This window comes from Actinoplanes subglobosus (genome assembly GCF_042650585.1).
GTDB classification, from domain to species: Bacteria; Actinomycetota; Actinomycetes; order Mycobacteriales; family Micromonosporaceae; genus Actinoplanes; species Actinoplanes subglobosus.
The window spans coordinates 164850-219771 of the sequence record NZ_JBHSBL010000014.1; the positions used below are offsets into that span (position 1 = coordinate 164850).

The following is a 54922-nucleotide window of genomic DNA, read 5'->3' on the forward strand; positions in this document are numbered from 1 at the left end:
GCGTGTAGTTACCGCCCGAATACTTTCCGTAATCAGCGGCGGTTGAACAGGCCCAGTCGGCGCGGGTAGCGCACCAGGCCGCCCTCCATCCAGTCGTGGTGGTCGAAGAGCTCCGGCCGGGTCATCAGGACCCGGCAGTTGTGCGCCCAGATCTGCATTGGCTCGTCGCCGACCTCCTCGGCACGCTCCACGAACTTCTTGAGCCGGCGCTTGCGCTGCCCGCTCGCGTTCTGCCGCAGGCCGTCCGCGGCGTAGATGTACATGCAGTGCTGCGCAAACCGGCGGGCCGGGCACTGCCGGTCCATGGCCAGCTCGAAAAGGGTCGGGCCGAGCACGTCGCCGGAGATCAGGAGATCCCAGTCCTTCGGCATGCTGCTCAGGGGAACCGACTCAGGGTTGTATGCCCAGGTCTGCAACTCGTCGGGTCGAGGGTCGACCGGGTTGCCGAAACCGAGGAATGTAGCTTCACGCACGCTCACGTCGCCGCCTCACTCAACCGCTCGCAATACGGCAAGCGTCACCCGCTGGCCATAGTGGCGAACGTCCCAATACTCAGAGTCGTCGCCGCGCAACGCTAGCGTGCGGAGTCCGCAAACGGAAGTGTCAAGGCTTCACATTCAGATACTGGACAGTAACTTTGGGCTTCCTGTATGGAGACGCAGGTCACTCCGTAGATGGCAGTGGCTTTTGGGTAGCCCGCTGAGCTGCCATCCGCTTGCGCAGAATCTCCTTGAACCAGGCGTAGTCGGGCAGCCGTGCCAGCAGTGGGCCGGTCACCACGGTGATCAGCACGTACGCCGTGGCGAGCGCGGCGAGTTGGGCATCCACCCCGTAAGCCACCGCAAGTCCGGCGATGACCACGGAGAACTCGCCGCGCGGCATCAGCGCCAGGCCGGCCCGGATCCGGCCGGGCAGCGCGATACCCACCCGGCGGGCCGCCAGATAGCCGGTGAGCACCTTGGTCAGCATGGTCAGCACGGCCAGGCCGAGAGCCGGCAGCAGCACCGGCGGGATGTCGGCCGGGTTCGTGGAGAGTCCGAAGAAGACGAAGAAGACCGCGGCGAAGAGATCCCGCAGCGGGGTGAGCATCTGCGTGGCGTGATGTGCCACCGGCCCGGAGATGGCGATGCCGACCAGGAACGCACCGACCGCCTCGGAGACCTTCAGCTCACCGGCCACCCCGGCGATGAACAGCGTCAGGCCGAGCACGCTCAGCAGCAGGGCCTCGGGATCCTTCACCGACATGAACCGGCTGATCTCACCGCCGTACCTGATCGCCACGACGAGGACCGCGACCACCGTGACCACCGCGACGCTCAACGTGCTGAGGCCGCTGGCCAGGCCGAGGCCGGCCAGCACGGCGGTGACCACGGGCAGGTAGAAGGCCATCGCCAGGTCCTCGATGACCAGCACCGAGAGGATCACCGGGGTCTCGCGGTTACCGACCCGGCCCAGATCGCCGAGCACCTTCGCGATCACGCCGGACGACGACACCCAGGTGATGCCGGCCAGCACCAGTGCGGCCTTCCAGTCCCAGCCGAGCAGCAGCGCGAACGCGGCTCCCGGCAGAGCGTTGAGCAGCATGTCGATCAGGCCGGCCGGTGCCGCCGAGCGCAGGTTGCCGACCAGCTCGTCGGCTGAGTACTCCAGGCCCAGCATCACCAGCAGCAGCACCACACCGATCTGGGCGCCGACCGCGGTGAACTCCGTGCTGGCCCGGAGCGAGACCAGACCACCCTGGCCGAACGCCAGGCCGGCCAGGAGATAGAGCGGGATCGGGGAGAGACCGAAGCGACGACCCAGGCGACCGAGCATCCCGAGGCCGAACAGGAGCGCGCCGATCTCGATGAGCAGGATCGTCGTGTGGTGCTCCACCGCACTCAGCCGTCGTCGTCGCCGGCCAGGATGGCGGTGACGCCGTCCAGGCCCTGCCGGGTGCCGACCGCCACCACCACGTCGTTCGCCTCGAACCGGAACTCCGGCCCCGGTGAGGCGATCACCTCCCGGTCGCGGAGCACGGCCACGATCGACGAGGTGGTACGACTCCGGGCCTGGGTGTCGCCCAGCCGCCGGCCCACGAACGGTGACCCGGCCGGGAGCGCGATCTGCTCGGTGAGCAGCCCGGCCGCCTGCTGGCGCAGACCCGCCAGCTGGCCCAGCATCAGCGAGGCGCCGAGCACGTCGGCCAGGGCCTCGGCCTCGTCGTCGGTGAGCGGGATCGAGGCCAGACTCGAATCGGGATCGTCCACGTCGTAGAGCACGAGATCGCGTCGCCCGTTGCGATGCGACACCACCCCGACGGTTCGTCCCGAAGAGGTCACCAGGTCATGGCGGACGCCTATTCCCGGCAGCGGAGTCTGTTCCACCCGTACGCGCACGATCTCACAGTAGTTGGGCGATTGACCCTTTGCTCGGCTCTGCGACTCATAGGCGTGCCGACCGTGACGACGTTACGGGATCGTCTCCTCGGCGGCTATCATTCTGCTCGATACGGGGAGAGGGAGAGATCCATGCGCCGACTGTTCGCCGTCCTATTGGCCGCGCCGCTTCTGATGGTCCCGGCCGCCGCACCGGCCTCGGCCGCCTGCGCACGGGTGCCGGGTGACTTCAACGGTGACGGGTTCGGCGACCTCGCCGTCGGTTCCCCCAACCGCAACGACACGGTCAACGGTGCGCCGTGGGAGGGCGCGGTGAACATCGCCTACGGTTCGGCGGCCGGGATCGGGAAGGGGTCCCTCGGATCGGCGACCTACACCGGTCACCGCGACATCGTGGGTCCCGGCTTCGACGGCAGCCTCCGGCTCGGTGAGGCGCTGGCGACCGGCTACTTCGACGGCGACTGTTATGCCGATCTGGCGGTCAGCGCTGCCTCGGGCAGCAAGTTCCTGCTGCTCTACGGCAGCGAGTGGGGCCTGACGACGGCACGGGCGACCGGGATGGACCGGACCGACATCCAGCCGGACGGCGAGTACGGATCGGGTCTCAGCTACGACCTCGCCGCCGGTGACTTCAACGGTGACGGCTTCGACGACATCGCGGCCGGTGCCCCGTTGACCGACGGCAAACGGGGTGCGGTCGGCGTGCTTTACGGCTCCGCCGCCGGCATCAGCGGAACCGGCAGCCAGTGGATCACCCAGGACAGCCCCGGCGTGCCCGGCGCCGCCGAACCGGACGACATCTTCGGCTGGTCGGTCGCCGCCGGTGACTTCAACGGCGACGGACGGGACGAACTGGTGGCCGGAGCGCCGGGTGAGACGCTCGGCGGCAAACGTGACGCCGGGGGCATCGTGGTCCTCCCCGGTTCCGCGGCGGGTGTGTCGACCACCGCCTCGACCTGGTGGGACCAGGATTCGCCCGGCGTGCCCGGCGCTGTCGAGCGATACGACCAGTTCGGATACGTCCTGGCCACCGGTGACACCGGTGCCGACGGCCGGGACGAGTTGATCGTGTCCGCTCATCAGGAGGCGATCGGTTCGAAGACGGCGGCGGGTGCGGTGCAGGTGTTCCGCGGGTCCACCTCCGGCCTGGTGCCGGGCGCCATGTTCAGTCAGGATGACGCCGCCATCCCGGGTTCCTCCGAGAGCGGCGACTACTTCGGGTCGGCGCTGGTGCTCGCCGACCTCGACCGTGACGGCAAGCGTGACCTGGTGATCGGCGTCCGTGGTGAGACGGCCGGATCAGCGCAGGGCACCGGTGCGATCAACGTGCTCTTCAGTGCGGCCACCGGTCCGGTGGCGGCCGGCTCGATCTATCTGGACCAGAACTCGGCCGGGGTGCCCGGTGCGAACGAATCACAGGACGGGTTCGGCTGGGGCCTCTCCCGGCTGGCCAACGCCTACGGCGGTGACGCCCTGGTCGTCGGTGTCCCGGACGAGAAGGTCACCTACGCCTCCGAGGGCGCCGTCGTCATCCTGCCCGGTGCGGCCGGCCGGACCCGCCCTGCCGGTTTCTCCCTCACCGGGGCGAACTTCCCGGGCCGCGCCTCGGCCGAGTCGAACTTCGGCTGGGGTCTCCCCTCCTGAGTCTCTCCTGATCAGCCCGGGTCGGCGGCGGTCGCGTCCGTCTCCACCCGGGCTGTTCCGTCTTCGGGCGCGGGGGGCCGGACCACCAGCAGCATGAGCAGCCCGAGTGCCGCCAGCCCCAGGTTCAGGCCGTACGCCAGGCGGAAGCCGAACTCCTGGGCCACGCCGAAGAGCGGTGCCGACAGGATCTGGCCGATCGGGAAGGTGTTGGAGAACATCGTGGACGCGCGGCCCGGGTAGCGGGGCATCAGGTCCTGGAAGTAGGAGATGCCCAGCCCGGAGGCGGCCGCGATCAGGATCGCGTTCAAAATCTGTGCGACGGCCAGCATCCAGACCGACGTGGCCGACGCCGCCACCGCTTGATACGCGACACCGCAGATCGCGCCGAACAGGATGATCCGGCGCAGCGGCATCCGGGTGGAGAGTTTGCCGAAGCCGAGCATCAGCGGGATCTCCAGCGCGGCGCAGATGCCGAGGATCATGCCGGCGTCACCGACCGAGCCGTCCAGTTCGGTGCTGATGAACAGCGGCATCGCCTGGACGTTGAGCACCATCGAGGTCTGGATCAGGATGAAGCCGGCCAGGATCGGGTAGACCTGCCAGGGTGCCCGGTACCGGACCGTCTCGCCGTCCCGGGGTGCGGCGGGCGCCTCCACCTCGGGTAGCCACCGTGCCGCCAGCAGGGCCGCTATCAGGTAGAGCACGGAGGCGGTGCCGTAGACGTACTGGAAGTCCCCGGTCTCCAGGAGGAACGCGGCGAGCGACGGGCCGCCGACCCAGGCGATCGAGAAGACGGTGCGCAGCGTGCTGATACCCATCGCGGCCCGGCCCGGATCCTCCTGTTGGAGCACCTGACGGGCGTACGCGAAGGATTGGGGGAAGAGTGACCCGGCGATCGCCGTGGCCGTCGCGGTGAGCGCGAGCAGCACCCAGTAATCGCGGATCACCGCGGTGAGACCGGTGCCGGCGCAGCCGGCGAGGGCCGCGACGATCAGGATCGTGCGCCGCATCGGCCGGCGGTCGGAGACACGGCCGATCGCCCATGACATGGCCACACCCGAGAGTGAGGCGGTGACCAGGAAGAACGTCACCTGGATCGGACTCGCCCGGACGGCGGTGCTGAGGAAGAGGCCGAGGAACGGGCCGACCACCGCCGTGGCGATGCCGACCGTGAGGAAGACCAGACCGAGAGGGAGGAGCCGGCGGGACAGTGGCACGGATGCCGACGTTACGGGTTCTTTCCGATTAGCGGACCCGTCCGGTGGTGACTGTCACCGTGGTTCCGACGCGCTAGAGTTGAGTGGAACCCGCTCAAGTCTGCCCGGTGCATTCAGGGGAGCTGATGAACACCGAACGTTTGACCACCAAGAGCCGCGAAGTGATCACCTCTGCGGTCGCCGACGCCGGTCGTCGGGGCCACGCCACCGTCGAGCCCTGGCACATGCTCCAGTCGCTGCTCGACACCGGCGGTTCCACAGCCACCGCGCTGCTGCGTGCCGTCGGGGCCAATCCGGCGGACATCCGCCGGGCCGCGGTCCGTGCGATCGAGCAGCTGCCGTCCGCGCGCGGGGCCAGCACCGTCGAGCCCAGCCTGTCCCGTGAGTTCGTCAACGCGATCGGCTCGGCCGACCTGATCGCCAAGCCGCTCGGCGATGAGTATGTGTCGACCGAGCACCTGCTGGCCGGTCTGGCCCGGGTCGGCGGCGCGGTCTCGCAGGTCCTCAAGGACGCCGGCGCCACCGAGGACGCGCTGGTCGGGGCGTTCCCGCAGGTCCGTGGCGGGGAGCGCCGGGTCACCACCGCCGATCCCGAGCAGACCTACAAATCCCTGGAGAAGTACGGCGTCGACCTCACCGCCCTGGCCCGCGAGGGCAAGATCGACCCGGTGGTCGGCCGGGACGCCGAGATCCGCCGTGTGGTGCAGGTGCTCTCGCGGCGTACCAAGAACAACCCGGTGCTGATCGGTGAGCCGGGCGTCGGCAAGACCGCCATCGTCGAGGGTCTGGCCCAGCGCATCGTCGCCGGTGACGTGCCCGAGTCGCTGCGCGACAAGAAGCTGGTCTCCCTCGACCTGGGCGCGATGGTCGCCGGCGCGCAGTATCGCGGTCAGTTCGAGGAGCGCCTCAAGAGCGTCCTGGAGGAGATCCGCGGGTCCAACGGGCAGGTCGTCACCTTCCTCGACGAGCTGCACACGGTGGTCGGCGCGGGCAAGGGCGAGGGCTCGATGGACGCCGGCAACATGCTCAAGCCGATGCTGGCCCGTGGTGAGCTGCGCATGGTCGGCGCCACCACGCTGGACGAGTACCGCGAGCACATCGAGAAGGACCCGGCGCTGGAGCGGCGTTTCCAGCCGGTCGTGGTCGGCGAGCCGACGGTCGAGGACACCATCGGCATCCTCCGCGGGCTGAAGGGTCGCTACGAGGCGCATCACCGGGTCCAGATCACCGACGCGGCCCTGGTTGCGGCGGCCAGTCTCTCCGACCGCTACATCAGCGACCGGTTCCTGCCGGACAAGGCGATCGACCTGATCGACGAGGCGGCCTCCCGCCTGCGGATGGAGATCGACTCCCGCCCGGTCGCGCTGGACCAGCTGCACCGGCAGGTCGACCGGATGCGGGTGGAGCGCCTGGCGCTGGAGAAGGAGACCGATCCGGCGTCGATGGCCCGGCTGGAGAAACTGATCGCCGACCTCGCAGACCGGGAGGAGGAGCTGACTGCCCTCACCGCCCGATGGGAGCGCGAGCGCAGTGGGCTGAACCGGGTCGGCGAGCTGAAGAAGCAGCTCGACGAGGCGCGGGCGGCACAGGAGCGGGCCCAGCGCGACGGCGAGCTGCTGGAGGCGTCACGCCTGCTCTACGAGGTGATCCCCACCCTGGAACGGGACATCCGGACTGCCGTCGAGTCCGAGGAGGAGGAGACAACCGAGCCTCCCATGGTCAAGGAGGACGTCGGCGCCGACGACATCGCCGAGGTCGTCTCCTCGTGGACCGGCATCCCGGCCGGCCGGATGATGGAGGGCGAGACCGCCAAGCTGCTGCGCATGGAGGACTCGCTGGCCGACAAGGTGATCGGTCAGCGTGAGGCGATCGAGGCGGTCGCCGGTGCCGTGCGCCGGGCCCGGGCCGGGATCGCCGACCCGGATCGTCCGACCGGCAGCTTCCTCTTCCTCGGTCCCACCGGCGTCGGCAAGACCGAGCTGGTCAAGGCGCTCGCCGGGTTCCTCTTCGACGACGAGCGGGCGATGGTCCGGATCGACATGAGTGAGTACGGCGAGAAGCACTCGGTGGCCCGGCTGGTGGGTGCGCCGCCCGGCTACGTCGGTTACGAGGAGGGTGGCCAGCTCACCGAGGCGGTGCGGCGGAGGCCGTACAGCGTGGTGCTGCTCGACGAGGTGGAGAAGGCGCACCCCGACGTCTTCGACCTGCTGCTCCAGGTGCTCGACGACGGCCGCCTCACCGACGGCCAGGGGCGGACGGTCGACTTCCGTAACGCGATCCTGGTGCTCACCTCCAACCTGGGCTCGGCCAACTCGGACTTCACGATGAGCGACGAGGAGCGCCACGACGAGGTGCTGGCCGCGGTCCGGGCGCACTTCAAGCCGGAGTTCCTGAACCGGCTCGACGACATCGTGGTCTTCCATGCCCTGACCAAGGACAACCTGACCCGGATCGTCGACATCCAGCTGGCCCGCCTCCGGGACCGGCTCGCCGAGCGGCGCCTCACCCTCGAGGTGACGAAGGCGGCGGTCGACTGGCTGGGGGAGCACGGTTACGACCCGATCTACGGCGCCCGCCCACTGCGCCGGCTGATCCAGTCCTCGATCGGTGACCTGCTGGCGAAGGCGTTGCTCGCCGGCCGGATCCGGGACGGTTCGACGGTGCTGGTCGACCTCGGCGACGCGAAGGACGGCCTCACGATCGCGTGAAAACAGACGAAGGGCCCCGGGTCTCCCCGGGGCCCTTCGTCGTCAGTCGGCCGTCCGTCTCCGGTAGGCCTGCGTCATCAGTACGTCCGTGATGGCGTGCTCGCCCTCTGCGGACCAGATCCGTATGCCGTTGCGATGAAGCTGATACCGGACGTTTTTGAACCGCGTCCGGGTGTCGTCATGGTGGACGATGTCCAGGGTGTCGGCGTGGGGCATGGGACTCACCGGTCCTTGTCATGTCTGGGGCGGCCGCGGTGTGGTCACGCGGCCTGCGTAGTCGGAGTGGCGCCGTCAGCCGGTCTGCCTCGGCCCCGGGATCATGTGCGCGGGGCGGGCGACTCGTGCGGGCACGGCGTGCCGCTGGAGCCTTGTGCTTCCAGGTGGACGCCACGTCATCGAAGTCTAGGGGGCCCTGTCGAGGCGTGCCGCCCCCCGAACGGGCGACGGTTTGCGGTCATTTGGGGTCATCGTTGCCTGATGTTGCCACATCGTCGCGAACGGTGAGGCCCGGTCGCGGGATGTGGTCCGAGACAGATACCGTGAATTGATCTATAGGAGGGCAGCGTGACCGTACCGGCATTTCCGGTTCCGAACCCGGCGGCACCGAGGCGCCCGGCGTCGGTGACCATCTCATCGAGTCTTCTCTATCTGGCCGTCGCCATGCAGGTCGTGAACGCGGTCGTGCTGCTGTCGACGATGGGCGTCATCGTCGACGCCTATCAGGACGCCGCCGAGGCGCTCGGCGACACGCAGACCGCGGAAGCGGCGCCGATCATGCGCATCGTCCTGATCTTCGGGGCGGTGCTCTACCTGATGATCGGGGCCGGCACCGTCGTCCTGGCGATCCTCAACAACCACGGCAAGAACGCATCGCGGATCGTCACCTGGGTCTTCGCCGGTCTCGGTCTCTGTTGCAACGTCCTCAGCCTGGGCGGCAACGTGACCAGCGGCATCGCGACCGGTGGCGCGGGCGAGGGCCCCACCGCCACCCAGATCGAGCTGCGGGTCAACGACGCGATGCCGAGCTGGTACGAGCCGATTCTCACGATCTCCGCTCTGCTGACCGTGCTCAGCCTGCTCGGCGCGATCATCCTGCTGGCGGTGCCGTCCTCGAACGCGTGGTTCCGTCGGCCGACCGGCTGGACCCCGGGGATGCCGTACCAGCCCTACCCGGGACAGCCCGGCTACCCGGCGGCCCAGCCCGGTTACCCCGCCCAGCCCGGTTACCCCGCTCAGCCCGGCTATCCGGCCCAGCCGTACCCGCCGGCCGGGCAGTCGCCCTACGGTCAGCCGGGCTATCCGCAGGCGCCGTACACCCAGCCGGGTTACCCACCCGCGCCCAGCCACTTCGGATCACCGCAGCAGTACGGCCAGCCGGGTGAGCCGGCGCCGGGCCTGCCGCCGTATCCGGGAGCCGGCGAGCCCGCCACCCCGCCGCCGTACCCCGGCGCGGGGGAGCCCGCCACTCCGCCGCCTTATCCGGGTCCGGGTGCCACCGGTTCTCCGGCATCCGGTCCGGCGTTCCCCGCACCGGATCCCTGGGCGCCGCCGCCGTCCTCCGACCCGTGGGGCACCCCGCCGGTGCCGCCCGAGCCGACCGACCCGCCCACACCGCCGCCGCCATCGACCGGCGAGGATTCGGGCGGCGACTCGTCACCGCCCCGGCCGCCATCCGGCCAGGCCTGATCGATTTCGGACCGGTCCGCCCTACGGGGTGGGCCGGTCCGGCCACTTTCGGGGTACTGCACGCGATAGGTTCTTGCCAGCCGAACCCGCGGGAGCATCGATGTCGTACGCCGTCCAGCCGCCGCTCGTCGCCGCACCGCCGGCCACCCGCCGGCCGATCTCCGTCGCCACGGCGGTCGCCCTGCTGTGGGCCATGGCGGCGGCTGGTGTGACCTATGCCATCGGCATGGTCGCTGTCACCCCGGGTGTGGTCGGCCGTTTCCGGGACGCCGTCCTCGACTCCGACGGTGTGGACGGCTTCGTCGCCGTCATGTGGCTGGTCGCTGCTCTGGCCCTGGTGCTGAGTCTGCTGGTGACCGCCCTGTTCGTGGTGCTCGGCGTCGCGCTGCGCCGGGGTAGTCGCCTCGGCCGTGGAGTCACCCTCGGGGTGTGCGTGCTGGGCATGCTCGCCGGTTGCGGGACTCTGGCCATCCTGGCCGCTCAGCGGGCCGGTGAGGCGGTGCCGGGGACGTTGAGTGACGCACTGAACTCCGCGTACCCCAACGGGTGGATTGTTCTCAACGTCGTCGTGGCCGCGGCGCAGGTGATCGCGTACCTCGTCGTGGGCATCCTGGTGCTGGCCGCCCCGAGAGAGTTCTTCGGCAATTCCGTGTCGGGTGACTTGGCCGGCCCACAAACGAAGCCTTTTGTTACTGACGGGTTTGAACCCGATCAGTTCTCAGTTCCGGCGGTTCCGCCGAAGTCCACGCCGAACCCGGAAGACGAGTTCTGGTCACGACCGAACGAGTGAGCGGTTCCGTATCGACGACTGTGGGTCACTCGAACGGGTACGGTCGGTTTCTGGCACTGTCACTCGATCGGCTGTCCGGATAGATCGAGATCGGCCGGACGGTGGGTGTTTTCGCCCGTACGGACAAACGTGATTTGGTGGGTTCACAGGGTCTTCACAGCGCGACCACCAGGTGATCCTGAGGGTGACGCGGGTAGCGTCGTGCCGTTACCTGCTTTGAGCAGCATCTATGCTCTGACGAAGGGTCGAGATCCGTTGGGCAATCAGTAAACCTTGTTTACAGAGGTCTCAAAGTCCCGCGTCAATAGTTCCGTTCCGTCCTGCCGGGGCGAAAGATTCCGGTTTTCGTACAGCCAGTACGCTCGATGTCATGAGAGCACGGCACGACCTGGGTAAATTCATCACTGAATTGTCCGTCGCGCAGCGTGGCGTCGTGCTTTCATCGGGTCGTGGGGGTGTGGACGAACTGGTGATCGCGCAGTGTGGCGTGATGGTCTCGACGCGTTCAGTGGCGGGTCATCGTCGAGGATCTGTGTGGCGAACAAATCGACGAATTGACAATGTGGCCGGCCTCACTCCGAGGGCGGGGATCGAGACCTCGACACGGATGGGTAGCGACCAGATGGCGGCTGAGGCGTTGCAGGAGGCAGAGACCGAAGTCGTAGTCGCACGAACGGTCGACCCGGGTGATGGTGTCCGGTCGACCGACTCGGCGATCGATGTCGGCCTTACGGCCTGAAAGTTAGCCGGTTCGTTCCTGCTCACATGCAGGAGAATCGATGCAGTTGGTGGAAGGATGGAGATCGTGGGAACTGCGTTGGCGGAAATGTCCATGCCTCAAATCTCGCCGCTTGCCGGTGAGCCTATTGAACGCGCTGACGCTGAGCGCCTGGCGGGAGTGCTGAAGGCGCTCGCCGACCCGGCCCGGCTACGCCTGTTGAGCCTCATTCAGTCCGCGACGGACGGTGAGGCGTGCGTCTGCGACCTGACGGCCCCTCTGGGTCTCTCGCAGCCGACCGTGAGTCACCACCTGCGGATCCTGACCGAGGCGGGTCTGCTGGAGCGGGAGAAGCGGGGTGTTTGGGCGTACTACCGGCTGGTGCCGACGGCCATCGCCACCATCGCCGACCTGCTGACCCCGCCGCGGAAGCGGGCCACCAAGAAGGCCCGCTGAAGTCAGATCGCGGTAATGCCTGGCGTCATTGACTATGGGGGCGTGACGCCAGGCCGAGGACCCCGGCCCACGGACGGGCCGGCGGACCGAGGAGGAACGGGTGAACTACGTCCCCGGTGACCTGCGTGACCAGCTCGCGCACGTGGGTTACGACGTGGTGCAGGCGGGCCTCGTGTGTGGATCGGGCGGCAATCTGTCCGCCCGCATTCCCGACGAGGACGCCATCTGGGTGACCGCGAGCGGATCGTGGCTGGAAAGGCTCAGCCGCAAGGACTTCACCGCGGTGCGGATCTCCGACGGGGCCCCCGCCACCGTCGGCGCCGCCCCGCCGTCACGGACCGAGCCGACCAGCGAGTTGGCTCTGCATCTGGCGCTCTACCGGGCCCGGCCGGACGTCAACGCCGTGGTGCACCTGCACCCGCAGACGGCGCTGCTGCTCGATGCTCTCGGGGAGCACATCCGGATCGTGACCACCGATCATGCGTACTACCTGCGGCGGGTGTCGACCGTGCCGTTCCGGCTGCCGGGCGGCACCGAACTCGCCGCCCTGACCGCCGCGATGGCCGCCGACGGCACCGACTGCCTGGTGCTCAGCCAGCACGGGTGCGTGGTGATGGGCGACTCCGTGGAGCTCGCGCACAAGCGGGCCCGCAACCTGGAGGAGGCCGCGTCGCTCACGTACCGGGCGCTGACGGCCGGGCGATTGGAGAACCTGCGGGAGTGCCCGGAGGAGTTCCTGGAGAAACTCTCCGGGTCGACCACCGTTCGGGTGTAACCGGGACACGAAAAAGGCCGGCCCGTCGGGCCGGCCTTTCGCGTCGAGTCAGTAGTTCCGCGGGTAGTCCTGAGGGGGCTGCGGCGGGTACTGCTGCTGCGGCGGGTAGCTCTGCGGGGTCGGGTAGTGCCCCTGCTGCGGGTAGGCCGGCTGCTGCGGGTCCTGGTACTGCGGCTGCTGGTACTGGGGGTGCTGCTGCCCGTACCCCTGCTGGCCGTGGTCCTGCTGGTGGCCGTACCCCTGCTGGTGGTGGTGGCCCTGCTGGTTCTGGTCGTGATCGAAGTGCTCGTGGTACTCCTCGCGGGCGGCATCGGCCAGGCCGACGACGCTGGCCGCGGCCACGACGCCGATCGCGGTGGCCGGGTCCGCGGTCTTCAGGCCGCGCTTCTTCGCCTTCCGCTCGCGGAGGATCTCGATCAGGATCGGCAGCACCGAGATCAGGACGATCAGCACGACCACCGGCAGGATGTAGCGGTCGATCTTGTCGCCGATGGCGGCGTAGATCTGCTCGGCCAGCAGGTAACCGATCAGGATGATGCCGTCGGTCCAGAGGATCGCGCCCACGACGTTCCACAGGAAGAACTGCTTCGCCGGCATGCCGAGGGTGCCGGCCACCGGGTTGAGGAACGTCCGCACGATCGGGATGAACCGGGCCAGCACCACGGCCTTGGCCGGGCCGAACTTCTCGAAGTAGTACTCCGCCTTCTCGACGTACTCCTTCTTGAAGAGCTTCGACTCGGGCTTGTCGAACATCCGCCGCCCGTATCTCGCGCCGAGCCAGTGCCCCAGCTGCGCGCCGACGATGGCACAGACGGGTGCGCCGATCAGCAGCCCGACGATGGACAGTTGCGCGCCCTCGCCGAAGATCGAGTTGGCGACCTCGGAGGCCGCGACGCCCGCGAGGAACAGCAGCGAGTCGCCCGGGAAGAAGAAGCCGACCAGCAGGCCGGTCTCCGCGAAGAGAATGGCCAGCACGCCCGGGAGCCCGAAGGCACTGAGCAGGTCCTTCGGGTCCAGCGGGTTCAGGGCGAGCTGCTCGGTGAGCGCATGGATGTCCACGAGGAGCCAGGGTACCGGCCTATCCGAGGCCGGTACCTGTATGAATGCTGTGCACTCCGAGAAGTAACCCAGCGGTCACAGTCGGGGGTCGACCGGCTCGGATTCGGCGGCCAGGATCGCGAAGACCAGCTCGTGCACCCGCCAGGCCGGTGCCCCCTCGGCCAACCGGTCCAGCGCCGCCAGGCCCAGCCCGTGCTCACGCAGCGCAAGCGACCGCTTCCGGCCCAGATTGCGATGCCGCAGGCGATCCAGCTGCTCCGGACGGGTGTACTCCGGCCCGTAGATGATCCGCAGGTACTCCCGGCCGCGGCACTTCACGCCGGGCTGCACGAGACGGCCCCTCCCGTCGACCGCCGCGAGCCCGGCCCACGGCTTCACCACCATGCCCTCGCCACCGGCGCCGGTCAGCGTCAGCCACCAGTCGGTCGCGGTGGCCTCCGCCGCCGGATCGGCCAGGTCGACGACCATCCGGCGGGTCGGGGTGAAGAGATCCGGATCGGCCGCGACCAGCCGGTCGGCAAGAGCGAGATGCCAATCATGATCCTTTTTGGCGTACGAGACACCGGCGCCGGCCAGGAACACGAACGGGGCGAGCGTGACACCGGTGAGGCCGTCCGTCGGCCGCACGTAGGACCGGTACGCCGCCGAGTAGCCGTCGATCTCGGCCGACCGCAGCTCCAACCGGTCCCGCAGCCCGCCCACGTCGTGGCCGCGCCCGGCCACCCGCTCCAGCACCGACAGCGCCGCCGGCAGAGCCGCCCGGCCGGCCGCGCCCACCCCGGCGTAGTGGTCCCGGATCAGGCTGCCCGCCTTCGCCGACCACGGCAGCAGCTCGGCGTCGATCAGCAGCCAGTCGGTGTCCAGCTCGGTGAGGATCGGCGCGACTGCGGCACGCACCCGGGCCAGCAGCGGCTCGTCCAGCTCGGGGCCGAAGAACGGCCGGCCGGTCCGGGTCCAGATCGCGTCGCCCATCCCGGAGGCGGAGACCCGCACCACGGCCCGGGAGCCCATGTGCTTCTCCTCACACACCACCCGGTCCACTCCGCTCGCCCGCAGGTCGGCGAAAGCGGACGCCGGGTACTCCAGGTAGCCGTCCACCGTCGAACTCGTGCACGGGGCCATCGTCGGCGGCAGCCAGACCAGGGACTCCGGGTCGACGGCGAACCGGCCCATCACCTCCAGTGCGGCGGCGGCGTTCTCGGCGGGGACGGTCGTCTGCCCGTACCCGTAATCGATGTGCCGTCGTCCGATGACGTCCGCGATGTCGAGACCGGTGTCGGGCTTCGCCGCGATCGCTGTGAACGGCCGCACCGGGGCGTAGTACTCCTTCGCCGCCGGGACCGCGACGATCTCGCGTGACGGCCAGCGCAGCGCGGTCAGCGCCCCGCCGAAGACGCAGCCGGTGTCCAGGCAGATGGTGTTGTTGATCCACTCCGGCTGCGGCGTCGGCACGTGTCCGTAGACGACCGCGGCGGAACCGCGGTACTCCCGTGCCCACGGGTGACGGACCGGTAGGCCGTACTCGTCGGTCTCACCGGTGGTCTCGCCGTAGAGCGCGAAGCTGCGCACCCGCCCGGAGGCCCGCCCGTGGTATGCCTCCTTGAGCCCGGCATGCGCGACCACGAGCTTGCCGTCGTCGAGCACGTAGTGGCTGACCAGGCCGTCGATGAAGGTCCGGACCTCGGTGACGAAGGCCGGGTCCTCGGCGGCGAGCTGCTCCAGGGTCTCCGGCAGCCCGTGGGTGAGCTGCACGTTGCGCCCGTTCAGCTTGCGGGCCAGCTTCTGCTCGTGGTTGCCCGGCACACAGATCGCGTGCCCGGCCGCCACCATGCCCATGACCAGGCGCAGCACGCCCGGCGAGTCGGGGCCACGGTCGACCAGGTCCCCGACGAAGACGGCCTTCCGCCCCTCCGGGTGGACGGCGTCCACCGGACGGTCGAGGTCGTCGCGGATCAGCTCCCAGCCCAGCCTGCCGAGCAGCGACTCCAGCTCGGCCCGGCAGCCGTGGACGTCACCGATGATGTCGAACGGCCCATGCTCGTCCTTGCGGTCGTTGAAAAGCTTCTCGTAGCGGATCTCGGCCGCCGCGATCTCGTCCACCCCGCGCAGCACGTGGATCTTGCGGAAGCCCTCCTTGGCCAGCTGACCGAGGGAACGTCGCAGGTCACGGTTCATCCGGGTGAGGACCTGACGGCCGAAGGTACGGTCCTCACGCGCCTCGGTCCGCTCCCACGCCACCGACTCCGGCACGTCCAGGACGATCGCGACCGGCAGCACGTCGTGCTCACGGGCGACCTTGACCAGGCCGGCTCGGGCGTGCGACTGGAGGTTGGTGGCGTCGACGACGGTGAGCCGGCCGGCCGCGAGCCGCTTGCCGGCCACGTAGTGCAGCACGTCGAAGGCGTCACCGGAGGCCGACTGGTCGTTCTCGTCGTCGGCGACCAGGCCACGGAAGTAGTCCGAGGACAGCACCTGGGTGGGCTTCCAGTGCGCACGGGCGAACGTCGACTTGCCGGAGCCGGAGATGCCGACCAGGGCCACCAGCGACAGCTCGGGAACGTCGAGGATCATGCGGACACCTCCTTGAGGGTGAAGAGAGCGAGCTGGGTCGGGGCGCCGGTGGTCTCGTCGACCTCGCCGACACCACGGATGGTGACGGTGTAGCCGTACTCGTCGGCCTTCGCGGAAGCCCACCCGGCGAACTCGGCGCGGGTCCACTCGAAGCGATGGTCCGAGTGCCGCATCCCGGTCAGGCCCTCGTAGTGCACGTTGTACTCGACATTCGGCGTGGTCACGACCACGGCGCGGGGCTTGGCGTGCCCGAAGACGGCGGCCTCCAGCGCCGGCAGCCGGGGCAGGTCGACGTGCTCGATGACCTCCATCAGCACCGCCGCGTCGAAACCGCGCAGCCGGTCGTCACGGTAGGTGAGGGCGGTCTGGATCAGCTTGACCCGGTCCTTCTGCCGTTCCGGCAGCCGGTCCAGCCTCAGCCGGCGGGCCGCCTGCTCCAGCGTGCGGGTCGCCACGTCGGCACCGACGATCTCGGTGAACGCACGGTCCTTGAGCAGCGCCGCCAGCAGTGCGCCGCCGCCGCAGCCGAGGTCGAGCACGCGGGACGCGTTCACCTCGGCCAGGGCCGCCAGGACCGCGTCCCGGCGCTGCTCGGCCAGCGGTGCCCTGCGGGTCACCGGCAGCTCGGCCTCCTCCTCGGTGACCGGCTGGTCCGCCTCCAGCAGCGACAGGGCCGTGGTGGCCAGCGACTTGCGGTGCGCCAGGTAGCGGCGGGCGATCAGTACCTTCTCCGGATGCGTGGCGAGCCAGCCCTCACCGGAACGCAGCAGCTTCTCGATCTCGTCGGGGGCCACCCAGTAGTGCTTGCCGTCGTCCAGGACCGGGAGCAGCACGTACAGGTGGTTGAGCGCGTCGGAGACCCGGAGTTCACCGGTCAGCACGACGTCGACGTAGCGACTGTCACCGCCGATCTCCGGCTCGAACGGGATCGGCGTGGCCGTCACCGACCAGCCGAGCGGGGCGAACAGGCGGGTCACCAGGTCCGGCGTGCCACGCAGCACCGGCACCCGGATCTCCAGCGGGATCGCCACGGCGGCCAGCTCCGGCCGGTCCTTCGAGGCGCCGCGCAGGGCGGTGCGGAAGACCTTGGCCAGGGCACTCGACAGCAGGCTGGAGGCGGCGTACGGGCGATCGTTGACGTACTGGCTCAACTCGAAGGCGTCCCGTTGCGCCCGTAGCAGCTGGGGGTCGACGTCCAGGAGCAGGGCGGCGGTACAGCGGTCGTCGTCGGCCTCGGGGTAGAGGACGTACGCCGTACCGGTCGGCACGCTGAAGGAGTGCACCTTGCCGGGATGCTTGACCAGCAGATAGCCCAGATCGGTGGCGGGCCGGTGGGTGGTCGTGAGTGTGAGCAGCACTCACCGATCGTGACAGTGCGTGCGTAATCAGGCGATCGATTTCAGCGGTAGTCGTCGTCGAACGCGACGATCCGGTCCTGTTCCTGGCCGTCCGTTTCGTCGGCTTCGTCGTCCTGCCAACCGGGGATCGTCGTCGCCTGCTCGGCCGCGTCGATCTCAGGAGTCTCCAGGTCGATCTCATTCGTCGGGTACGTCATCACCGGCTCCTCCGTCCTTCCCCTCATGCCTCATGGTGGGCGTTCCCCACCCCGTCCGGCGGGCAAACCGGGTTACCCGGCGGCGATCTGAGCGGCGTCGTTCGACACGTCAGGGTCGGTGAGGCCCGAAGAGAGCGATGCGATCGCGACCCGCCCGGGGTCGGCCTGGGGATCCGTGGACGGAGGTGTGCTCAGGCCACTGAGCGCGAGCAACGCTCCGGCACCACTGGCCGCAATCTGTCCCGTAAGTGCGAACATGCCCCGACGGTAACCGCCCGCTTTGTGGTATGTGCCGGAATCGGTGGTCGGATTTCGAGGCGGTTTCCACTACGCACCGCAACTGCGGAATACTTCACTGCTGGAGGACAGCGCGGTCCTGCCCTCTCGCAGCCCGTGAAAATGAGCAAGGAGCGCACCCGATGCCTATCGCTTCTCCCGAGGTCTACGCCGAGATGATCGATCGCGCCAAGGCCGGCGCGTTCGCCTACCCGGCGATCAATGTGACGTCCTCGCAGACCCTCAACGCGGCCCTCCAGGGCTTCGCCGAGGCCGGCAGCGACGGCATCATCCAGATCTCGACCGGTGGCGCCGAGTATGTCTCGGGCCCGACCATCAAGGACAAGGTCGTCGGTGCCGTCGCGCTGGCCGAGTTCGCCCACCACGTGGCGAAGCAGTACTCGATCAACGTCGCGCTGCACACCGACCACTGCCCGAAGAACCACCTCGACGGCTTCGTCCGCCCGCTGATCGACATCTCCGCGGAGCGTGTCGCCAAGGGCCAGGCGCCGCTGTTCCAGTCGCACATGTGGGACGGCTCGGCCGTGCCGCTGGACGAGAACCTCCAGATCGCGGAGGAGCTGCTGGCGAAGACCGCGGCCGCCAAGATCATCCTGGAGATCGAGGTCGGCGTCGTCGGCGGCGAGGAGGACGGCGTCTCCGCCGCGATCGACGACAAGCTCTACTCGACCGTCGAGGACGGCCTGGCCACCGCCGCCGCGCTGGGCCTGGGTGAGAAGGGCCGCTACCTGACCGCCCTCACCTTCGGCAACGTGCACGGCGTCTACAAGCCGGGCAACGTCAAGCTCCGTCCGGAGATCCTCAAGGAGATCCAGGACGCGATCGGCGCGAAGTACGGCAAGGAGAAGCCGCTCGACCTGGTCTTCCACGGCGGCTCCGGCTCGCTGCTCTCGGAGATCCACGGCGCGCTGGACTACGGCGTGGTGAAGATGAACATCGACACCGACACGCAGTACGCGTTCTCCCGCCCGGTCGCCGACCACTTCTTCAAGAACTACGACGGCGTGCTCAAGGTGGACGGCGAGGTCGGCAACAAGAAGGCCTACGACCCGCGCGCCTGGGGCAAGCTCGCCGAGAACGGTCTCGCCAAGCGGGTCGTCGAGGCCGCCGAGCACCTCCGCTCGGCCGGTACCTCTCTCGGTAAGTAAGTACCCGATCCAGCGGTAACGGCCGGTCCCCTTCGTGGGGACCGGCCGTTGTCGTCTTGCGAAGTCACACAGAGGCGCGGGTACCATCGACCGATCAAGATCGGTTGGACGGTGGTCGTGCTCGGAATCGAGGGCTGGAAACCCGAGTGGCATCACGATGCCGAGGCCCTCGCAGCCACTCATCGACACATGTTCGTGCGGCTCATCGGCAAGAGACTGCGATCGAGCTGGCTGATGTGGGATGTCGCCGAGCGTGGATGGTTCGCCGACGGTCCGGTGATCCTCGACTTCGGACTGAGTCGCGTGGAGATCACTCACCGTAAGTTCGATGAGTGTGCGATCACCTGGGACCAGATCGACATGGAGGTCCCGGTGGATCTCTACGAGCATTTCGACTGGCGGCCCGACCCGCACGCCGCGCTGCGCAGGGCCCGGGGCCGGCCGCTCCGGGCGGTCAACGTCATCGAGCGGACCACTTCGGCCGACTGGCGGCCCCGGGTGCTGCACGCCGTCGAGTTCCTGTTCGACGGCGCGCGCCTCGCGATCTACAACGCCATGGACGAGAACGGCATCACCGACGTCCCCGAGGGCGACCTACCGGCGGCACACTGGCGCCGCGTGCACGTGGCATAGGGCCTCAGTGGTGTAGGGGCTCAGTAGCCGCCGCCGCCACCGCTGTCCCCGCCGCCGGAGAACGAGCTGCCACTGTCGCCGCCGCCCCAGGACGAGCCGCCACTGTCCCCGCCGCCCCACCAGCTTCCCCCGCTGTCGGAGGAAGAGGACGACGAGGACGAGTCCGACGAATCCCAGGAGCCGCTGCTCCCGTCGTGGTGGTTGTGGTGGTAGGCCGCACCGCCCGCCGCCCACGAACCGCCACTGCGTGACCGGCCCTTGCCATACCGCCCGTCCCGATAGGCGGCCTTGGTGCTGGACCCGATCAGCCTCACGATGAACACCACGGCGAACACGACGATCACAAAGCCCAGGATCACCGGGACGATCAGCAACGCTTCCATGGCAGCAGTGTGCGGTAGCCGCGCCACTACCGGGAGAGTGCGGCCATGGCTTCGTCCAGGGAGTCGGTGATCACGATCAGATGGGACTGGTCGCCATGGGGCGAACGGGCCAGCAGCGGACCGAGCAACTCGGCCACCGGCAGCCGCGACCAGTGCTCCACACCGAGGAACACGTACGCCCCGGACGGCCCGTCAGTGGCGTAGAACGTCTTCGTCGCGGCCTGGAAGATCTCCTGCACGGTGCCGGCCCAGCCGGGGGCGAACACGATGCCACCCCGGGCCAGCCGCAGGATCGAGTCCTCCCGGACGGCATTGGAGAAGTACTTGCCGATCTGGCCGGCGAACAGATTGGCCGGCTCGTGGCCGTACAGCCAGGTGGGCAGGGCCAGACCGCCGTGCCGCAGCCGCCCGGCGACGTCGAGCGACGGCAGCGGATGCGCGGCCCGCACCGACAGCGCCGCCGCCGTGTAGGGCTCGTGGTCCATGAAGTGCGGCGCCACCGCCAGCCGGTCGACAGCGGTCGCCAGGGCGGCCTCGTCGAAGGACGCGAAATAGGCGCCCAGGTTGGCGGCCTCCATAACCCCGGGACCCCCGCCGGTCACGATCAGCCGGTCCGCGGCGGCCAGGCGCCGGGCCAGGGACGCGACCATGCGGTACGGCTCGGAGCCCCGCGGTGCCGCATGCCCGCCCATGATCCCGATCGCACCGCGGGTCCCGTGCGCCGCCGCCCACTCGTTGAGCGCCTTGCCGAGCGCGTTGTCGATCCCCGCGTCGTGCAGACGCTGGGCGAGCGCCTCCCGGATGTCCGGGACCGCGCCGCCGTGGTCGACGAAATGGCGGTAGACGACCGTGTCGTACATCCCGGCGAAGCCCTGCTCGGCGAAGCCGGCGGACAGGTCCTCGGGCGTGTAGAGCAGAGCCGGATGGGTCGGATAGGGCCGCCCGTCGAACGGCGGGACCACGTGCGCCCCGCGCAGGATCAGGTCGGACTCCACCTCGAAACCGGCCAGGTGACAGCCCACGAACATGGTGTCGCGCACATCCACACCGGTCAGGTCCGGCGGGTCGCGGTCCAGTCGCAGGCCCAGGACGCAGAGGCCGGCCAGGGTGTTCTTGGCCAGGTGCACGTCCAGCTCGGCTCGGGTCTCGATCTCGTCGGCGGTCGCGTCGAAGGGCGCGTCGCCGCCGAGGACTGGTTGCAGGGGATCGGGCATGAAGTCCATCTTGCTCGAACCGAGCGAGTCGTTGACGTACTACCTAGAGTTGGCGCATGCGCGCTGCGACGGGATCACTGTTCGGTCTGGCCTACGGGGACTCGCTCGGGAAACCGACCGAGTTCCAGGAGTATGCGACCATCGTGGCCCGCTACGGTCCGGGCGGCCCGCGCCAGCTGGTCGGTGAGCCGGCGCTGGTGACCGACGACACCCAGATGGCGCTCGCGGTCGGTGAGGCCCTGCGTGAGGCGGCCGCGGTCACTCCCGAGGCGCTCGAGCCGGTGCTTCGGCGGCGCTTCCTGGAGTGGGCGGCCAGCCCGGAGAACGATCGGGCTCCCGGGATGACCTGCCTGCGGGCGATCGGCAACCTCGCCGACGGCCGGGCCTGGACCCGGGCCACCCAGGCCGACTCGAAAGGCTGCGGGGCGAACATGCGGGTCACCCCGGTCGGTCTGGTGCCCGGTCTCACCGACGACGAGCGGGCCGGGGCGGCACAGTTCCAGGCCGCACTGACGCACGGGCATCCGACCGGGCTGGCGGCGAGCGAGCTCACGGCGTACGCCGTCCTCTGGCTCCGCGAGGGTCTCGCGCCGTCGGACCTGCTCGCCGCGCTGCGGGACCGCTGTGCCGAGCAACGCAAGGTCTATCGCGGCGACTGGCTCGGCGACCTGTGGCACCGCCCGGCGGTGACCTCGCCGGAGGAGTTCATCGCCCGTGGCTGGGACGAGTGCGCGGCCGCCCTGGACCGGGTGGCCGAGGCCCTGGCCGGCGGCGATCACACCGGTGACCCCTGCCTGCGCACCGGCGCCGGGTGGATCGCCGAGGAGGCGCTGGCCACCGCCCTCTACGTCTACCTGGTCTCACCGGACGAGCCGGTCGCCGTCGTCGGCCGCGGCGCGGCCTCCTCCGGCGACTCCGACTCGATCGCCTGCCTGGCCGGTGCGTTCGCCGGCGCCTCCCTCGGCCTGGCGGCGTGGCCGGCCGATTGGCAGACCCAGATCGAGTACGCCGACCGCCTGTTCCGCCTCGGCACGGCCTGGGACTGACTGTTCATGCGGCGAAACGCGGCCGGTGCGGAATGAACACGGTCCGGACGGGTTGAATGGGGGCATGCAGAACCTCCTTCCCGAGCCGCCGGCCACCCGACTGCCCGCCGACGCCGAGGCCGACAAGGCCCTGGCCGAGGCCGCCGCGACGGGCTCCGAGCAGGCCTTCAAGGCGGTCGCCGCCAAGTACCCCGCCTACAGTGCCGCCTGGGCGCCGCTGGCCGCCGCGGCTCTGGCCGCCGACGAGCCGGTGACCGCCTACGCCTATGCCCGGACCGGATACCACCGTGGTCTCGACGCGCTGCGCCGCAACGGCTGGAAGGGCCACGGCCCGGTCCCGTGGTCGCACGAGCCCAACCAGGGCTTCCTCCGCTGCCTGCACGCCCTGTCGCAGGCCGCCGCCCAGATCGGTGAGGCGGACGAGGCGGCCCGCTGCGCCCAGTTCCTGAGGGACAGCGACCCGGCCGCCGCCGACGCCCTGACCTGATCCACCACGTCGGCGGGCCTGGTCCCCACCGGGCCCGCCGGCGGCGTCGTTCTCACCGGGCCCGCCGACGGCGTCGTTCTCACCGGGCCTGCCGGCGGCGTCGTTCTCACCGGGCGCGCCGGCGGTGTCAGAGACCGTCCGCGACCGCTGCGGCGATCTTCAACCAGGCGTCCTTCGTGTTGCTGGAGAGCTCGCCGTAACGGATCGGCTCACCCGAGTCGATCAGCCGCTCGTAGGGGGCGACCAGTACCGCCCTGGTCCGGGCGGCGAAATGCTGCTGGATCCACTGGAGGTCGATGTCCTTGCGGGTCGGCGGCATCGTGACGATGGTCACGGCCTGCCGGACCAGTCGCCGGCGGCCGCTCTGCTCCAGATGGTCGAGCGCCCGGGCCGCGGTCTCGGCCGAGTCGTTACGGGCCGACATCGTGATCACCAGCTGGTCGGTGGCGTCCATCGCGGCCTGCCAGTTCTCCGCGCGGACGTTGTTACCGGTGTCCACGAAGATCAGCTTGTAGAACCGGCTCACCACGTCACGGATCTCGGCGAACGACGCCGCGGTCAGCATCTCACCGGCGGTCGCCGACTCGTCCGAGGCGAGCACGTCGAACATGCCCTCGCCCTGGGCCCGCACGTATTGCGAGAGGTCACCGACCCGGCCCTGCGCGCCCTGGAAGAGATGGAGGTCACGCATCATGTCGCGGACCGTCCGGGCGTGGAAGTCCTGCTGCGCCCGCATGCCGAGGGTGCCCTGGGTCTCGTTGTTGTCCCAGGCAAGGACGTAGCCGCCACGTTTCTGCCCGAACGTCATGGCGAGCAGCAGCACGGCCACCGTCTTGCCGGCGCCGCCCTTCGGGTTGACCACTGTCACCTGACGCAGCCCGCCGAAGTTGCGGCGGACCATCTCGACGTCCTGCTTGTACTCCAGCTCGCGCTGCCCGGGGGACAGCTTGACCAGGCCGAACATGCCCTTCTGCAGCATCGCCCGGGCACCCATGGTGGCGCTCTGCTGAGCGGGCCGGGCCAGCCGTCGCCGCGCGAACTCCTCGGCCGTCGGCGTCCCGTCCACCATCCAGTTGAGCTCCTGGAACGGGTCCGCCTCGGGACCAGGCTGCGGCTGCTGGCCAAGCGGGCGATGATCCACCGGTTGCTGGACGGGCGGCGGTGGAGCGACGGGCGGCGGTGGAGCGACGGGCGGCGGTGGAGCGACGGGCGGCGGCGGCTGCGGGGCCACCGGCCGCTGCTCCACCGGTTGCGTCGGGCGGTGCAGCGGCTGGGCCCACGGCGAGTCGGCGACGGCCTGGCTCTCCGAGGGGCCGGCTGACGGCGGTCCGACCGGCGGCCCGTCCGGAGCGGGTGACGAGAAGCGCTGCGCGGGCACGTGCACCCCGGGTGGCAGCGGCGGACCGTCGGCCGGCCGGAACACGCCCGGCTCGACCTGGACCATCCCGACCGGTGGCACACGATCGGCCAGTGGCACGGCACGACCGTGCACCGGCGTCTCGGGCTCGTCGGCCCAGAAGGGCTCCACATCCCGGGCGGGAGTCGAAGACTCGGCCCCCGGGACGTAGACACGGTCGGCGTTCTCGTCCGCCACGGATGAGACCTCCGGTATCACGAAATCTTGGCTCTGCTGTCCGTCCAGAGTTGCACGGACCTCAGCCCGCGTACACCGCCCAGGCACCCGGCTCGGTCCACCAGGATCGCTTGCGGCTCGTCGATCCCGCCACCCCGTCGTCGAGGAACTGGAGGTCACCCTCACGAGGCAGGACGGACACCGCGCGTCCTCGGACCCGGCGTACCTCCACTCGTACCCTCGTGCCCTTGAACAGCTTTTTGACGACCACCGGGACCGCGACAGCAACCTCGACCCGGCCATCGGTCGGATCGCCGTCGGCGAGCAGCCGGAGGCCGTCGAACTCGGCATAGCCCGCCGCGTTGCCGATCACACAGGCGAGCACCGGCTCGGCCCCGTCGGTGAGCACCGCATCGTCGACCTCGACCCGGCCCCGCCAGGGCACGGCCCGCCCGTTGTCGTCGGAGCCGCCGAGCAGCGCCCCGTCCAGAGTCACCGAACCGCCGTCGTTGCGCAGCAGGTCGAGACGCCGGACCGTCCCATTCATCACAGCGGCGGCGACAGCGGCCGGCGTCCGCGGCAGGCCCAGTTGGGCCGCCAGGTCCTCGGTGTTGGCCGGGTCCAGCGGCAGGATCGCGACCGCCGGCAGGTCCGGAACGGTCCGCCCGTCGGCCAGATCGCCGGGCCGTTTGCTGGGCGGCGGAGCGTACCGCCGGACCAGCCGGCGCATCACGGCGCGCAGCTGGCCGTCGGTCGCGGTCGCCACCACCAGACGCACCTTCGTGTCCGGATCGGGCCAGGTCAGACCGTCCGGCCGGGCCGGACCGTCGAACCTGGCCAGGACCGCGTCGATCTCCTGATCGGAACCGGCCAGCACGGTCTCCACCTCGGCCCCGGCCGCACGCAGCGCGTCCGCGCAGGCCAGAACCGGGGTACGGGGAGTGGCGCACACGGCGTTGCAGCCTCCGCAGCCCGAATCACCGGAGCCGCAGGAATCGCCCGAGCCCTCGGCCAGGCTCAGGAGAACGACGTCATACATCAGACCCCGCCGAGCACCGAGTGACGCTCGATGACCGCCTCGCGGCCGGGACCCACACCCACGATCGAGATCCGGGCGCCGATGCGGGCCTCGACGAACTCGACGAAGTCCTGCGCCTCCTGGGGCAGGTCCTCGAACTTGCGGCAGCCGGAGATGTCCTGTTTCCAGCCGGGCAGCGTCTCGAAGATCGGCTGCGCGTGGTGGAAGTCGGTCTGGTTGACCGGCATCTCGTCGTGCCGGACGCCGTTGACCTCGTAGGCCACGCAGACCGGGATCTCGTCCAGCCCGTCGTAGTTGTCGAGCTTGGTCATCGCGAAGTCGGTGACCCCGTTGATCCGCTGCGCGTAACGGCCGATCACCAGGTCGAGCCAGCCGATCCGGCGCGGGCGGCCGGTGGTCGTGCCGTACTCGTGGCCGACCTCGCGCAGGTAGTCACCGAACTTGTCGTGCAGCTCGGTCGGGAACGGGCCCTCACCGACACGGGTGGTGAACGCCTTGAGCACGGCGACCACCCGGTCGATCCGGGTCGGCGGGATGCCGGAACCGGTGCAGGCGCCGCCGGCCGTCGCGTTGGAGCTGGTCACGAACGGGTAGGTGCCGTGGTCGACGTCGAGCAGGGTGGCCTGGCCGGCCTCGCAGAGCACGACCTTGCCGTCGTCGATCGCGTTCGACAGCTCCAGGGCGGTGTCCGCCACGTACGGCCGGAGCCGCTCGACGTACGACAACAGCTCCTGGACGACGTCGTCGACCTTCGCCCCGGTCCGGTTGTAGATCTTCGACAGCACCTGGTTCTTGAAGCCCAGCGCCGCCGTGACCTTCTGCCGCAGGATCGACTCGTCGAAGAGGTCCTGCACCCGGATGCCGATCCGGTTCATCTTGTCGGCGTAGGTCGGGCCGATGCCACGGCCGGTGGTGCCGATCCGGCGCGAACCGAGGAAACGCTCGGTGACCTTGTCGAGGGTGCGGTTGTAGGAGGCGATCACGTGCGCGTTGGCACTGATCCGCAGACGGGACGTGTCGATGCCGCGGGCCTCCAGCCCGTCGATCTCCTGGAACAGCACGTTGAGGTCGACGACGACGCCGTTGCCGATCACCGGTACGACCCCCGGGGAGAGGATCCCGCTCGGGAGGAGGTGGAGCGCGTACTTCTCGCCGTCGATGACGACGGTGTGGCCCGCGTTGTTGCCACCGTTGAACTTGACCACGTAGTCGAGCCGGTCACCCAGCAGATCCGTGGCCTTACCCTTGCCCTCGTCGCCCCACTGGGCGCCGACCAACACGATCACCGGCACTTTTAGATATGCCTTTCCCCAAGGTCGTACCTGGAGGAGTCCGGGTACTGCGAAAGTTTACGCGACGCCACCGCAGGTAGGATGGGCCGTCGTGCGCGTACTTCTGATCGGCTCCGGTGGGCGCGAGCACGCGCTCGCCGTCGGGCTCGCCAACGACCCGTCCGTCGACTTCCTGGCCGCCGCGCCGGGCAACCCCGGTATAGCCCAGGTCGCCGAGCTGCACGAGGTGAAGGCGACCGACCCGGCCGCCGTCGCCGCGCTCGCCGTCGAGCTGAGCGCCGACCTCGTCGTGGTCGGCCCGGAGGCCCCGTTGGTGGCCGGTGTCGCCGACGCCGTCCGGGCCAAGGGCATCGCCTGCTTCGGCCCGTCCGCCGCCGCGGCACAGCTGGAGGGCTCCAAGGCGTTCGCCAAGGAGGTCATGATCGCGGCCGGGGTGCCGACCGCGCGATCCTTCGCCTGCTCCGACATGGAGGCGGTGCGGGCCGCGCTCACCGAGCTCGGCGCGCCCTACGTGGTGAAGAACGACGGGCTGGCCGCGGGCAAGGGCGTGGTCGTGACCGACGACCTCGACGAGGCCCTGATCCACGCCGAGGCCTGCGGCACCGTCGTGATCGAGGAGTACCTGTCCGGTCCCGAGGTCTCGCTCTTCGTGGTCACCGACGGCACCGCGGCCGCTCCGCTGATGCCGGCGCAGGACTTCAAGCGGCTCTCCGACGGAGACGAGGGCCCCAACACCGGTGGCATGGGTGCCTACGCCCCGCTGGACTGGGCGCCGGCCGACCTGACCGAGCGGGTGCTGCGGGAGACCGTCGAGCCGACGCTGGCCGAGATGCGCCGCCGGGGCACGCCCTTCGCCGGCCTGCTCTACGTCGGTCTCGCGCTCACCCCGGCCGGCCCGAAGGTGATCGAGTTCAACGCCCGTTTCGGTGACCCGGAGACCCAGGTGGTGCTCGAGCTGCTGGAGTCGCCGCTGGCCGGCCTGCTCAACGCGGCCGCAACCGGCACGCTGGCCGAGCACGAGCCGCTGCGGTGGAAGTCGGGTTCGGCCATCACCGTGGTCGTGGCCGGGCACAACTATCCCGGTGTGCCGCGGGTCGGTGACGTCATCGAGGGCGCCGAGCGGCCCGGTGTGATCCATGCCGGAACCGCCCGGAACGCTGACGGGGCTCTGGTCTCGGCCGGTGGCCGGGTGCTCAGCGTGACCGCCTCCGGCGCCGACCTGACCGGTGCCCGCGAGGCCGCCTACGCCCTGGTCGACCAGATCCGTCTGGACGGCGCCCAGTACCGCACCGACATCGCCCTGCGCGCCGTCGAAGGCCGCATCACGCTGTGACGACCGGCCGCGTGGCGTCCCGCAGCAGCGCGACGGAGAGCCACAGGACGCCCGCGGCCCCGGCCACCAGCCCACCGAGATAGATCGCCTCGGGGACGGCGGCCCGCAGCGACGCCGCGCTGAGCCCCGGCACGTAAAGGGCCAGGGCCGCGCGGGGCAGCACCCCGGCACGCCACGACGCGACACCGAAGAGCACCACCCCGATCAAGAACATCAGGGCGACCACCAGGAAGTACGGTCGTCCCGGCCCGGTGAGCACGGCCTCCCGGGCCGCCGCGTCCTGGTATTGCAGGACGGCGTGGGTGAGGAACTCGATCGCGAAGAGCCCGCTCAGCCCGAGGTGATTGAGCACGAACCCGGCCAGCCCGAGCCGGCCCGCCTCCCGCCGCTGGCGCAGGTAGAGCGCGGTCAGGGTGAGCAGCAGCAGCGCCGAGGCGGGCGGTGCCAGGGCGTGGGTGAAGGCGTTCTCCGGCAGCACTCCGGCACGCCGGGCAACGGCTACCAGGGTGAGGACACCACCGGCTAGGCCGGTGAGGGCCGCGAGGCGGTACAGGTTCCGGTCGGACATGATCGAACTCCCAGGTCGATGTGGATGCCGACCACCGTGACCGGAGCGGCCTGGGCCGGGACAGTGCCGCCCGGCCAGGACCGGTGGGAGCGGCCCGCCATCCGGCACATGACCTGTGGCCAGACATCGACGGCCGCCCTGGTCGCGGCGGCCCGTGGTCACCTAGCGTGGCGACATGGCTGTGGACGCTCCGCCGCTGCGCTGGATGGCCTCGCTCCTCTACACCGCCGTCATGCTCACCGGCCTCTACTACGTCGGCGCCGGCCTGGCCCCGGACTGGTCACGCGTCGAGCTGGCCGTCTACCTCGCCGGTCTGGTCGCGCTGCTCGTGGTCGAGCAGGTGGACTGGCGGCGTCCCCGCACGCGGGGATGGTCGATGGCCATGCTGCTGATCCGGATCGTGTTGCTGGAGACGGTGTACGCGGCCGACGGCGCCGGATTCTCGCGCGCGCTCTTCGTGCTGGTGCCGTTCTTCGCCTACTTCTGGCTGGGCCGTGCCGCCGGGATCGGGCTGGCGACGTTCTATCTGGTGATGGCCCTGACCAGGACCACCACGGTCGCCGGCGGCCGGACCGATCCCGAGGTCGTCTCCGAACTGTTCATGCTCTTCATCGGCCTGGTCCTGGCGGTCGCCACCGCCGCGGTCGCGGTGGAACAGAGCCGGAGCCGGGTGCAGGCCGAACGGCTGGTGGCGGAACTGACCGCCACCCAGGAGCGGGTCGCCGAGCTGAGCGCCGCGAGCGAACGCAACCGGCTGGCCCGGGACATCCACGACAGCGTCGGTCACCATCTGACCGCGATCAGCGTGCAACTGGCGAAGGCCGAGGCGTTCCGGGAACGGGATCCGGAGTCCGCGGACCGCGCGGTGGCCGACGCGCATCGGGCCGCGGGCCGGGCGCTGCGCGAGGTACGCGAGTCCGTCGGAGCCCTCCGAGTCGAGCCGTTCTCCCTGGCCACCGCCCTGTACGCGCTGGTCGAGGGCCTGGACGACCCGCATTTCCGAGTGGTCCTCGACCTCGGCGGTCCGGCTGACCTAGGGGGTCCGGCCAAGCTTGGCGACCCGGAGATCGAAGGTGGTCGAGAGGGGGCCGGTGGGCCCGGGCGGGCCGGGGCCGAGGCGCTCTATCGGGTCGCTCAGGAGGCGCTCACCAACGCTCGGCGGCACGCGGAGGCCGGCCTGGTCCGGGTCGCGGTCCGCGGCACGGAGGACGAGGCGGTGCTCGAGGTGGAGGACGACGGCCGCGGCTTCGAGCCGGAGGCCACCTCGGGCGGCGGCCTGACCGGGATGCGGGAACGCCTCGCGGCGCTGGGCGGGAGCGTGCGGATCGAATCGCGCCCCGGCCACGGCACCCGGATCACCGCGAGCGTCCCGGTGGCGGCGCGATGACCGACGTGCCGGTTCGCGTGCTGGTCGCCGACGACCAGGCCCTGATCCGGGAGGGCATCGCCTCGCTGCTGAGCATCGAGCCGGGCATCGAGGTGGTGGGTACGGCGGCCGACGGTCGCGCCGCTGTCGAGCTGGCCGTGGCGACCGCGCCGGACGTGGTGCTGATGGACGTCCGGATGCCGGTCCTGGACGGCCTGCGGGCGGCGGAACTGCTGCGGGAGCGGCTGCCGGCCTGCCGGGTGTTGATGCTGACCACCTTCGACGACGAGGAATACGTCGTCCGCGCGCTCCGAGCCGGAACCGGTGGCTACCTGCTCAAGGACCTACCACCGAAAGAGCTGGCCCAGGCGGTACGGCTGGCCAGCGCCGGCGTCGACCAGCACGACAGTGCGGTGCTGCGCCGGCTCGTGACGGCTCTGGACCGGAGTCCGGTGGCCGCCACGCCCCGGATCGACCTGACCGACCGGGAGCGGGCGGTGCTGCGGCTGATCGCCCGGGGCGCCACCAACCGGGAGATCGCCGCGCAGCTTTACGTGAGCGAGGGAACGGTCAAGAACCACGTCTCGAACATCCTGGCCCGGCTCGGCCTACGGGATCGGACCCAGGCCGCCCTCTACGCCCGTGACCACGGCTTTCTTTAGCCGTACCCCAGAGGGGGGTTTCAGCCCTTGGGGATGTCGAAGAGCTTGGGGATGCTGGTGGCGAGGGTGACGTCGCCCTTGGTCTTGATCTTGCCGGTCATGAACAGCATGACCGGGTTGCCGGTGCCGGAGACGATCTTGAGGAAGGTCAGGCCGTCCATGGTCATCGCGAGCTTGGGATCGCGGACCGGTGTGCTGGTCACGGTGCAGGTCGCATTTTCGATCACTGTCTCGTAGGTGTCGGATGCACCCTCGTGGCCGCCCGTGATGATCCAGTGGATGACGGTGGCGGTGTCGCCGGCCCGGTCCGCGCGGAAGAGCCCGGGCATCCGGTTGAAGACCTCGTCGAGGATCTTCGTGCGCTTCTCCGAGGCCATCACCTCAGTGATCTTGGCGTCCGAGGTGGACTTGACCAGCTGAGTGAACTCCTTCGGGCCGATCGACGCGAGCGACTCGGGGTTGAAATCAGTCATCAGCTGTCCTCTCGGAATTCGCCGGTTTACTCGCCGGTAACTTTAGCGAGAATGCCGCTTTCTCGTGCAGTGTGCCACTCCCAAATAAACGTTGGACAGTCGGGGCGGCCTGTGTCTAGGCTCCCCAACATGTCTTTGGGAGACGGTGACAAGGCGGCGCTGCGGGCGCTGGCCCATCCGATCCGGCTGCAGATCATGTCCCTGCTGACCGGCGCCGAGCTGACCGCGGCCGAGGTGGCCCGTGAGCTGGGGCTGACCCACGCCAACGCCAGCTACCACCTGCGCAATCTCCTGTCCGGCGGGATGATCGCGGTGGCCGGTGAGGAGAAGATCCGCGGTGGCGTCGCCAAGCGGTATCGCTACGACACCCACCGCGACCCGGTCGGCGGGCCTCCGTCGGACGAGCAGCGCCGAGCCGACTACGCGGCGATCGCGCACGAGCTGATCAGGCGCAGCGCCAAGGCCCGGTTCGCGGAGCGCGGCAATCTGCTCGGCGACGGCGACTTCTGGATCGAGCCGGAGACCTGGCTGTCGATCCGCGACCGGATCTCCGGGGCCCTCGACGACCTCCACCGGGCCGCCAAGCCACCGCGCACTTCCGGCACCGTGCGCACCAGCACCACGATCGCGATGTTCTCGCACCGGCAGGAGGAGTCCTCGTGAACGGGCTCGCGCCGCTGCGGCACGTCTCCTACCGGTTCCTGCTGGCCGGTCGCACGGTCAACGCGCTGGGCAACTCGTTCGCGCCGATCGCCCTCGCCTTCGCCGTTCTCGACCTGACCGGCTCGGCCCGGGACCTGGGCCTGGTCGTCGGCGCCCGGACCCTGGCCAACGTGCTCTTCCTGCTCTTCGGTGGAGTGCTCGCCGACCGGCTGCCCCGGCACCTGCTGATGGTCGGGTCGAACGCCGCCGCCGCGGTGACCCAGGCCGCGGTCGCCGTCCTGGTGCTGACCGGGACCGCGACGGTCCCTCTGCTGGTCGCCCTCTCGGTGGTGAACGGGGTGGCCAGCGCGGTGGCGCTCCCGGCCAGCGCGGCACTGTTGCCGCTGACCGTGCCCGAACGGGTGCGCCTGCAGGCCATCGCCCTCAGCCGGATCTGCCTGAACAGCGCGATGGTCCTCGGCGCCCCGATCGCCGGAGTGACGATCGCGGCGCTCGGCCCCGGTGTCGGGATCGCCGTCGATGCGGCCACGTTCGTCGTCGCCGGGCTCTGTTTCGCTCTCGTCCGGGTCACCATGCCGGCCCGGTCGGGAGAGCGTTCGCATGTGCTCGCCGACCTGCGGACCGGGTGGGTGGAGTTCCGGTCCCGCACCTGGCTGTGGGTGGTGGTGGCCGGGTTCTCGCTGCTCAACGCGGCGTGGAGCGGAGGGCTGTATGTTCTCGGTCCGGTCGTCGCCGACCAGACCATCGGCCGCCCGGCCTGGGGGCTGGTGCTCGCCGCCGAGACGGCCGGGATGATCCTCGGCGGCCTGCTGGCCATCCGGCTGAAACTGCGCCGGCTGCTCCTCGTCGGCGTGGTCAGCTGCTTCGGCATGGCGCTGCCGTTGTTCGTGCTGGGCGGCTATCCGCAGCTCTGGGCGCTGTTCCTGGCGATGTTCGTGACCGGGTTGACACTCGAACAGTTCGGGATCGCCTGGGAGACCACGATGCAGGAGCACGTGCCCGCCGACCGGCTGGCGCGCGTCTACTCGTACGACATGGTCGGCTCCTTCGCCGCGATCCCCCTGGGTCAGGTGGCGATCGGCCCGATCGCCGAGGTGACCGGTCTGCGGGCGGCGCTGATCGGAGCCGGCGTGGTGGCCGTCGTCGCGACCCTGGGCATGCTGGCCAGCCGTGATGTCCGCACCCTGCGTCACCGGCTGCCGGAGGACGCATCGCGACCCGTGACAGAATCGGTGCCGTGACCATCCCGAACGTGCTCGCCGCCCGGTACGCCTCCGCCGACCTCGTCACCCTCTGGTCCCCGGAGGAGAAGATCCGGATGGAGCGCAAGCTCTGGCTGGCGGTTCTCAAGGCCCAGCGTGATCTCGGCGTCGATGTCCCGGAGGGCGCCGTCGAGGCGTATGAGGCGGTGCTCGACCGGGTCGACCTGGCGTCGATCGCCGAGCGCGAGCGCGTCACCCGGCACGACGTGAAGGCCCGCATCGAGGAGTTCAGCGAGCTGGCCGGCTTCGAGCAGATCCACAAGGGGATGACGTCCCGCGACCTGACCGAAAATGTGGAGCAGCTGCAGATCCGTGCGTCGCTGGAGCTGATCCGCGACCGCGTGGTGGCCGCCCTGGCCCGGCTGACCGCGCTCGCCGTCGAGCACTCCGACCTGGTGATGACCGGCCGGTCGCACAACGTGGCGGCACAGGCCACCACGCTGGGCAAGCGGTTCGCGTCGTCGGCCGAGGAGCTGCTGATCGCCTACGAGCGGCTCGACGATCTGATCGGGCGTTACCCGCTGCGCGGCATCAAGGGCCCGGTCGGCACCGCGGCCGACCAGCTGGACCTGCTCGACGGCTCCTCCTCCGCTCTCGAGGACCTCGAGCAGCGGGTCGCCGAGCACCTCGGGTTCAAGCGGGTGCTGTCCAGCGTCGGCCAGGTCTACCCGCGGTCGCTCGACTTCGACGTGGTCTCGGCGCTGGCCCAGATCGTCGCCGGTCCGTCCTCGCTGGCCACCACAATCCGGCTGATGGTCGGCCAGGAGCTGGTCACCGAGGGCTTCAAGCCGGGCCAGGTCGGCTCGTCGGCGATGCCGCACAAGATGAACACCCGGTCCTCGGAGCGGGTCAACGGCTTCGCGGTGATCGTCCGCGGTTATCTCTCGATGGTCGGCGAGCTGGCCGGCGACCAGTGGAACGAGGGTGACGTCTCCTGCTCGGTGGTGCGCCGGGTGGCCCTGCCGGACGCGTTCTTCGCCACCGACGGGCTGTTCCAGACGTTCCTCACGGTGCTGGACGAGTTCGGGGCGTACCCGGCGGTCATCGGCCGCGAGCTGGACCGCTTCCTGCCCTTCCTGGCCACCACCAAGGTGCTGGTCGCGGCGGTGCGCAAGGGCGTCGGCCGGGAGGTCGCCCACGAGGTGATCAAGGAGCACGCGGTCGGTGTGGCACTGGCCATGCGGGAGAAGGGTGTGGCGGTCAACGACCTCTTCGACCGGCTCGCCGGCGACGAGCGCCTCCAGCTGTCGCGTGCCGAGATCGACACGCTGGTCGCCGATCGCGCCGCCTTCGTCGGCGCGGCGCCGGCGCAGGTGCGTGCGGTCGCCGATCGGGTCGCCGAGATCGTCGCTCAGCATCCCTCAGCGGCGGCGTACGCACCCGCGCCGATCCTCTGAGGCGTCAGACGCCCGCGATCGAGGTGATCCACGCCCGGTTGTAGGCGACGCTGCCGTAGTACTGCCGGCTCGTGCCGTCCGCGGTCGACGCGACACCCACCTGGGAGCCGTTGTAGACCTGCGGGCCGCCGGAGTCGCCACGCCACGCGTTGCCGTTGATCCGGGTGCTGCCGATCGCCCGGCCGCCGTAGGCGTCGGTCTGGTTGGTCGAGGTGACCTGCACCGTGGCGGTCTTCAGGGTCGGCGACGCCGAGCAGCCGGAGTAGCAGGTCATGCCCCACCCGTAGATGCTGTTCGTCGAGCCGACCGGCGGGTACGCGCTGGACAGCGGCATGTACGAGGTGCTGACCGAGCTGCTCAGGCGCAGCAGGGCCAGGTCGTAGCGGGTGGACGAGGACGAGACGGTACGGGTGACGCCGCCCGACGCGTAGTTCACGCTGCCGACGCGGACCGACATGGTGCCGCTGACGCAGTGCCGCGCGGTCAGTACGTAGTTGGCCGAGATGATCGTGCCGGAGCAGGTGAAGCTGCCGTTGCTGAAGACCGCGGCGGCCCACGGCGCCGAGGCCACGGTGCCACCGCCGATGATGCTCGGGACGGCCGGTTCGGCATGGGCGGCGGTGGGGGCGAGCATGGCCGTGACCGCGCCGGCGAGGGCGGCCAGGAGTCGAATGCGCACGTCGAGATCTCCTTCTGGGGAACGTTAATAGAAATCGACGAATGCAAACTAAGGCTTCGTTCACCCTCCGGCCCAGACTCCAATTGATACATATCACTGAATGATGGCCCCGATGTGAACGCGCATTCCCAGCTCAATGACGCTCGGGTCGGGCTGCCGACACCGGCCCCCGGCTCGTCCACGGGGCCTACCGGGTAGGCTTCGCCTGCTTACACCTATCAGTCAGGAGTGCCCGTGGCTCGCGTCGTGGTCGACGTCATGCTCAAGCCGGAGATCCTGGACCCGCAGGGTCAAGCGGTGGCGAATGCGCTGCCCCGGCTCGGCGTCACCGATGTCTCTTCTGTCCGCATCGGCCGTCGGATCGAGATTGATTTCACTGGGGAGCCCGACCTTGACCGGGCCCGTGAGATCGCCGACAAGCTGCTCGCCAACCCGGTGATCGAGGACTTCGAGATCCGCGTCGAGTCCGCTGCGGCGGAGGTCGCCTGACCATGCGGATCGGTGTGGTCACCTTCCCTGGTTCGCTCGACGACGGGGACGCCGCCCGCGCCGCCCGGATCGCCGGCGCCGAGGTCGTCCGCCTCTGGCACGGCGACCCGGACCTGCACGGCGTCGACGCGGTCGTCCTCCCGGGCGGGTTCTCGTACGGCGACTATCTGCGCTGCGGCGCCATCGCCCGGTTCGCGCCGGTGATGGAGTCCATCATCGATGCGGCGCGGGGCGGTCTGCCCGTGCTCGGCATCTGCAACGGTTTCCAGGTCCTGTGCGAGGCGCACCTGCTGCCCGGCGCACTGACCCGCAACCAGCACCTGCATTTCCGCAACCGCGACCAGTGGCTGAAGGTCGAGGCGACGAACACCGCCTGGACCAACGGTTTCACCCCCGGCCAGGAGATCCTGATCCCGGTGAAGAACGGTGAGGGTTGCTTCGTCGCCGACACCAGGACGCTGGACGCGCTGGAGGCCGAGGGCCGGGTCATCGCCCGTTACATCAAGGGCAACCCGAACGGCTCGCAGCGCGACATCGCGGGCATCACCAACGAGGCCGGCAACGTCGTCGGCATCATGCCGCACCCGGAACACGCCGTGGAGGCGCTGACCGGCCCGTCGCTCGACGGCCTCGGCTTCTTCACCTCCGTCCTGCGCAGCCTGGCGACGGACGGTCAGCTCGCAGGGGGACAACAGTGACGACGCAGCAGAGTGGCTTCGCTGCGACCGACGTGCTCGCTACCGGCTCCGACGAGCCCGACACCGTCGAGCGGGCGGAGAAGTCACCGGACGAGCTCCAGCCCTACACCGACCTGGGGCTCAAGGACGACGAGTACGCCAAGATCCGCGAGATCCTGGGCCGGCGGCCCACCGCGTCCGAGCTGGCGATGTATTCGATCATGTGGAGCGAGCACTGCTCCTACAAGTCGAGCAAGGTGCACCTCAAGCAGTTCAGCGAGAAGGCGCCGCAGAACACCCGGATGCTCGCCGGCATCGGTGAGAACGCCGGTGTGGTGCAGATCTCCGAGAAACTGGCGGTCACCTTCAAGGTCGAGTCGCACAACCACCCCAGCTACGTCGAGCCCTACCAGGGTGCGGCGACCGGGGTCGGCGGCATCGTCCGCGACATCCTGGCGATGGGCGCACGCCCGGTCGCGGTGATGGACCCGCTGCGGTTCGGCGCCCACGACCACCCCGACACCGCCCGGGTCCTGCCCGGTGTGGTTGCCGGCATCGGTGGCTACGGCAACTGCCTGGGCCTGCCCAACATCGGTGGCGAGATCGTCTTCGACCCGTGTTATCAGGGCAACCCGCTGGTCAACGCACTCAGCATCGGTGTCCTGCCGGTCGAGCGCCTCCAGAAGAAGGAGGCCACCGGCACCGGCAACATCGTCGTGCTGCTCGGTGCGCGGACCGGCCGGGACGGCATCGGCGGTGTCTCCGTCCTGGCGTCGGCCACCTTCGACGAGGAGGCCGAGCAGCGCCGCCCGTCGGTGCAGGTCGGCGACCCGTTCATGGAGAAACTGCTGATCGAGAGCTGCCTGGAGCTGTACGACGCCGGTCTCGTCTCCGGCATCCAGGACCTCGGTGGCGCCGGCCTCACCTGCGCGCTCACCGAGACGGCCGCCGCGGCGGGCACCGGCATGCGGGTCTGGCTGGAGCGGGTGCCGCTGCGCGAGGCGTCGATGTCGCCGACGGAGATCCTGGCCAGCGAGTCGCAGGAGCGGATGCTCCTGATCGTCACGCCGGAGAATCTCGACGCCGTCCTCGCGGTCGCCGAGAAGTGGGGCGTCTGGGCCACCGCCATCGGTGAGGTCACCGCGGCCGCCGCCGACGGCACCCCGGGCCGCCTGCTCATCACGTGGAAGGACCACGTCGTCGTCGACGTGCCGCCGGGTTCGCTCGCCGACGACGGTCCGGTCTACAACCGGCCGATCCGCGAGCCGAACGACGTGATGCTGCTCCAGGCCGACCGGGCCGAGACGCTGCCGCGTCCGTCCACCGGCGACGCGCTGCGGGAGACCGTGCTGCGGATGGCCGCGTCGCCGAACCTGTGCGACAAGACCTGGGTCACCGAGCAGTACGACCGGTACGTGCTGGGCAACACGATCCTGGCCCAGCCGGAGGACTCCGGTGTGCTCCGGATCGACGAGGAGACCGGCCTCGGGGTGGCGCTGTCCGTCGACGGCAACGGGCGGTTCGCGCGCCTCGACCCGTACGAGGGGGCGAAGCTCGCGCTCGCCGAGGCGTACCGGAACGTCGCCGTCACCGGCGCCGAGCCGGTCGCGGTGACCGACTGCCTCAACTTCGGTTCGCCCGAGGACCCGCACGTGATGTGGCAGTTCGCCGAGGCCTGCCGGGCTCTCGCCGACGGCTGCCTGGAGCTGGGTACGCCGGTGACCGGCGGCAACGTCAGCTTCTACAACCAGACCGGCGCCGCGGCGATCCACCCGACCCCGGTGGTCGGTGTGCTCGGTGTCTTCGACGACGTGGCCCGCCGCGTCCCGATGGGCTTCCCGCGTCCGGCCAAGGCCGGTGGCGACCTGCTCTTCCTGCTCGGTGAGACCCGTGTGGAGCTCTCCGGCTCGGAGTGGGCCTGGGTGACCCACGGCCACCTCGGCGGCCGCCCGCCGAAGGTCGACCTCGCCGCCGAGCAGGCGCTCGCCAAGGTGATGGCCCAGGCTTCGAAATCCGGCCTGGTCAGTGCCGCGCACGACCTCTCCGACGGCGGTCTGGCCCAGGTGCTCGTGGAGAGCACGTTGCGGCACGGCGTCGGTGCGAAGGTGACCTTCCCGGAGGACGGCAACACGCCGTTCGTCCACCTGTTCAGCGAGTCGGCGGGGCGTGTTCTGGTCGCCGTGCCGCGTGGGCACGACAAGGCGTTCCTCGCCCTGGTGGCTGAGCACGGCGTGCCGGTCGCCCCGCTCGGCGTCACCTCCGAGGAGGCGTCGCTCCAGGTGGAGGGCCAGTTCACCATCCCGCTGGAGGAGCTGCGTGAGGCGTGGTCAGCCACTCTGCGCAACCTGTTCGGCGGTAGTGCCGAGCTGGCCGGCAGCGATGCCGGTGATGAGGCCGCCCCGGTGACGTCCGGTGAGGTCCGCTCGGTGACGCTGGAGCTCAGCCCGCAGGCGCCGGGTGGCCCGATCGACCCGCCCGCCTGATAGCCGGACAATGAGAAAGGCCCCGCGCGGATTCGCGCGGGGCCTTTCTCATCGGTTCGCTATGTCAGTTGCCGTCCCAGTCACGGTTGGGGCGCTGGCCGTAGTTGCCGCCGCCACCCTGACCCTGCTGGGGCTGCTGCGGGTAGCCGTTGCCGTAGTTGCCGCCCTGCTGGGGGTAGCCGCCGCCCTGCTGGGGCTGGTCGTACCCGTCCTGATCGTAACCACCGTAGTTGCCGCCCTGCTGCGGGTAGCCACCCTGGTCGTAACCGCCCTGGTCGTAACCGCCCTGCTGGTCGTAGCCACCCTGCTGCCCGTAGCCGCCGGCGTCCTGACCGTTCCAACCCTGGTCGTAACCACCCTGGTCGTAGCCACCGCCACCACCGCCGTAGTTGCCACCACCGTAGTTCCCACCGCCCTGCTCGGGCTGGTAGAGGTTCGTGTGCTCGTCGTAGCGCTGCGGCTGCTGCGACGGCTCCGGCTGGTACATGTTGGTGTGCTCGTCATACCGCTGCTGGCCGCCGTCGTTGTAGCCGCCCTGCTGCTGGCCGTAGGTCTGCGTCGCGCCGCCGTAGTTGCCGCCGCCGTAGTTCCCACCCTGCTGCTGGTCGTCCCACTGGTCGCCGCCGCCGTAGTTGCCGCCGCCGGACGGCAGCGGAGCGCCGTACGGGTCCGGGAACTCGTCCTCCGCGGGCCGGTGGATCACCGTGGGCGCGTCGCCGAGCCCACCGGACCGGGCACCCATGCCCATACCGGCGGCCGGGGCGATCATCGTGGCGTCGCCACCACGGCCGGCACCGACCGGAGCGGCCACCCGGGTGGCGTCGAAGCCACCGCCGTAGCCGCCACCGCCGACACCCGCCGGGACGGCCTGGCCGAGACCGGTGTCCGAGCCGAGTTCCTCGGCCTTCTTGCGGCGAATCCAGACCAGCACCATGACGCCGATACCGGCGGCGACGAGCAGGCCGCCCATGACGATCAGCAGCCAGCTGCTGCCGCCGTCGTCGGTCGTGCTCGAGGTCTCCTGGGTGTCACCGGCGATGTTGTTGACACCGCCGTCACCCTCCTCGGTGCCGTCCTCCTCGTCGGTGGCGTCGTCGGTCGCCGCCGGGGTGGCCGAGGCGCTCGCGGACGGGGTCGGCGAGGTCTCGGCGGCCGCCTTCTTGATCGTCAGCGACACGTTCACCGTCCGGCCGGCGGTGCCCTGCACCGTCGCGTCGGCGCTCTCGTAACCGGACTTGGCCGCGGCGACCTGGATGCTGCCGACCGCGATCGGAGCGGAGTCCGACGAGGTGAACGAGTAGCCGCCGCTGCTGTCGGTGGTCGTGTTGTACGAGTGGCCCTGGCTGTCCTTCATGACCACCTGGACGCCGGAGACGCGGGCGCCCGCGTCGTCCTTGATACGGCCGCTGACCTGCCGGACGGTGGTCGGCGCCGCGGGCCCGTTGACGGTGATCGTCTCGGAGCGGGTGCCGGTCTCGCCGTTCAGCGTGACGGTCACGGTGACCGTGACGGTTTGCTTCTGCCCGGCGCTCACGGTGGGTGCGGTCAGCGTGGCGTTGAAGTCCGCAGAGGCCTCGGGCTGAATCGGCTGGCCTGAGGGGCTGCATTGACCGGAACAGCTGATGCCGCTGACCTTGATGGAGGCCCGGTTGTCACCCTGCTGATCCTGGCCCCCGGGGTTACGCACGGTGTACTGCATGGTTACAGTACTTCCGGAGTCGACCTCGCTGTTGGACAGCTGAATCTGGATCTCTGGGGGGGCAGCCAGGGTAGGGGATTGCACACCGGCCACCAAGCCGCCGACCAGTGCCAGGAACGCACCGGCCTGGGCCGTCCGGGCACGTAGGTGCGTTGTCACGTCCACCGCCTTCCGGTCGCGCGGTCCCCGGTTCCTTCGATGTCCGGTGGATCCCGCGACGTGTACACCGTCGGCAACTATGCCTTGTCATACGTCACTCGCGCGACCCAGGGCGGTGTGCCGTTCTCCTCAGCTCGGGTCGTATCGTCCCGACATGTCTCCTGCGCACAATAAATCCGAGTCGGTCGCCGAGGCGTTGGACGCGCTGGACCGGGGTGTCGAGCCCGCCCGCGCGGTGCTGCGTGATGCCGTGCGAGCACTGCTGACCGAGTTGTCCTCCCGGGCGCCTGGCCGTTCGGTGGAGGTGCGGATTCCACCTTTCGGTGCGATTCAATGCGTCGCCGGCCCGCGGCACACGCGAGGCACACCGCCCAATGTGGTCGAAACGGATCCGACTACCTGGCTGCTCGTGGCCACCGGCCGCGTCGCGTGGAACGACGCGGTGCGCGACGGGCGCCTCCGGGCCAGTGGTGTGCGGACCGACCTCACCGAGTACCTGCCGCTCATCGCCTGACGAGCCCGGGTGCCCTTCCCGTGGGCTCGCGTACACTGGTCGGTCGGACGGACCAGCGAGTTCGCGGTCCGTGCAGACCCCGACATGAGGGAGCGAGCAGGTGCCCCGAGGCGACGGCCTACTGACCGACGATCTCGACCCCCAGGAGCGCGGCCCCCAGGATGCCTGCGGCGTCTTCGGCGTCTGGGCCCCCGAGGAGGAGGTCGCGAAACTCACGTACTTCGGGCTCTACGCACTCCAGCACCGGGGGCAGGAAGCCGCCGGCATCGCGGTGAGCGACGGGTCCGGAGTCGTTGTCTACAAGGACATCGGCCTGGTCTCCCAGGTGTTCGACGAGCCGACGCTGGCCAGCCTCCGCGGCCACCTCGCGATCGGCCACGCGCGCTACTCCACGACCGGTGGCTCCAACTGGGAGAACGCGCAGCCCACGATCCGGGCCACCCCGGCCGGCACGACGATCGCGCTGGCCCACAACGGCAACCTGGTCAACACGGCCGAGCTGGCCAAGGAGGTCGCCGACCGCGGCCTCGAGGTGGGTGACTCCACCTCCGACACCGCTCTGGTCACCACGCTGCTGGCCGGCCGTCCCGACCTGTCGGTCGAGGCCGCCGCGCTGGAGCTGCTGCCGACTCTGCGCGGCGCCTTCAGCTTCGTCTTCATGGACGAGCACACCCTCTACGCCGCCCGTGACGCGCAGGGCGTCCGCCCGCTGGTGCTGGGCCGGATGGAGCGGGGCTGGGTGGTCGCCAGCGAGACGGCCGCCCTGGACATCACCGGTGCCAGCTTCGTCCGCGAGGTCGAGCCCGGCGAGATCATCGCGATCGACGAGCACGGTCTGCGGTCCAGCCGCTTCGCGGCGCCCGAGCCCAAGGGCTGCCTCTTCGAGTACGTGTACCTCGCCCGCCCGGACACCACGATCGCCGGCCGCAACATCTACTCGGCCCGGGTCGAGGTGGGCCGCAAGCTCGCCAAGGAGCATCCGGTCGAGGCGGACCTGGTGATCGGTGTGCCGGAGTCGGGCATCCCGGCCGCGATCGGTTACGCCGAGGCCTCCGGTATTCCGTACAGCGCCGGTTTCATGAAGAACGCCTACGTCGGCCGCACCTTCATCCAGCCGTCGCAGACCATCCGCCAGCTCGGTATCCGGCTGAAGCTGAACCCGTTGCGCGAGGTGGTCCGCGGCAAGCGGATCGTCGTGATCGACGACTCGATCGTCCGTGGCAACACCCAGCGTGCCCAGATCCGCATGCTGCGCGAGGCCGGCGCGCTCGAGATCCACGTCCGGATCTCGTCGCCGCCGGTGAAGTGGCCGTGCTTCTACGGCATCGACTTCGCGACCCGGGCCGAGCTGATCGCCAACGGTCTGGAGATCGACGGGATCCGCCGTTCGATCGGTGCCGACAGTCTGGGTTATGTTTCGCTCGACAACCTCGTTCAGGCGACCGAGCAGCCGAAGTCCCGGCTCTGCATGGCCTGCTTCGACGGGGAGTATCCGATCGAGCTGCCGGCCGGCGACCTGATCGGTAAGCACGTCCTGGAGGGCGTCGGCCGCCGGGCGTCGATGCCGGGCTCGACCCCTGAGGCGGCCAGTGCCGCCGTCGCCGATCTCGAGAGCGATTACGAGGCTCGCGAGTTCGCGAAAGACGACCGGGCGGCATCGGAGCCGTTGGTCGCCAGCCCTGGCGGCGCGACCGCGCTGCACCACCCGTGATTCCAGTTACACAGAACCGCTAAGGGGAGAACCGTGACGCACGTGTCCGAGCGCAACAGTGCCGGATCCAACGGCGCCGAAGGAGGCGACCGTCAGCCCTGGACGGCCGGCTCAGGACGCGGACAGCGCAAGCGTTCGGCCACGTACGCGGAGGCGGGTGTCTCGATCCACGCGGGTGACCGTGCCGTCGAGCTGCTCAAGGCGAAGGTGAAGAAGACGTCCCGGCCCGAGGTGATCGGTGACCTGGGTGGTTTCTCCGGCCTGTTCCGGCTGAACACGGCGAAGTACAAGAGCCCGATCCTGGCCTCGTCCACCGACGGCGTCGGCACCAAGCTGGTGATCGCCCAGCAGCTCGACATCCACGACACCATCGGCATCGACCTGGTCGCCATGGTCGTCGACGACCTGGTGGCCTGTGGTGCCGAGCCGCTGTTCCTGCTCGACTACATCGCCTGCGGCGAGGTCGTCCCGGACAAGGTGGCCGAGATCGGTGCCGGTATCGCCGACGGCTGCCGCTACGCCGGCTGCGCCCTCCTCGGTGGCGAGACCGCCGAGCACCCGGGTGTGCTGCGTCCCGACGAGTACGACGTGTCCGCGACCGGCGTCGGTGTGGTCGAGGAGAGCGAGATCCTCGGCAAGGAGCGGGTCGAGCTGGGCGACGCGGTCATCGCGATGCGCTCGTCCGGCCTGCACTCGAACGGCTACTCGCTGGTCCGGCACGTGCTGCTGGGTGCCGGCCGGATGCGCCTGGACACCGTGGTCGACGACTTCGGCACTCAGCGCACCCTCGGCGAGGAGCTGCTCACCCCCACCAAGATCTACGCCAAGGACTGCCTCGGCCTGATCGAGGAGACCGACGTGCGGGCCTTCTCGCACGTCACCGGCGGCGGCATCCCCGGCAACCTGAACCGGGTGCTCCCCACCACCATGGATGCCATCGTGGACCGGTCCACCTGGCGTCCGCAGCCGATCTTCGACCTGATCCAGGCCAAGGGCCGGATCGAGGACTCGGAGATGGAGGCCACCTTCAACATGGGTGTCGGCATGTTCGCGGTCGTCTCCCCGGACGACGCGGACCGGGCGATGGCCTACCTGACCGGCCGTGGTGTCGAGGCCTGGCAGGTCGGCGAGGTCGTCGAGGGCTCCGGTGAGGTCCAGATGATGGGGTCGTACACCCGGGGCTGACCGGAAAGTGATTCTGGTTGGCAATAGTCCGAACGTGAAATGATCCGTGTGTGTCGATGTCCGGCACATGCGGATCTTTCGCATGGACTGTGGAGCGCGAGGCCTAGCCTGACCTGAGTCACGGAGTGCCGGACGGGAGTGTGCGGGGACATGGCGGTTGCGTGGAGCGGGATGCGGGGCATCTCGGCAGAACCCGGCTACGTCGTCATGCAGCCCACTACCCTGTGCAATCTCGCATGCGAGTACTGCTACCTGCCGTTACGCCGGGAGAATCGGCGTATGCCGGTGACCGTCGCGGAGGCTGTCGCCGAGGGGGTGGCCGGCTTCGCCCGTACCGGCAGATTCTCGGTGGTGTGGCACGGCGGTGAGCCGCTCGCCGCCGGCCGGGACCACCTCGCCGCGTTGTTCGCGCCGTTCGGCGCCGGCGTGGAGCATCACGTGCAGACCAACGCGACCCTGATCGACGACGAGTGGTGCGAGTTCTTCGCCGAGCGTGACGTGCGGGTCAGCGTCAGCGTGGACGGCCCACGGTCGCGTAACGGAGATCGGGTGGACCGGGGTGGGAAACCCGCCTACGACCTCATCGTGCGCGGCATCGAGCGGCTGAGGGCCCACGGCATCCCGTTCTCCACCCTCTGCGTGGTCAGCGATCCTGGACCGGGCGTCGCCACCGAGCTGTACGAGTACTTCCTCACCCTCGGCTGTGAGGTCCTCGGCATCAACGTGGAGGAGCAGGAGGGGGTCAACACCCGGCTCAACCGGCACGATCCGGCCGCGGTGAGCGCCTTCTGGGCCGAGCTGGTGACCGCGTGGCGCCGTGACCCACGGATCCACCTGCGGGAGGTGGAGTGGTCGCTGCGCTATGCCGCGGCGGTCCTCGACGGCAACGCCGACGACCTGCTGCCCCGCCGGCTGGACCCGATCCCGACGATCGCCCACGACGGCTCGGTCGTGTTGCTCTCGCCCGAGCTGGCCGGTTTCCACGACCCGAGGTATGGCGACTTCTCCAGTGGCAACGTGCTGACCACGCCGCTGCCGGAGATTCTGGCCACGGCGGAGGACACGTTGTGGATCCGCGAGTTCCTGGCCGGGATAGAGGCGTGCCGTGACACCTGCCCCTACTTCGGCTTCTGCGGTGGAGCACACGCCGCCAACCGGTACTTCGAACACGGCAGGTTCGACGTGACCGAGACGAACCACTGCCGGAACAGCAAGATTCGCCTATTGGAGGGAGTGCTGGACCATGCCCGAGATCACGAAGCCACGGCTGTCTGACGGCGTGGAGACGGATCCGGTGACGGCACGGGTGCACGACACCCGGGCCGGGCTGGCCGCGCTCATCGCGGAGGCGGAAGCGGCCAGGCAACAGCGCGCTGAGGACTCACCGGAAGACGGCGGCTCGGCGGTGTGCGCCTGGAACCACTTTGAGAACATCCCTACGTTCTACAACTGGAACAACCGCCCACGCTGAAGATCGACGCGGCTCGGTTGAAGCCCACGCGGACGAGCCGCGTGGGCTTCAGTCGTTCAACCGTAGGAATCGTCACCCCGTGACACACGGGAGCACGCGGTGAGTCCGCGTGCTCTGTGGAAAACGGGGTCAGCTCCGCCTTGAAGGTGACCAGGAGTCCTGGTCACCCCAGGTGTCCTGGTCTTCCGCAGCGTCGTCCTCGTCATCGTCGACGAACTCATCGTTGTCGTCGTCGAAATGACGGTCCGATTGGCGGGTTCCCGCCAATTCGCGCTGCAAGGCGGTGAGGTCGGTGTTCGGGGAGTGGTACTTCAACTCCCGGGCCACCTTCGTCTGCTTGGCCTTAGCACGGCCGCGCCCCATGGCTCGACCCCCTCGCACAGAATTCGGGGCAGCCCGAAGGCTGGGCCCCGATGACGTCAGGCATCTCTCGTGGGTCTTACGGTACATGGACGATGCCTACTTCGGCACCTCGGGTTGCGTGTGACACTGCCGCGCGTCGCGGTTGACCTTCTCCGGCGGCGCGCGGCAGTGATTTCAGCGCCTCAGCCGAGGTAGATCGAACGCAGTCGGCCGACCTCCGCCATCCGCCTCTCGGCGAGCCGGTCGGCCGCGACCGCCGGCGGGACACCCTCGTCGACAGCGAGCTGGAGAAGGCGCCGGGTGGTCTCGAAGATCCCGGTGGCCCGCAGCTTGGCCCGGTCGAAGTTGAAGCCGTGGATCTCGTCGGCGACCTGGATGACTCCGCCCGCGTTCACCACGTAGTCGGGGGTGTAGAGGATGCCCCGGTCCACCAGGACCTTGCTGATGTCCGCGTGGGCGAGCTGGTTGTTGGCGCCACCGGTCACGACCTTGGCCCGCAGTACCGGCACGGTGTCGTCGTTCAGCGCGCCACCGAGGGCGCAGGGCGCGTAGACGTCGATGTCGGAAGTGATCAGGGTCTGGGTGTCCGCCACCAACGTGATCTGCGGGTAGGTGGTGCGGGCCCACGCCAGTGCCGCCTCGTTCACGTCGGTGGCCACCACCGTCGCGCCGTCGTCGAGCAGGTGACCGGCCAGATACTTGCCGACCTTGCCCAGACCCGCGACGCCCACCGTACGGCCGGCGAGCGACGGGGTGCCCCAGGTGTGCTCGGCCGCGGCCCGCATGCCCTGGAAGACGCCCCAGGCGGTGAGGACCGAGGAGTCACCGGCGCCGCCGTGCTCCACGCTGCGGCCGGTCGCATAGCGCGTCTCGCGGGCGACCACATCCATGTCCTGCACGTAGGTGCCGACGTCGCAGGCCGTGTAGTAACGACCGCGCAGCGAGTCGACGAACCGGCCGTACGCCCGGAGGAGGGCCTCGCTCTTGAGCTTGACCGGGTCGCCCCAGATGACCGCCTTGCCGCCGCCCAGGTCCAGACCGGCCATGGCGTTCTTGTAGGCCATGCCGCGGGACAGCTTCAGGACGTCGGCGAGGGCGGCTTCCTCACTCTCGTACGGGTAGAAGCGGGTGCCGCCGAGCGCGGGGCCGAGAGCGGTCGAGTAGATACCGATGATCGCCTTGAGGCCGGTGTCCCGGTCCTGGCAGAAGACGACCTGTTCGTGCCCGTCGGTGTCGAACACGTCCATCGTGGGTTCTCCTGATCTCTGCGTAGGCCTTCGTGGGGCCATGATCCCGGCAGGGTGAGCCGGTTACGCCGAGCGTAGTCGTGCGAATGGCGCGCCGATTACGTCGCGGCGGGAAGTTCCAGGCGGCCGGATTCGTGAAAGGATCGCGCCGTGCCGTCACTGTTCGCGTCGTACCTACGGGTTTACGAGCCACTGACCGCCTTCGACCGTGAGCGTCAGGTCTTCTGGCGTGAGTACGCGCGCGAGGGCCGCGATATGGGGCTGGTCGAGGGCCCCGCACGGCAGCGCACCGCCGTGCTCGAAGCGCTGGGCGCCGGCTGGACCCGCCTGCCCGACCTGCCCGACGAGGCCTACGTGCTGGAGTGGGACGGCTCGGTGCTGGTCTGCCCGTGGAACCTGCGGTTGCGGGTCGCCGAGGCCGCTCTGAACGCCCGCGACGGTGTGCCCGCGGTGCTCGCCGACGCCTTCGTCCCGCCGGTGCTGGCCGGCCAGGCGAAAGCGGTCGTGGAGGACTGGCGCAGCGGCGCGAAGGTGCTGGAGCAGGGTGTGCCCCGGGTGCACGAGCAGACCGCCACGTGGGGTGTCCCGCTGCGCTGGTTCGCGTTCGTCGATCTGGAGGAGCGGGAGATCGCGCTGTCCGGCCGGCGGAAGGTGTTGCGCTACCGCACCGAGATCTCGAAGGCGCGGCGGCGGGCGCACCGGGCGGTGTCGGTGCTCCGCAAGTCGCTCGGCGACGCCCCGATCACCGAGGCCGTCGAGGAGGGAACCCGCTGGCTGGAGGAGTTCCACCCGAGGTCGGTGGTGGAGCTGGACTACGGCGGTCTCGTCAACCTCCTCCCGGAGGACAGCCTCACCGAGGACGATTCCCCCGGATTGGTGGCAGCCGGACTTTCGGCACTTTCTCGCGGTGACGCTGAGTCAGCAAGTGAGGCTTACGAGAAGTTGGTGGCGCGTTGGCGCGTCGTCCAACTTCTCGAGCGATGCAATTGACCTGCGGAAATAGGACAGACACCCACTTTTCCCGGCACCCGGGAGCGCTCCCGAAGCGAACACTCTTCGTAATCACCGGTCGTCTAAGCGTGATAATCGGGCTAAACGAGACACTATCTGGCGTATAAAACGCGCAAAAATCGGGCATGCTTCATCCGTCTATCTGGGGACGTTCGTCCGTTCGGCCCATGTCGGACATCGGGGACTAGCCGGACCATGAGAGACGCACCGGCCGGCGGGACCCCGGCCGATGTTTTTTAGGCACCTGTGGAGGAGTGACCGATGGCATCGCGTACGCACGATCCTGAGCCGCTACTAACGCCGGCCGAGGTGGCGTCGATGTTCCGAGTCGACCCGAAGACCGTTACTCGGTGGGCCAAGGCGGGCAAGCTCAGCGCTATTCGCACGCTGGGTGGCCACCGTCGCTACCGGGAGTCGGAGGTCCGCGCCCTGCTGCAGGGGCAGATCCCCACGCAGCGCCAGGGCGACTGACCGAGTCGACCGAGAACACGTCGTAAGGGGCGAACGCTGGGGAAGGCGATCGCCCCTTCTTCGTAAAGAAATGAGCGCCGGCAAATGCCGGCGCTCATTTCTTATTCCGTCACGAGAACGGCGACCGTTCCGTCGACGCCCCGGCGCAAGCGGCTGCCGAGCATGGTCAGCCGGCCGACCACTCCGTACTTCTTCTTGATGCCGTCGCCGACCCGAAGCCGGTCGGCGCGATCGCCGATCCGCGCGGTCGCCTCGATCGACTCGCCGGTGGGGTTACCCCGCATGTCGCAGGCACCGACGGTGACCCGGCCGCTGTTGCGGATCCGCTTGAGCTTGCCGCTGCCGGCCACCGTCCAGAAGGCCAGGCCGGCACCGTCCGGAACGACCCAGAGCGGTGTGGCGACCGCCCGGCCGTCTCGGCGGAATGTGGTGAGAAGGACGTATTTCTCCGAGCCGAGTTGCTCCAGTGCGGTCATACTTGAAGAGTATTGACCATGACACAGCCGGCGATCGGTGACGCCTTCGGAGAGATGATCCGCGACGCGTACGCGGTGCACAGGGGCGTGGGCCGGCGGCCACTGGCGGGCGGGCGGTACCCGCGGCCGGTGATCGAGGTGATCGAGCGCGAGGACGGGCTGATCAACGGCGCCCCGGCCGCCCATTATCTGAGCGAGCCGGACGACTGGCGATCCTTCGACCACCGGGCGGTACGGCTGTGCCGCGGCCGGGCACTCGACATCGGGGTGGGTGCCGGCCGGATCGCGATCGAGCTCCAGCGCCAGGGGGTGGCGGTGACCGGGCTGGACACCTCAGCCGGCGCGATCGAGGTGTCCCGGGAGCGCGGCCTGCGCGACACGGTGCTCGCCACCGTCGACGAGTTCTCCCGGGCCAGCGTCCGGTACGACACGTTCCTGCTGCTCGGCAACAACCTGGGACTGCTGGAGAGCGCCGAGCGGGCCCCCGCCTTCCTGGCCGCACTGGCCCGTCTGGCAGCACCCGGAGCGCGGATCGTGGCGCAGGGCGCGGACCCGTACGGGACGACGGATCCACTGCACGTGGCCTATCACGAGCGCAACCGGCAGCGGGGGCGGCTGGGCGGGCAGTTGCGGCTCCGGCTGCGCTACCGGGAGATCGCGACCGACTGGTTCGACTACCTGAACTGTTCCGTCGACGAGCTGAAGTCCCTGCTCGTGGGCACGCCGTGGCGGCTGAAATCGATCGACGAGCAGGACCGGCCGTACTACGTTGCGGTCATGGAGTACACCGGATGACAGTTCTCAGCCGGGACCAGGTCCGCCTCAGTAAACGGATGTCCCTGGTCCTGCGACACCGGCCCGAGGTGGCCGGCCTGGTCCTCGACGCGAACGGATGGGTGCCGGTCGCCGAGCTGCTGACCGCCCTCGGCATGACCCGCGCCCAGCTCGACCTCGTGGTCGCCAACAACGACAAGTCACGGTTCGCCGTGCAGACCGGCCCGGACGGCGTGGATCGCATCCGTGCCAGCCAGGGCCATTCCCGGCGGGTGGCCGTCGATCTCGACCTGCCGGCCGCCGCCCCGCCCGCCGAGCTGTTCCACGGGACACCGCGCGCCAACCTGGAGGCGATCCTCCGGGAGGGGCTTCGACCACGGAGCCGGCACCACGTACACCTCTCGGCCGATCTGCAGACCGCGGTGACCGTCGGCCGCCGGCGCTCGCCCGACGTGGTGGTGTTCAGCGTGGCCGCGGGGGTGATGGCGGAGGAGGGGCACGTCTTCCACCGCAGTGACAACGGGGTATGGCTCACCGCTGTCGTACCGTCACAGCACCTTTCGGAAAAACGGACAAATGCGTAATCTGCCAGGTTGATCCTCCATCCACTGTGGCCGGTGACCGGTTCTCCGGACAACGACGGGTAACCGCCGTTAACTTGGACGGATGGGGAGGGTCACTCGGCGTCATCTCACCGACCTTCCCGGCACCCTCGGCCTGCCCGTCGCACTCGCCATGGCATCGATCCTCGCCGCCCTCGCCTTCGGTCTCCCCGTGCTGGACCGGGCCGTGCCGGCGGAACGAGCCGTCGCGTCCGGGCCCTACCCGGTGGGTGCCGGGGTCACCGTGCTGCCCCCGCCCGGTGCCGTCCTCGATGTGACCGGCACCCGGCCCGGCGACGACCGGGGAACGGTGCTCTTCCGGATCGGGCCGGTCCGCTACGCGATCGAGGTCGAACCGTTCGACGGCGACCTGACCGAGGCCGCCGTCCGGCTCCGCCAGCGCATCACCGGCACCAACGGCCACCAGATCACCGGCACTCAGCTCGCGGTCTCCACCGCCGGTGGCCTCGCCGGGGTGCAGGGCGGCTACACGGCCGGCGACCGGGACGGGCGGTACGCCGTCTTCGTCGGGAACGGGCTCACCATCGAGGTCATGGTCAGCGGAGACGACAACGACCTCCTCCGGGCCCTGCCCGCGATCGACGCCAGCACCCGCACCCTGCGATACGAGCGGGCTCGATGAGTGAGCCGGTCCGGCCCGGGACACCCCGGGTGGCCGCGCTCGCCCGCCAGCCCGCGTTCTGGGTGGTGATCGCCCTGCTCACCGCCGGTGCGGTGCGGATCGGCCAGATCACCCTGCTCTTTCTGGACAGTTTCCCGATCGCGACGATCACCGCGATCCTGTTGTTCGGGCTGCTGGCCGTACCCTTCTGGCTCTTTCTTGCCGAACTGGACTTTCTGGAGCGGGAGCCACCGAGCCTGCGCATCCTCGCGTTCGCCTGGGGCGGCCTCGTCGCGACCAGCGTCTCCATCCCGGGCAGCACGGCCCTGGACAACCTGATCGCCAAACTCGGATCGCCCGACCTGGCCGCCGAGTGGGGTGCCGCCCTGGCCGGTCCCACGGTCGAGGAGATCGCCAAGACGCTCGGCGTGGTCGCCATCGTGCTGATCGCCCGCGCGCAGGTGAACAGCGTCCTCGACGGCATCGTCTACGGCGCGCTGGTCGGGCTCGGCTTCCAGATCGTCGAGGACGTGGTCTTCGCGATCGGGGCGGTCCAGCAGGCCGGCGCGGGCGACCGGATCCAGCCGGTGATCACGACGTTCCTGGTGCGCGGGTTCCTCGCCGGGGTGTGGAGTCACACCCTGTTCGGCGCGCTGGCCGGCGCCGGCATCGGATATCTCGTGGTCAACCGGGACCGCGGCCGGGCCCGCCGGATCGCGGTCGCGGGTCTCGCCCTGCTCGCCGCCTGGGCCTCGCACTCGTTGTGGAACTCACCGCTGTTCCGGGAGAGCCTCGGCGACGGCGCGGTCGCCCTGCTCGCGGTGCTGCTCTTCAAGGGCCTGCCACCACTGCTGCTGGTCCTCTACCTGGTGCGGCGGGCGCACGACCGGGAGGCGGCCTACTACGTGGCCATTCTGGCCACGGTCCGGGATCCGGACCTGATCACCGACGGCGAGCTGCGGGTCCTCGGTTCGGGCTCCCGGCGGGGTGCGGCCCGGCGGCACGCCGCGGCGAGTGCGGGTCGCAAAGCCCGGGCAGCGGTACGGCGACTCCAGCGCGCCCAGGCCGGTCTGGCCGTCGAGTTGAGCCGTGCCGAGGCCGACGTACCGGACGAGGCCACCGAGGCGCGTGCCGCGGAGGTGCGGGAACACCGTGGCGCCCTCGCCGCCCTGGGGCATCCGGAGGCGGTCGAGGGCACACGGTCCTGGCGGCACACTGCTTCCACCGTCGGGACCGCGGTTGTCGCCATCGCAGTCCTCTGGGTGACTCTGTCCGCTCTGGGGGGTGGTTAGGCGCCTCAGACCGTTCCGGCCGGCGGCAGACCGCCGTCGCCGTCGACGATCAGGTCCGGCGTGCCGTCCTCGTCCAGGTCGACCATCGTCACGTCGACTTTGCCGTCGCCGTCGGTGTCGAACTGGTACAGGTCCGGCTTGCCGTCACCGTCGGTGTCCGACACCCACACATCGGTACGGCCGTCGCCGTTCGCGTCGTTCTTGAACAGGTCGACACGGTCGTCGCCGCGGGTCTCGATGACCTCCTGCGGTTCGCTCATGCTGTTTCCTCTCATCGGCCGGAGGGGCTGTCAGTGTGCCCGTCAGTACCCAGCGGATCAATCGAACAGTCCCCGATGCTGTGATGGTTGTCGCTGGTGCCGGTCCTGAACGGGCGTAACGTACGCCGACGTGGATATCGCTGAGGACGGCAAGCAACACCTGTTCACCAGCGGTGGCGGTGGTGCGCTCGCGGAACGTATGGGTATCGAGATCACCGAGGCCACCGCGGAACGGGTCGTAGGAATCATGCCTGTCGAAGGCAACACCCAGCCGTACGGGTTGTTGCACGGCGGTGCCTCCTGCGTGCTCGCCGAGACCCTCGGATCGGTCGGGGCGGTCCTGCACGGGCAGACCGTCGACCGTCCGTTCGCGGTCGGAGTCGACATCAACGCCACCCACCACAAGGCGGCCCGCTCGGGTCTGGTGACCGGAATCGCAATCCCGGTCCACCGGGGCCGCGCCGTGGCCACCTACGAGGTCGTCATCACCGACGAGTCCGGCGACCGGGTGTGCACCGCCAGGATCACCTGCCTGCTCCGGGGTGCCTGAATTCCCACGTCCGGGTGCGTTCCTTGACCGCCCGACGTACCTTTTGCAACGTGACCGACGTACCACAGCACGCATTCGACGACGCCGCGCAGGTTCTGCAGTGTGCGCTCAGCGGCGACACCGCGGCTGTGGCCGACACCTTCGACGCGGTCGTCGATCGTGACGGTGTGGTCGGTGCGTGGGACGTCGCGTGGTGCCTCGCCGCGACCATGGTCGGTCAGGTTCCGCCCGGCGGCGCCTGGACCCTGGAGTTCCCGGGGATCGACGACGCGCGGTATGACAAGCGCTGGGTGGCCCGGTTCGTCAGCGCCTACGTCAACGGCGACTTCCCCACCGGTGAGGCCCTCTTCGGCGCGGCGATCGCCGACGGCACGCTTCCGGACTGCCTGCTCGCCCTGGCCGGATCCACGGTCGCGACACTGCGCCACCGGGCCGCCTGAGCACCCCTACTTGCCCTTGAGGTAAAGAGCCTTCGCATACTGCGCGGCCGCCGCGTTGTTGTACATCGACGCCTGCGACATGAAGAACGCGTTGTCGGCGATCGCCCGGGACGCCTGAACCGTCCCCGCCCATCTGATGTCCGCCTCCGCCTCGGAGAGCCCGCGCGCCTTGAACTGCCGGCGCATAGCCACCCGGCCGGAGCGGAACGCCTCGGCCGCCTCCTCCGCATTCTTCATGCAGGAGAGAGCCTTCTCGCTGAGCGCCTCGGCCAGGGTGTAGGCCGCATGCTCCGCGTCATTGGAGAAGCCGTCCACGGCGACGCCTCCTTGCATCCGAGGGTTTGACCGATCCCGACAACACTCTGTAGCACCGAGCGGCCGGTGTGGACAACCCCATCACCGTCCGTTGATATAGCTTTCGAATCATGATCGATCCACAGCCGACACACGAACCCACCCGCCGTCGGCTGCAGCTCCTGGCCGTCGCCGCGGTCGCGCTGGTGTCCGGGTCGGCCGTCTCCACCACGGTGATGCTCGTCGCCGGCTGGCGCTACGAACCCGAGCGGGAGTACGCCGTCACGGTCTTCCTCCAGCCGGACGCGGACACCGCTCAGCGTGAGGCGGTGCAGCGCAGGCTCGGCCAGCTTCCGGCCGTCGACGGGGTGCGTGTGGAGACGCGGGATCAGGCGTACGAGAAACTCCGCCAGCGTGTCGCCGGTGATCCCACCCAGATGGAGGGAATCGAGCCCGCCACGATGCCGGAGTCGCTGCATCTGACCACTGTGGGCCGAGACTTCGACTGCGGGCCGCTCCCGTCGATCCGGAAGATGGCCGGCGTCGACCGGATCCGGGTGACGACGCGGCCCGCGGGCGGCCGCCCGGGCGCCGAACTGGCTTGCTGAGCCGGCATCTCGCATCGGATCGAACGGGGGTTCCTCGATGAACGCAAGGCACTGCTCGGTGTTCGGCACCACCGCTGTGGCACTCGCCTCCACCGTGCTCTTCGGCACGCCGGCCCAGGCGGCCTCGGCCGGGCTGGCGACCGCCGGCGGGAGCACCGTGAGTTTCCGCGCGCTGGCGGGCCGGATCAACAGGGTCGCGGTCACCGTCTCCGGGCGTACCGTCACGCTCACCGACCGGGTCGCCATCAGGGCCGGCAGGGGTTGCCGCTCGGTCGGCCGGACCTCGGTCCGGTGCACCACCACGCGGGCGCCGAAGATGATCAAGATCGCGCTCGGGGACAAGAACGACTGGGTCCGTAACCAATCCGGCGTCTTCATGCTGGCCAGCGGAGCCGGCGGCGACGACACCCTGATCGGCGGTCCCGGCGCGGACCAGCTCCAGGGCGGTCCCG

At 69.7% G+C, this 54922-nt stretch carries 57 protein-coding genes and 1 pseudogene (1 of these 58 running past the window's edge); 35 read left to right on the plus strand and 23 right to left on the minus strand.

Going from position 1 to position 54922, the window contains the following annotated elements:
• Positions 1–32: 32 nt before the first annotated feature.
• The 3 genes from ACFO0C_RS14315 to ACFO0C_RS14325 all read right to left on the minus strand — a co-directional run bounded on the left by ACFO0C_RS14315 (position 33) and on the right by ACFO0C_RS14325 (position 2378).
• On the minus strand, positions 33–479 hold the full coding sequence (locus ACFO0C_RS14315) for a hypothetical protein (RefSeq protein ID WP_109600942.1): 447 nt from the start codon (positions 477–479) through the stop codon (positions 33–35).
• A gap of 184 nt (positions 480–663) precedes the next feature.
• Positions 664–1815, minus strand: a complete 1152-nt coding sequence (locus ACFO0C_RS14320; protein WP_378067146.1) for a cation:proton antiporter — start codon at positions 1813–1815, stop codon at positions 664–666.
• A 65-nt stretch (positions 1816–1880) separates the two neighbouring features.
• Positions 1881–2378: a cation:proton antiporter regulatory subunit gene (locus tag ACFO0C_RS14325; RefSeq protein WP_378067080.1), complete on the minus strand. Its 498-nt coding sequence runs from the start codon at positions 2376–2378 to the stop codon at positions 1881–1883.
• A 132-nt stretch (positions 2379–2510) separates the two neighbouring features.
• On the opposite strand from ACFO0C_RS14325, the gene ACFO0C_RS14330 reads away from it, so the two are divergent.
• Positions 2511–4022, plus strand: coding sequence for an FG-GAP repeat protein (locus tag ACFO0C_RS14330; RefSeq protein WP_378067081.1), 1512 nt, complete (start codon positions 2511–2513; stop codon positions 4020–4022).
• A gap of 11 nt (positions 4023–4033) precedes the next feature.
• Here the strand turns inward: ACFO0C_RS14330 and ACFO0C_RS14335 are convergent, their stop codons facing one another.
• The gene (locus tag ACFO0C_RS14335) at positions 4034–5239 is read right to left on the minus strand and encodes a sugar efflux transporter (protein ID WP_378067082.1); all 1206 of its coding nucleotides are present in this window, start codon (positions 5237–5239) and stop codon (positions 4034–4036) included.
• A gap of 125 nt (positions 5240–5364) precedes the next feature.
• Between ACFO0C_RS14335 and clpB the strand changes: the two genes are divergently transcribed.
• From clpB to ACFO0C_RS14365, 6 genes are all read left to right on the plus strand, one after another.
• The gene (gene clpB, locus ACFO0C_RS14340) at positions 5365–7947 is read left to right on the plus strand and encodes an ATP-dependent chaperone ClpB (RefSeq protein WP_378067083.1); all 2583 of its coding nucleotides are present in this window, start codon (positions 5365–5367) and stop codon (positions 7945–7947) included.
• A gap of 564 nt (positions 7948–8511) precedes the next feature.
• Positions 8512–9633, plus strand: coding sequence for a hypothetical protein (locus ACFO0C_RS14345; RefSeq protein WP_378067084.1), 1122 nt, complete (start codon positions 8512–8514; stop codon positions 9631–9633).
• 100 nt (positions 9634–9733) lie between these two features.
• A complete protein-coding gene (locus ACFO0C_RS14350; protein WP_378067085.1) occupies positions 9734–10423 on the plus strand; it encodes a hypothetical protein in 690 nt (229 codons plus the stop codon).
• 370 nt (positions 10424–10793) lie between these two features.
• Positions 10794–11162, plus strand: a complete 369-nt coding sequence (locus ACFO0C_RS14355; RefSeq protein WP_378067086.1) for a hypothetical protein — start codon at positions 10794–10796, stop codon at positions 11160–11162.
• Positions 11163–11219: 57 nt separating this feature from the next.
• Positions 11220–11597 (plus strand): ArsR/SmtB family transcription factor, encoded by a 378-nt coding sequence (locus ACFO0C_RS14360; RefSeq protein ID WP_317789256.1) that lies wholly within the window; start codon positions 11220–11222, stop codon positions 11595–11597.
• A 100-nt stretch (positions 11598–11697) separates the two neighbouring features.
• A complete protein-coding gene (locus ACFO0C_RS14365) occupies positions 11698–12372 on the plus strand; it encodes a class II aldolase/adducin family protein (protein ID WP_378067087.1) in 675 nt (224 codons plus the stop codon).
• Positions 12373–12420: 48 nt separating this feature from the next.
• Here the strand turns inward: ACFO0C_RS14365 and ACFO0C_RS14370 are convergent, their stop codons facing one another.
• The 5 genes from ACFO0C_RS14370 to ACFO0C_RS14390 form a co-directional block, all read right to left on the minus strand.
• Complete coding sequence (locus tag ACFO0C_RS14370; protein ID WP_378067088.1) at positions 12421–13431, minus strand: DedA family protein; 1011 nt, start codon at positions 13429–13431, stop codon at positions 12421–12423.
• Positions 13432–13506: 75 nt separating this feature from the next.
• Entirely contained in the window at positions 13507–16002 is a 2496-nt protein-coding gene (locus ACFO0C_RS14375) for a polynucleotide kinase-phosphatase (RefSeq protein ID WP_378067089.1), read from the minus strand.
• A complete protein-coding gene (locus ACFO0C_RS14380) occupies positions 15999–17360 on the minus strand; it encodes a 3' terminal RNA ribose 2'-O-methyltransferase Hen1 (RefSeq protein WP_378067090.1) in 1362 nt (453 codons plus the stop codon). The genes ACFO0C_RS14375 and ACFO0C_RS14380 overlap by 4 nt, the downstream gene beginning before the upstream one ends.
• Before the next feature lie 41 nt (positions 17361–17401).
• Positions 17402–17557 (minus strand): hypothetical protein, encoded by a 156-nt coding sequence (locus ACFO0C_RS14385; protein ID WP_378067091.1) that lies wholly within the window; start codon positions 17555–17557, stop codon positions 17402–17404.
• Positions 17558–17629: 72 nt separating this feature from the next.
• Positions 17630–17815 (minus strand): hypothetical protein, encoded by a 186-nt coding sequence (locus ACFO0C_RS14390; RefSeq protein WP_378067092.1) that lies wholly within the window; start codon positions 17813–17815, stop codon positions 17630–17632.
• Between the two features lie 161 nt (positions 17816–17976).
• Between ACFO0C_RS14390 and fbaA the strand changes: the two genes are divergently transcribed.
• Both fbaA and ACFO0C_RS14400 read left to right on the plus strand, forming a co-directional pair.
• Positions 17977–19002: a class II fructose-bisphosphate aldolase gene (gene fbaA / locus ACFO0C_RS14395; protein ID WP_378067093.1), complete on the plus strand. Its 1026-nt coding sequence runs from the start codon at positions 17977–17979 to the stop codon at positions 19000–19002.
• Positions 19003–19191: 189 nt separating this feature from the next.
• The gene (locus tag ACFO0C_RS14400; RefSeq protein WP_378067094.1) at positions 19192–19635 is read left to right on the plus strand and encodes a hypothetical protein; all 444 of its coding nucleotides are present in this window, start codon (positions 19192–19194) and stop codon (positions 19633–19635) included.
• A gap of 20 nt (positions 19636–19655) precedes the next feature.
• Here the strand turns inward: ACFO0C_RS14400 and ACFO0C_RS14405 are convergent, their stop codons facing one another.
• Both ACFO0C_RS14405 and ACFO0C_RS14410 read right to left on the minus strand, forming a co-directional pair.
• Positions 19656–20018, minus strand: coding sequence for a hypothetical protein (locus ACFO0C_RS14405; RefSeq protein ID WP_378067095.1), 363 nt, complete (start codon positions 20016–20018; stop codon positions 19656–19658).
• A gap of 26 nt (positions 20019–20044) precedes the next feature.
• Positions 20045–21232 (minus strand): hypothetical protein, encoded by a 1188-nt coding sequence (locus ACFO0C_RS14410; protein ID WP_378067096.1) that lies wholly within the window; start codon positions 21230–21232, stop codon positions 20045–20047.
• A 56-nt stretch (positions 21233–21288) separates the two neighbouring features.
• On the opposite strand from ACFO0C_RS14410, the gene ACFO0C_RS14415 reads away from it, so the two are divergent.
• Positions 21289–22278, plus strand: coding sequence for an ADP-ribosylglycohydrolase family protein (locus ACFO0C_RS14415; protein WP_378067097.1), 990 nt, complete (start codon positions 21289–21291; stop codon positions 22276–22278).
• Positions 22279–22342: 64 nt separating this feature from the next.
• The gene (locus ACFO0C_RS14420; RefSeq protein ID WP_378067098.1) at positions 22343–22765 is read left to right on the plus strand and encodes a DUF3151 domain-containing protein; all 423 of its coding nucleotides are present in this window, start codon (positions 22343–22345) and stop codon (positions 22763–22765) included.
• Between the two features lie 127 nt (positions 22766–22892).
• Here the strand turns inward: ACFO0C_RS14420 and ACFO0C_RS49035 are convergent.
• The 3 genes and pseudogenes from ACFO0C_RS49035 to ACFO0C_RS14435 form a co-directional block, all read right to left on the minus strand.
• Positions 22893–23825: pseudogene (locus ACFO0C_RS49035) on the minus strand (MinD/ParA family ATP-binding protein); the annotation flags it as partial.
• 595 nt (positions 23826–24420) lie between these two features.
• Positions 24421–25377 (minus strand): hypothetical protein, encoded by a 957-nt coding sequence (locus ACFO0C_RS14430; protein ID WP_378067100.1) that lies wholly within the window; start codon positions 25375–25377, stop codon positions 24421–24423.
• Complete coding sequence (locus ACFO0C_RS14435) at positions 25377–26669, minus strand: adenylosuccinate synthase (RefSeq protein WP_317789239.1); 1293 nt, start codon at positions 26667–26669, stop codon at positions 25377–25379. The genes ACFO0C_RS14430 and ACFO0C_RS14435 overlap by 1 nt, the downstream gene beginning before the upstream one ends.
• Positions 26670–26760: 91 nt before the next feature.
• Between ACFO0C_RS14435 and purD the strand changes: the two genes are divergently transcribed.
• Positions 26761–28002: a phosphoribosylamine--glycine ligase gene (purD, locus tag ACFO0C_RS14440; protein ID WP_378067101.1), complete on the plus strand. Its 1242-nt coding sequence runs from the start codon at positions 26761–26763 to the stop codon at positions 28000–28002.
• Here purD and ACFO0C_RS14445 read toward each other — a convergent pair.
• Complete coding sequence (locus ACFO0C_RS14445; protein WP_378067102.1) at positions 27992–28570, minus strand: hypothetical protein; 579 nt, start codon at positions 28568–28570, stop codon at positions 27992–27994. The genes purD and ACFO0C_RS14445 overlap by 11 nt on opposite strands.
• 175 nt (positions 28571–28745) lie before the next feature.
• Here ACFO0C_RS14445 and ACFO0C_RS14450 point away from each other — a divergent pair, with 175 nt between their 5' ends.
• Positions 28746–29957: a sensor histidine kinase gene (locus tag ACFO0C_RS14450; protein WP_378067103.1), complete on the plus strand. Its 1212-nt coding sequence runs from the start codon at positions 28746–28748 to the stop codon at positions 29955–29957.
• Entirely contained in the window at positions 29954–30598 is a 645-nt protein-coding gene (locus ACFO0C_RS14455; RefSeq protein ID WP_378067104.1) for a response regulator, read from the plus strand. The genes ACFO0C_RS14450 and ACFO0C_RS14455 overlap by 4 nt, the downstream gene beginning before the upstream one ends.
• A gap of 20 nt (positions 30599–30618) precedes the next feature.
• Here the strand turns inward: ACFO0C_RS14455 and ACFO0C_RS14460 are convergent, their stop codons facing one another.
• Entirely contained in the window at positions 30619–31071 is a 453-nt protein-coding gene (locus tag ACFO0C_RS14460) for an SCP2 sterol-binding domain-containing protein (RefSeq protein WP_378067105.1), read from the minus strand.
• 129 nt (positions 31072–31200) lie between these two features.
• Here ACFO0C_RS14460 and ACFO0C_RS14465 point away from each other — a divergent pair, with 129 nt between their 5' ends.
• The 3 genes from ACFO0C_RS14465 to purB are packed head-to-tail and all read left to right on the plus strand — an operon-like array spanning position 31201 to position 34393.
• Positions 31201–31734 (plus strand): ArsR/SmtB family transcription factor, encoded by a 534-nt coding sequence (locus tag ACFO0C_RS14465; RefSeq protein ID WP_378067106.1) that lies wholly within the window; start codon positions 31201–31203, stop codon positions 31732–31734.
• A complete protein-coding gene (locus ACFO0C_RS14470) occupies positions 31731–32975 on the plus strand; it encodes an MFS transporter (RefSeq protein ID WP_378067107.1) in 1245 nt (414 codons plus the stop codon). The genes ACFO0C_RS14465 and ACFO0C_RS14470 overlap by 4 nt, the downstream gene beginning before the upstream one ends.
• Positions 32972–34393 (plus strand): adenylosuccinate lyase, encoded by a 1422-nt coding sequence (purB, locus tag ACFO0C_RS14475; protein WP_378067108.1) that lies wholly within the window; start codon positions 32972–32974, stop codon positions 34391–34393. The genes ACFO0C_RS14470 and purB overlap by 4 nt, the downstream gene beginning before the upstream one ends.
• 4 nt (positions 34394–34397) lie before the next feature.
• On the opposite strand, the gene ACFO0C_RS14480 is transcribed toward purB, so the two are convergent.
• Positions 34398–35072 (minus strand): S1 family peptidase, encoded by a 675-nt coding sequence (locus ACFO0C_RS14480; RefSeq protein ID WP_378067109.1) that lies wholly within the window; start codon positions 35070–35072, stop codon positions 34398–34400.
• Between the two features lie 234 nt (positions 35073–35306).
• On the opposite strand from ACFO0C_RS14480, the gene purS reads away from it, so the two are divergent.
• Genes purS through purL form a run of 3 tightly spaced genes read left to right on the plus strand, consistent with a single transcriptional unit; the run spans position 35307 to position 38721 of the window.
• Positions 35307–35561, plus strand: a complete 255-nt coding sequence (gene purS / locus ACFO0C_RS14485) for a phosphoribosylformylglycinamidine synthase subunit PurS (protein ID WP_093620819.1) — start codon at positions 35307–35309, stop codon at positions 35559–35561.
• Positions 35558–36259, plus strand: coding sequence for a phosphoribosylformylglycinamidine synthase subunit PurQ (purQ, locus tag ACFO0C_RS14490; RefSeq protein WP_378067147.1), 702 nt, complete (start codon positions 35558–35560; stop codon positions 36257–36259). Before purS ends, purQ begins: the two co-directional genes overlap by 4 nt.
• A gap of 32 nt (positions 36260–36291) precedes the next feature.
• On the plus strand, positions 36292–38721 hold the full coding sequence (gene purL / locus ACFO0C_RS14495) for a phosphoribosylformylglycinamidine synthase subunit PurL (protein ID WP_378067148.1): 2430 nt from the start codon (positions 36292–36294) through the stop codon (positions 38719–38721).
• 64 nt (positions 38722–38785) lie between these two features.
• Here purL and ACFO0C_RS14500 read toward each other — a convergent pair whose 3' ends face one another.
• The gene (locus ACFO0C_RS14500) at positions 38786–40420 is read right to left on the minus strand and encodes a carboxypeptidase-like regulatory domain-containing protein (RefSeq protein ID WP_378067110.1); all 1635 of its coding nucleotides are present in this window, start codon (positions 40418–40420) and stop codon (positions 38786–38788) included.
• A gap of 313 nt (positions 40421–40733) precedes the next feature.
• On the opposite strand from ACFO0C_RS14500, the gene ACFO0C_RS14505 reads away from it, so the two are divergent.
• From ACFO0C_RS14505 to amcA, 5 genes are all read left to right on the plus strand, one after another.
• Positions 40734–41093, plus strand: coding sequence for a sterol carrier family protein (locus ACFO0C_RS14505; protein WP_378067111.1), 360 nt, complete (start codon positions 40734–40736; stop codon positions 41091–41093).
• Positions 41094–41193: 100 nt separating this feature from the next.
• The gene (gene purF / locus ACFO0C_RS14510) at positions 41194–42804 is read left to right on the plus strand and encodes an amidophosphoribosyltransferase (protein ID WP_378067112.1); all 1611 of its coding nucleotides are present in this window, start codon (positions 41194–41196) and stop codon (positions 42802–42804) included.
• 33 nt (positions 42805–42837) lie between these two features.
• A complete protein-coding gene (gene purM, locus ACFO0C_RS14515; RefSeq protein WP_378067113.1) occupies positions 42838–43989 on the plus strand; it encodes a phosphoribosylformylglycinamidine cyclo-ligase in 1152 nt (383 codons plus the stop codon).
• A 171-nt stretch (positions 43990–44160) separates the two neighbouring features.
• Positions 44161–45264: a cyclophane-forming radical SAM peptide maturase AmcB gene (gene amcB, locus ACFO0C_RS14520; protein WP_378067149.1), complete on the plus strand. Its 1104-nt coding sequence runs from the start codon at positions 44161–44163 to the stop codon at positions 45262–45264.
• On the plus strand, positions 45233–45460 hold the full coding sequence (amcA, locus tag ACFO0C_RS14525) for a multiple cyclophane-containing RiPP AmcA (protein WP_378067114.1): 228 nt from the start codon (positions 45233–45235) through the stop codon (positions 45458–45460). Before amcB ends, amcA begins: the two co-directional genes overlap by 32 nt.
• Positions 45461–45589: 129 nt before the next feature.
• Here the strand turns inward: amcA and ACFO0C_RS14530 are convergent, their stop codons facing one another.
• Both ACFO0C_RS14530 and ACFO0C_RS14535 read right to left on the minus strand, forming a co-directional pair.
• Positions 45590–45823 (minus strand): DUF3073 domain-containing protein, encoded by a 234-nt coding sequence (locus ACFO0C_RS14530; protein ID WP_093620685.1) that lies wholly within the window; start codon positions 45821–45823, stop codon positions 45590–45592.
• A gap of 182 nt (positions 45824–46005) precedes the next feature.
• Complete coding sequence (locus ACFO0C_RS14535) at positions 46006–47070, minus strand: Glu/Leu/Phe/Val family dehydrogenase (protein WP_378067115.1); 1065 nt, start codon at positions 47068–47070, stop codon at positions 46006–46008.
• Positions 47071–47220: 150 nt separating this feature from the next.
• On the opposite strand from ACFO0C_RS14535, the gene ACFO0C_RS14540 reads away from it, so the two are divergent.
• Together ACFO0C_RS14540 and ACFO0C_RS14545 are read left to right on the plus strand one after the other, a co-directional pair.
• Positions 47221–48060, plus strand: a complete 840-nt coding sequence (locus ACFO0C_RS14540; protein ID WP_378067116.1) for a hypothetical protein — start codon at positions 47221–47223, stop codon at positions 48058–48060.
• Positions 48061–48342: 282 nt separating this feature from the next.
• Positions 48343–48552 carry a BldC family transcriptional regulator gene (locus tag ACFO0C_RS14545; protein WP_014687221.1) on the plus strand — a complete coding sequence of 70 codons (210 nt, stop codon included), beginning with the start codon at positions 48343–48345 and terminating at the stop codon, positions 48550–48552.
• Positions 48553–48653: 101 nt separating this feature from the next.
• On the opposite strand, the gene ACFO0C_RS14550 is transcribed toward ACFO0C_RS14545, so the two are convergent.
• The gene (locus ACFO0C_RS14550) at positions 48654–49028 is read right to left on the minus strand and encodes a PPOX class F420-dependent oxidoreductase (protein WP_378067117.1); all 375 of its coding nucleotides are present in this window, start codon (positions 49026–49028) and stop codon (positions 48654–48656) included.
• A gap of 18 nt (positions 49029–49046) precedes the next feature.
• On the opposite strand from ACFO0C_RS14550, the gene ACFO0C_RS14555 reads away from it, so the two are divergent.
• The 4 genes from ACFO0C_RS14555 to ACFO0C_RS14570 all read left to right on the plus strand — a co-directional run bounded on the left by ACFO0C_RS14555 (position 49047) and on the right by ACFO0C_RS14570 (position 52318).
• Entirely contained in the window at positions 49047–49823 is a 777-nt protein-coding gene (locus tag ACFO0C_RS14555) for a class I SAM-dependent methyltransferase (RefSeq protein WP_378067118.1), read from the plus strand.
• The gene (locus ACFO0C_RS14560; RefSeq protein WP_378067119.1) at positions 49820–50386 is read left to right on the plus strand and encodes an RNA 2'-phosphotransferase; all 567 of its coding nucleotides are present in this window, start codon (positions 49820–49822) and stop codon (positions 50384–50386) included. Before ACFO0C_RS14555 ends, ACFO0C_RS14560 begins: the two co-directional genes overlap by 4 nt.
• Positions 50387–50468: 82 nt before the next feature.
• Positions 50469–51047 carry a hypothetical protein gene (locus tag ACFO0C_RS14565; protein ID WP_378067120.1) on the plus strand — a complete coding sequence of 193 codons (579 nt, stop codon included), beginning with the start codon at positions 50469–50471 and terminating at the stop codon, positions 51045–51047.
• Positions 51044–52318, plus strand: a complete 1275-nt coding sequence (locus ACFO0C_RS14570) for a PrsW family intramembrane metalloprotease (RefSeq protein WP_378067121.1) — start codon at positions 51044–51046, stop codon at positions 52316–52318. The genes ACFO0C_RS14565 and ACFO0C_RS14570 overlap by 4 nt, the downstream gene beginning before the upstream one ends.
• Before the next feature lie 5 nt (positions 52319–52323).
• Here ACFO0C_RS14570 and ACFO0C_RS14575 read toward each other — a convergent pair whose 3' ends face one another.
• The gene (locus tag ACFO0C_RS14575) at positions 52324–52578 is read right to left on the minus strand and encodes a hypothetical protein (RefSeq protein WP_378067122.1); all 255 of its coding nucleotides are present in this window, start codon (positions 52576–52578) and stop codon (positions 52324–52326) included.
• Between the two features lie 199 nt (positions 52579–52777).
• Between ACFO0C_RS14575 and ACFO0C_RS14580 the strand changes: the two genes are divergently transcribed.
• Positions 52778–53128: a hotdog fold thioesterase gene (locus ACFO0C_RS14580; protein ID WP_378067150.1), complete on the plus strand. Its 351-nt coding sequence runs from the start codon at positions 52778–52780 to the stop codon at positions 53126–53128.
• 50 nt (positions 53129–53178) lie between these two features.
• Positions 53179–53568: a hypothetical protein gene (locus tag ACFO0C_RS14585; RefSeq protein ID WP_378067123.1), complete on the plus strand. Its 390-nt coding sequence runs from the start codon at positions 53179–53181 to the stop codon at positions 53566–53568.
• Positions 53569–53574: 6 nt separating this feature from the next.
• On the opposite strand, the gene ACFO0C_RS14590 is transcribed toward ACFO0C_RS14585, so the two are convergent.
• The gene (locus ACFO0C_RS14590) at positions 53575–53883 is read right to left on the minus strand and encodes a hypothetical protein (RefSeq protein ID WP_378067124.1); all 309 of its coding nucleotides are present in this window, start codon (positions 53881–53883) and stop codon (positions 53575–53577) included.
• Between the two features lie 110 nt (positions 53884–53993).
• On the opposite strand from ACFO0C_RS14590, the gene ACFO0C_RS14595 reads away from it, so the two are divergent.
• Both ACFO0C_RS14595 and ACFO0C_RS14600 read left to right on the plus strand, forming a co-directional pair.
• Positions 53994–54470 carry a permease-like cell division protein FtsX gene (locus tag ACFO0C_RS14595; protein ID WP_378067125.1) on the plus strand — a complete coding sequence of 159 codons (477 nt, stop codon included), beginning with the start codon at positions 53994–53996 and terminating at the stop codon, positions 54468–54470.
• Positions 54471–54507: 37 nt separating this feature from the next.
• Positions 54508–54922 carry the 5' portion of a calcium-binding protein gene (locus tag ACFO0C_RS14600; RefSeq protein WP_378067126.1) on the plus strand. 239 nt of this gene lie beyond the right edge of the window, so the window shows 415 of its 654 coding nt (coding positions 1–415); its start codon is at positions 54508–54510; its stop codon lies beyond the right edge, outside the window.

Bases quoted from the DNA above. Each gene is read 5' to 3' on its own strand.
- ACFO0C_RS14320 (WP_378067146.1), bottom strand. From the start codon at position 1,815: ATGCTCGGTCGCCTGGGTCGTCGCTTCGGTCTCTCCCCGATCCCGCTC.
- ACFO0C_RS14330 (WP_378067081.1), top strand. From the start codon at position 2,511: ATGCGCCGACTGTTCGCCGTCCTATTGGCCGCGCCGCTTCTGATGGTC.
- clpB (WP_378067083.1), top strand. From the start codon at position 5,365: ATGAACACCGAACGTTTGACCACCAAGAGCCGCGAAGTGATCACCTCT.
- ACFO0C_RS14350 (WP_378067085.1), top strand. From the start codon at position 9,734: ATGTCGTACGCCGTCCAGCCGCCGCTCGTCGCCGCACCGCCGGCCACC.
- ACFO0C_RS14355 (WP_378067086.1), top strand. From the start codon at position 10,794: ATGAGAGCACGGCACGACCTGGGTAAATTCATCACTGAATTGTCCGTC.
- ACFO0C_RS14360 (WP_317789256.1), top strand. From the start codon at position 11,220: ATGGAGATCGTGGGAACTGCGTTGGCGGAAATGTCCATGCCTCAAATC.
- ACFO0C_RS14375 (WP_378067089.1), bottom strand. From the start codon at position 16,002: ATGATCCTCGACGTTCCCGAGCTGTCGCTGGTGGCCCTGGTCGGCATC.
- ACFO0C_RS14385 (WP_378067091.1), bottom strand. From the start codon at position 17,557: ATGACGTACCCGACGAATGAGATCGACCTGGAGACTCCTGAGATCGAC.
- ACFO0C_RS14390 (WP_378067092.1), bottom strand. From the start codon at position 17,815: ATGTTCGCACTTACGGGACAGATTGCGGCCAGTGGTGCCGGAGCGTTG.
- fbaA (WP_378067093.1), top strand. From the start codon at position 17,977: ATGCCTATCGCTTCTCCCGAGGTCTACGCCGAGATGATCGATCGCGCC.
- ACFO0C_RS14400 (WP_378067094.1), top strand. From the start codon at position 19,192: ATGTTCGTGCGGCTCATCGGCAAGAGACTGCGATCGAGCTGGCTGATG.
- ACFO0C_RS14405 (WP_378067095.1), bottom strand. From the start codon at position 20,018: ATGGAAGCGTTGCTGATCGTCCCGGTGATCCTGGGCTTTGTGATCGTC.
- ACFO0C_RS14410 (WP_378067096.1), bottom strand. From the start codon at position 21,232: ATGCCCGATCCCCTGCAACCAGTCCTCGGCGGCGACGCGCCCTTCGAC.
- ACFO0C_RS14415 (WP_378067097.1), top strand. From the start codon at position 21,289: ATGCGCGCTGCGACGGGATCACTGTTCGGTCTGGCCTACGGGGACTCG.
- ACFO0C_RS14420 (WP_378067098.1), top strand. From the start codon at position 22,343: ATGCAGAACCTCCTTCCCGAGCCGCCGGCCACCCGACTGCCCGCCGAC.
- ACFO0C_RS14430 (WP_378067100.1), bottom strand. From the start codon at position 25,377: ATGTATGACGTCGTTCTCCTGAGCCTGGCCGAGGGCTCGGGCGATTCC.
- ACFO0C_RS14445 (WP_378067102.1), bottom strand. From the start codon at position 28,570: ATGTCCGACCGGAACCTGTACCGCCTCGCGGCCCTCACCGGCCTAGCC.
- ACFO0C_RS14450 (WP_378067103.1), top strand. From the start codon at position 28,746: ATGGCTGTGGACGCTCCGCCGCTGCGCTGGATGGCCTCGCTCCTCTAC.
- ACFO0C_RS14455 (WP_378067104.1), top strand. From the start codon at position 29,954: ATGACCGACGTGCCGGTTCGCGTGCTGGTCGCCGACGACCAGGCCCTG.
- ACFO0C_RS14460 (WP_378067105.1), bottom strand. From the start codon at position 31,071: ATGACTGATTTCAACCCCGAGTCGCTCGCGTCGATCGGCCCGAAGGAG.
- ACFO0C_RS14465 (WP_378067106.1), top strand. From the start codon at position 31,201: ATGTCTTTGGGAGACGGTGACAAGGCGGCGCTGCGGGCGCTGGCCCAT.
- ACFO0C_RS14500 (WP_378067110.1), bottom strand. From the start codon at position 40,420: ATGCAGTACACCGTGCGTAACCCCGGGGGCCAGGATCAGCAGGGTGAC.
- ACFO0C_RS14505 (WP_378067111.1), top strand. From the start codon at position 40,734: ATGTCTCCTGCGCACAATAAATCCGAGTCGGTCGCCGAGGCGTTGGAC.
- amcB (WP_378067149.1), top strand. From the start codon at position 44,161: ATGCGGGGCATCTCGGCAGAACCCGGCTACGTCGTCATGCAGCCCACT.
- amcA (WP_378067114.1), top strand. From the start codon at position 45,233: ATGCCCGAGATCACGAAGCCACGGCTGTCTGACGGCGTGGAGACGGAT.
- ACFO0C_RS14530 (WP_093620685.1), bottom strand. From the start codon at position 45,823: ATGGGGCGCGGCCGTGCTAAGGCCAAGCAGACGAAGGTGGCCCGGGAG.
- ACFO0C_RS14535 (WP_378067115.1), bottom strand. From the start codon at position 47,070: ATGGACGTGTTCGACACCGACGGGCACGAACAGGTCGTCTTCTGCCAG.
- ACFO0C_RS14545 (WP_014687221.1), top strand. From the start codon at position 48,343: ATGGCATCGCGTACGCACGATCCTGAGCCGCTACTAACGCCGGCCGAG.
- ACFO0C_RS14550 (WP_378067117.1), bottom strand. From the start codon at position 49,028: ATGACCGCACTGGAGCAACTCGGCTCGGAGAAATACGTCCTTCTCACC.
- ACFO0C_RS14555 (WP_378067118.1), top strand. From the start codon at position 49,047: ATGACACAGCCGGCGATCGGTGACGCCTTCGGAGAGATGATCCGCGAC.
- ACFO0C_RS14560 (WP_378067119.1), top strand. From the start codon at position 49,820: ATGACAGTTCTCAGCCGGGACCAGGTCCGCCTCAGTAAACGGATGTCC.
- ACFO0C_RS14565 (WP_378067120.1), top strand. From the start codon at position 50,469: ATGGGGAGGGTCACTCGGCGTCATCTCACCGACCTTCCCGGCACCCTC.
- ACFO0C_RS14570 (WP_378067121.1), top strand. From the start codon at position 51,044: ATGAGTGAGCCGGTCCGGCCCGGGACACCCCGGGTGGCCGCGCTCGCC.
- ACFO0C_RS14575 (WP_378067122.1), bottom strand. From the start codon at position 52,578: ATGAGCGAACCGCAGGAGGTCATCGAGACCCGCGGCGACGACCGTGTC.
- ACFO0C_RS14580 (WP_378067150.1), top strand. From the start codon at position 52,778: ATGGGTATCGAGATCACCGAGGCCACCGCGGAACGGGTCGTAGGAATC.
- ACFO0C_RS14595 (WP_378067125.1), top strand. From the start codon at position 53,994: ATGATCGATCCACAGCCGACACACGAACCCACCCGCCGTCGGCTGCAG.